General features: G+C 61.0%; 52 protein-coding genes (1 of these 52 only partly in view). 24 read left to right on the top strand and 28 right to left on the bottom strand.

Translation table 11 applies throughout. From position 1 onward, the window contains the following. The 3 genes from QMZ29_RS23280 to QMZ29_RS23290 form a co-directional block, all read right to left on the bottom strand. Positions 1-534, bottom strand: a 534-nt coding sequence (locus QMZ29_RS23280) for a sigma-70 family RNA polymerase sigma factor (RefSeq protein WP_283225793.1), incomplete at its 3' end; no start/stop codon positions are given. Between the two features lies 1 nt (position 535). Continuing rightward, entirely contained in the window at positions 536-976 is a 441-nt protein-coding gene (locus QMZ29_RS23285) for a carboxymuconolactone decarboxylase family protein (RefSeq protein ID WP_060432778.1), read from the bottom strand. A 300-nt stretch (positions 977-1,276) separates the two neighbouring features. Continuing rightward, positions 1,277-2,965 (bottom strand): aspartate:alanine antiporter, encoded by a 1,689-nt coding sequence (locus tag QMZ29_RS23290; RefSeq protein WP_043137785.1) that lies wholly within the window; start codon positions 2,963-2,965, stop codon positions 1,277-1,279. A 294-nt stretch (positions 2,966-3,259) separates the two neighbouring features. On the opposite strand from QMZ29_RS23290, the gene QMZ29_RS23295 reads away from it, so the two are divergent. Beyond that, a complete protein-coding gene (locus tag QMZ29_RS23295; protein ID WP_025302232.1) occupies positions 3,260-3,649 on the top strand; it encodes an inner membrane protein YbjM in 390 nt (129 codons plus the stop codon). Between the two features lie 39 nt (positions 3,650-3,688). Here the strand turns inward: QMZ29_RS23295 and QMZ29_RS23300 are convergent, their stop codons facing one another. Continuing rightward, on the bottom strand, positions 3,689-3,952 hold the full coding sequence (locus tag QMZ29_RS23300) for a GrxA family glutaredoxin (protein ID WP_004938676.1): 264 nt from the start codon (positions 3,950-3,952) through the stop codon (positions 3,689-3,691). A 230-nt stretch (positions 3,953-4,182) separates the two neighbouring features. Between QMZ29_RS23300 and QMZ29_RS23305 the strand changes: the two genes are divergently transcribed. The 9 genes from QMZ29_RS23305 to rlmC all read left to right on the top strand — a co-directional run bounded on the left by QMZ29_RS23305 (position 4,183) and on the right by rlmC (position 12,455). Continuing rightward, the gene (locus QMZ29_RS23305; protein WP_025302233.1) at positions 4,183-4,497 is read left to right on the top strand and encodes a YbjC family protein; all 315 of its coding nucleotides are present in this window, start codon (positions 4,183-4,185) and stop codon (positions 4,495-4,497) included. Between the two features lie 54 nt (positions 4,498-4,551). Then, positions 4,552-5,454 carry a 30S ribosomal protein S6--L-glutamate ligase gene (gene rimK, locus QMZ29_RS23310; protein ID WP_025302234.1) on the top strand — a complete coding sequence of 301 codons (903 nt, stop codon included), beginning with the start codon at positions 4,552-4,554 and terminating at the stop codon, positions 5,452-5,454. Positions 5,455-5,590: 136 nt separating this feature from the next. Then, positions 5,591-6,070, top strand: a complete 480-nt coding sequence (locus QMZ29_RS23315) for a type III secretion system chaperone family protein (protein ID WP_004938666.1) — start codon at positions 5,591-5,593, stop codon at positions 6,068-6,070. Positions 6,071-6,476: 406 nt separating this feature from the next. Then, positions 6,477-7,586, top strand: coding sequence for a spermidine/putrescine ABC transporter substrate-binding protein PotF (gene potF / locus QMZ29_RS23320; RefSeq protein ID WP_043137777.1), 1,110 nt, complete (start codon positions 6,477-6,479; stop codon positions 7,584-7,586). Between the two features lie 122 nt (positions 7,587-7,708). After that, positions 7,709-8,842: a putrescine ABC transporter ATP-binding subunit PotG gene (gene potG, locus QMZ29_RS23325; protein ID WP_043137773.1), complete on the top strand. Its 1,134-nt coding sequence runs from the start codon at positions 7,709-7,711 to the stop codon at positions 8,840-8,842. 24 nt (positions 8,843-8,866) lie between these two features. After that, positions 8,867-9,829 carry a putrescine ABC transporter permease PotH gene (gene potH, locus QMZ29_RS23330; protein WP_038629107.1) on the top strand — a complete coding sequence of 321 codons (963 nt, stop codon included), beginning with the start codon at positions 8,867-8,869 and terminating at the stop codon, positions 9,827-9,829. Then, positions 9,826-10,671: a putrescine ABC transporter permease PotI gene (gene potI, locus QMZ29_RS23335; RefSeq protein ID WP_025302238.1), complete on the top strand. Its 846-nt coding sequence runs from the start codon at positions 9,826-9,828 to the stop codon at positions 10,669-10,671. Before potH ends, potI begins: the two co-directional genes overlap by 4 nt. Positions 10,672-10,775: 104 nt before the next feature. Next, positions 10,776-11,255: a YbjO family protein gene (locus QMZ29_RS23340; RefSeq protein ID WP_049205956.1), complete on the top strand. Its 480-nt coding sequence runs from the start codon at positions 10,776-10,778 to the stop codon at positions 11,253-11,255. 69 nt (positions 11,256-11,324) lie between these two features. Next, entirely contained in the window at positions 11,325-12,455 is a 1,131-nt protein-coding gene (gene rlmC, locus QMZ29_RS23345) for a 23S rRNA (uracil(747)-C(5))-methyltransferase RlmC (protein ID WP_197811397.1), read from the top strand. A 32-nt stretch (positions 12,456-12,487) separates the two neighbouring features. Here rlmC and artJ (QMZ29_RS23350) read toward each other — a convergent pair whose 3' ends face one another. The 6 genes from artJ (QMZ29_RS23350) to QMZ29_RS23375 form a co-directional block, all read right to left on the bottom strand. Then, on the bottom strand, positions 12,488-13,222 hold the full coding sequence (gene artJ / locus QMZ29_RS23350) for an arginine ABC transporter substrate-binding protein (RefSeq protein WP_015377297.1): 735 nt from the start codon (positions 13,220-13,222) through the stop codon (positions 12,488-12,490). A 199-nt stretch (positions 13,223-13,421) separates the two neighbouring features. After that, complete coding sequence (gene artM, locus QMZ29_RS23355; RefSeq protein ID WP_025302241.1) at positions 13,422-14,090, bottom strand: arginine ABC transporter permease ArtM; 669 nt, start codon at positions 14,088-14,090, stop codon at positions 13,422-13,424. Next, positions 14,090-14,806: an arginine ABC transporter permease ArtQ gene (artQ, locus tag QMZ29_RS23360; protein WP_025159684.1), complete on the bottom strand. Its 717-nt coding sequence runs from the start codon at positions 14,804-14,806 to the stop codon at positions 14,090-14,092. The genes artM and artQ overlap by 1 nt, the downstream gene beginning before the upstream one ends. A gap of 9 nt (positions 14,807-14,815) precedes the next feature. Further along, positions 14,816-15,547, bottom strand: a complete 732-nt coding sequence (artJ, locus tag QMZ29_RS23365) for an arginine ABC transporter substrate-binding protein (protein ID WP_049205963.1) — start codon at positions 15,545-15,547, stop codon at positions 14,816-14,818. Between the two features lie 32 nt (positions 15,548-15,579). Further along, positions 15,580-16,308 (bottom strand): arginine ABC transporter ATP-binding protein ArtP, encoded by a 729-nt coding sequence (artP, locus tag QMZ29_RS23370; RefSeq protein WP_261423710.1) that lies wholly within the window; start codon positions 16,306-16,308, stop codon positions 15,580-15,582. Between the two features lie 264 nt (positions 16,309-16,572). Further along, complete coding sequence (locus tag QMZ29_RS23375) at positions 16,573-17,115, bottom strand: lipoprotein (protein WP_049205965.1); 543 nt, start codon at positions 17,113-17,115, stop codon at positions 16,573-16,575. Positions 17,116-17,274: 159 nt separating this feature from the next. On the opposite strand from QMZ29_RS23375, the gene QMZ29_RS23380 reads away from it, so the two are divergent. Next, positions 17,275-17,598, top strand: a complete 324-nt coding sequence (locus QMZ29_RS23380; protein ID WP_004928400.1) for a heavy metal-binding domain-containing protein — start codon at positions 17,275-17,277, stop codon at positions 17,596-17,598. Between the two features lie 49 nt (positions 17,599-17,647). On the opposite strand, the gene QMZ29_RS23385 is transcribed toward QMZ29_RS23380, so the two are convergent. Further along, entirely contained in the window at positions 17,648-19,162 is a 1,515-nt protein-coding gene (locus QMZ29_RS23385; protein ID WP_261423698.1) for a DUF3300 domain-containing protein, read from the bottom strand. A gap of 185 nt (positions 19,163-19,347) precedes the next feature. Between QMZ29_RS23385 and QMZ29_RS23390 the strand changes: the two genes are divergently transcribed. Further along, entirely contained in the window at positions 19,348-20,184 is an 837-nt protein-coding gene (locus QMZ29_RS23390) for an N-acetylmuramoyl-L-alanine amidase (protein ID WP_141997685.1), read from the top strand. On the opposite strand, the gene QMZ29_RS23395 is transcribed toward QMZ29_RS23390, so the two are convergent. Then, positions 20,185-21,195 (bottom strand): 3-beta-hydroxysteroid dehydrogenase, encoded by a 1,011-nt coding sequence (locus tag QMZ29_RS23395; protein WP_004928393.1) that lies wholly within the window; start codon positions 21,193-21,195, stop codon positions 20,185-20,187. It abuts the gene before it with no gap. A 158-nt stretch (positions 21,196-21,353) separates the two neighbouring features. Further along, on the bottom strand, positions 21,354-22,793 hold the full coding sequence (locus QMZ29_RS23400; protein WP_261423695.1) for a DUF2867 domain-containing protein: 1,440 nt from the start codon (positions 22,791-22,793) through the stop codon (positions 21,354-21,356). A gap of 151 nt (positions 22,794-22,944) precedes the next feature. Between QMZ29_RS23400 and QMZ29_RS23405 the strand changes: the two genes are divergently transcribed. Beyond that, positions 22,945-23,292 carry a DUF1294 domain-containing protein gene (locus QMZ29_RS23405; RefSeq protein ID WP_033647462.1) on the top strand — a complete coding sequence of 116 codons (348 nt, stop codon included), beginning with the start codon at positions 22,945-22,947 and terminating at the stop codon, positions 23,290-23,292. Here the strand turns inward: QMZ29_RS23405 and QMZ29_RS23410 are convergent, their stop codons facing one another. Beyond that, positions 23,293-24,120 (bottom strand): MurR/RpiR family transcriptional regulator, encoded by an 828-nt coding sequence (locus tag QMZ29_RS23410; RefSeq protein WP_060421676.1) that lies wholly within the window; start codon positions 24,118-24,120, stop codon positions 23,293-23,295. It abuts the gene before it with no gap. Positions 24,121-24,287: 167 nt separating this feature from the next. Here QMZ29_RS23410 and QMZ29_RS23415 point away from each other — a divergent pair, with 167 nt between their 5' ends. Together QMZ29_RS23415 and QMZ29_RS23420 are read left to right on the top strand one after the other, a co-directional pair. Further along, positions 24,288-25,844 (top strand): PTS transporter subunit EIIC, encoded by a 1,557-nt coding sequence (locus tag QMZ29_RS23415; RefSeq protein ID WP_261423692.1) that lies wholly within the window; start codon positions 24,288-24,290, stop codon positions 25,842-25,844. Continuing rightward, a complete protein-coding gene (locus QMZ29_RS23420; protein WP_049205972.1) occupies positions 25,841-26,536 on the top strand; it encodes an N-acetylmannosamine-6-phosphate 2-epimerase in 696 nt (231 codons plus the stop codon). Before QMZ29_RS23415 ends, QMZ29_RS23420 begins: the two co-directional genes overlap by 4 nt. Positions 26,537-26,565: 29 nt before the next feature. Here QMZ29_RS23420 and ltaE read toward each other — a convergent pair whose 3' ends face one another. The 5 genes from ltaE to QMZ29_RS23445 form a co-directional block, all read right to left on the bottom strand. After that, complete coding sequence (gene ltaE, locus QMZ29_RS23425; protein ID WP_261423689.1) at positions 26,566-27,582, bottom strand: low-specificity L-threonine aldolase; 1,017 nt, start codon at positions 27,580-27,582, stop codon at positions 26,566-26,568. Between the two features lie 75 nt (positions 27,583-27,657). Further along, positions 27,658-29,379: a ubiquinone-dependent pyruvate dehydrogenase gene (gene poxB / locus QMZ29_RS23430; protein WP_025302253.1), complete on the bottom strand. Its 1,722-nt coding sequence runs from the start codon at positions 29,377-29,379 to the stop codon at positions 27,658-27,660. Positions 29,380-29,578: 199 nt separating this feature from the next. Next, the gene (hcr, locus tag QMZ29_RS23435; protein ID WP_060447481.1) at positions 29,579-30,580 is read right to left on the bottom strand and encodes an NADH oxidoreductase; all 1,002 of its coding nucleotides are present in this window, start codon (positions 30,578-30,580) and stop codon (positions 29,579-29,581) included. A gap of 56 nt (positions 30,581-30,636) precedes the next feature. Next, the gene (gene hcp / locus QMZ29_RS23440) at positions 30,637-32,286 is read right to left on the bottom strand and encodes a hydroxylamine reductase (protein ID WP_149570458.1); all 1,650 of its coding nucleotides are present in this window, start codon (positions 32,284-32,286) and stop codon (positions 30,637-30,639) included. 181 nt (positions 32,287-32,467) lie between these two features. After that, entirely contained in the window at positions 32,468-33,364 is an 897-nt protein-coding gene (locus tag QMZ29_RS23445; RefSeq protein ID WP_025302256.1) for a LysO family transporter, read from the bottom strand. 187 nt (positions 33,365-33,551) lie between these two features. Between QMZ29_RS23445 and QMZ29_RS23450 the strand changes: the two genes are divergently transcribed. After that, positions 33,552-35,210, top strand: a complete 1,659-nt coding sequence (locus QMZ29_RS23450; RefSeq protein WP_025302257.1) for an ATP-dependent endonuclease — start codon at positions 33,552-33,554, stop codon at positions 35,208-35,210. Positions 35,211-35,224: 14 nt separating this feature from the next. Here the strand turns inward: QMZ29_RS23450 and QMZ29_RS23455 are convergent, their stop codons facing one another. Next, on the bottom strand, positions 35,225-36,178 hold the full coding sequence (locus QMZ29_RS23455; RefSeq protein WP_049204240.1) for a VirK/YbjX family protein: 954 nt from the start codon (positions 36,176-36,178) through the stop codon (positions 35,225-35,227). Positions 36,179-36,372: 194 nt separating this feature from the next. Here QMZ29_RS23455 and macA point away from each other — a divergent pair, with 194 nt between their 5' ends. Together macA and macB are read left to right on the top strand one after the other, a co-directional pair. Beyond that, positions 36,373-37,488 (top strand): macrolide transporter subunit MacA, encoded by a 1,116-nt coding sequence (gene macA / locus QMZ29_RS23460; protein ID WP_060432808.1) that lies wholly within the window; start codon positions 36,373-36,375, stop codon positions 37,486-37,488. Continuing rightward, on the top strand, positions 37,488-39,434 hold the full coding sequence (gene macB, locus QMZ29_RS23465; protein ID WP_049204241.1) for a macrolide ABC transporter ATP-binding protein/permease MacB: 1,947 nt from the start codon (positions 37,488-37,490) through the stop codon (positions 39,432-39,434). The genes macA and macB overlap by 1 nt, the downstream gene beginning before the upstream one ends. 87 nt (positions 39,435-39,521) lie before the next feature. Here the strand turns inward: macB and cspD are convergent, their stop codons facing one another. Continuing rightward, positions 39,522-39,743, bottom strand: a complete 222-nt coding sequence (gene cspD / locus QMZ29_RS23470; RefSeq protein WP_004928349.1) for a cold shock-like protein CspD — start codon at positions 39,741-39,743, stop codon at positions 39,522-39,524. A 355-nt stretch (positions 39,744-40,098) separates the two neighbouring features. Between cspD and clpS the strand changes: the two genes are divergently transcribed. Continuing rightward, positions 40,099-40,419, top strand: a complete 321-nt coding sequence (clpS, locus tag QMZ29_RS23475; RefSeq protein WP_004928347.1) for an ATP-dependent Clp protease adapter ClpS — start codon at positions 40,099-40,101, stop codon at positions 40,417-40,419. A gap of 27 nt (positions 40,420-40,446) precedes the next feature. Further along, entirely contained in the window at positions 40,447-42,726 is a 2,280-nt protein-coding gene (clpA, locus tag QMZ29_RS23480) for an ATP-dependent Clp protease ATP-binding subunit ClpA (RefSeq protein WP_025302261.1), read from the top strand. Between the two features lie 205 nt (positions 42,727-42,931). On the opposite strand, the gene infA is transcribed toward clpA, so the two are convergent. The 7 genes from infA to trxB all read right to left on the bottom strand — a co-directional run bounded on the left by infA (position 42,932) and on the right by trxB (position 50,339). Next, positions 42,932-43,150 (bottom strand): translation initiation factor IF-1, encoded by a 219-nt coding sequence (infA, locus tag QMZ29_RS23485; RefSeq protein ID WP_002211347.1) that lies wholly within the window; start codon positions 43,148-43,150, stop codon positions 42,932-42,934. Positions 43,151-43,255: 105 nt separating this feature from the next. Further along, complete coding sequence (gene aat / locus QMZ29_RS23490; RefSeq protein WP_025302262.1) at positions 43,256-43,981, bottom strand: leucyl/phenylalanyl-tRNA--protein transferase; 726 nt, start codon at positions 43,979-43,981, stop codon at positions 43,256-43,258. A gap of 29 nt (positions 43,982-44,010) precedes the next feature. Then, complete coding sequence (gene cydC / locus QMZ29_RS23495; protein WP_043137717.1) at positions 44,011-45,750, bottom strand: heme ABC transporter ATP-binding protein/permease CydC; 1,740 nt, start codon at positions 45,748-45,750, stop codon at positions 44,011-44,013. Positions 45,751-45,752: 2 nt separating this feature from the next. Further along, complete coding sequence (cydD, locus tag QMZ29_RS23500; RefSeq protein ID WP_060432811.1) at positions 45,753-47,519, bottom strand: heme ABC transporter permease/ATP-binding protein CydD; 1,767 nt, start codon at positions 47,517-47,519, stop codon at positions 45,753-45,755. 175 nt (positions 47,520-47,694) lie between these two features. After that, complete coding sequence (gene gstA / locus QMZ29_RS23505; protein WP_049204244.1) at positions 47,695-48,312, bottom strand: glutathione transferase GstA; 618 nt, start codon at positions 48,310-48,312, stop codon at positions 47,695-47,697. Between the two features lie 93 nt (positions 48,313-48,405). Then, on the bottom strand, positions 48,406-49,293 hold the full coding sequence (locus tag QMZ29_RS23510) for a LysR family transcriptional regulator (protein ID WP_169540292.1): 888 nt from the start codon (positions 49,291-49,293) through the stop codon (positions 48,406-48,408). A 74-nt stretch (positions 49,294-49,367) separates the two neighbouring features. After that, a complete protein-coding gene (gene trxB, locus QMZ29_RS23515) occupies positions 49,368-50,339 on the bottom strand; it encodes a thioredoxin-disulfide reductase (protein WP_049204246.1) in 972 nt (323 codons plus the stop codon). 654 nt (positions 50,340-50,993) lie between these two features. On the opposite strand from trxB, the gene lrp reads away from it, so the two are divergent. The 4 genes from lrp to QMZ29_RS23535 form a co-directional block, all read left to right on the top strand. After that, positions 50,994-51,488: a leucine-responsive transcriptional regulator Lrp gene (lrp, locus tag QMZ29_RS23520; protein ID WP_004928318.1), complete on the top strand. Its 495-nt coding sequence runs from the start codon at positions 50,994-50,996 to the stop codon at positions 51,486-51,488. Between the two features lie 120 nt (positions 51,489-51,608). Continuing rightward, on the top strand, positions 51,609-55,268 hold the full coding sequence (locus QMZ29_RS23525) for a DNA translocase FtsK 4TM domain-containing protein (protein WP_261423685.1): 3,660 nt from the start codon (positions 51,609-51,611) through the stop codon (positions 55,266-55,268). Positions 55,269-55,465: 197 nt separating this feature from the next. Further along, positions 55,466-56,077 (top strand): outer membrane lipoprotein periplasmic chaperone LolA, encoded by a 612-nt coding sequence (gene lolA, locus QMZ29_RS23530; RefSeq protein ID WP_015377319.1) that lies wholly within the window; start codon positions 55,466-55,468, stop codon positions 56,075-56,077. 67 nt (positions 56,078-56,144) lie between these two features. Beyond that, positions 56,145-57,272, top strand: the 5' portion of a protein-coding gene (locus tag QMZ29_RS23535) for a replication-associated recombination protein A (RefSeq protein WP_049204286.1). 159 nt of this gene lie beyond the right edge of the window; only the first 1,128 of its 1,287 coding nucleotides appear in the window; the start codon lies at positions 56,145-56,147; the stop codon falls past the right edge of the window.

Here is a 57,272-nt window from a genome sequence, read left to right on the forward strand (position 1 = left end):
AAGTAATGCCTCCTGCCGCTCTGTGGGCTGGGGGTTACGCTCCTCCGGGCGGCCAACTTTTGTGCGCGCGCGTGACACCAGTTTACGACATGCCGTTTCTTCTCCACCTAATGTCATGGCGAGATCCGCGTAGGGCAAGTCAAAGATGTCATGTAGCAAATAGGCTGCGCGCTCGCGGGGAGTGAGTCTTTCGAGCAACAGCATAAAGGCCGTCGACAGCGACGATGAGAGCTCCAACGTCTGCTCGGGCGTTTTGGCTGCGGCGGTTTGAATGGGTTCTGGCAGCCAAATACCGACATAATCGACGCGAGCCTGCTGCGCGGCGCGCAGCAGGTCGAGGCAACGACGAGTGCAGACGGTGGTCAGCCAGGCCGCAGGATTCAGAATGCTGTGGCGATCCGTATGTAACCATTTGATATAGGTATCTTGCACGGCATCTTCCGCGTCGGCCAGAGAACCTAAAATACGATAGGCGAGGCCGATCAGAAACGATCTTCTCGATTCGAACAGTGCTGCATACTTGTCGTTTTTCATATTAGTGGCCGGAAATATGAATTCTATTCCACAAATTTATCATAGTGATATTTGCGGTTAGCGCGCTGATTTCTTCCTCGGAATAGTACGCGCGCAATGCCGCACGCAGTGGGCCATACTCGGTATGGCGTTCAAGCCGCGTTAACGCTTCTGTCCAGGCAAATGCGGCGCGCTCGCGAGGCGTGAAATCATCAACGTGTTCCCATACCACCAGCCTGTCCAGACGTGCGTTGGTTTCACCGTCCTCGCGCGCTTCTTTGGTATGCATCTCGACACAGTAACCGCAGCCATTGATTTGCGAAGCGCGCAGGAGGACGAGATGGTAGATCTTGCGCTCCAGATTGTGCGCATCGATAGCGCCATGCACTTTCAGCAGCGCGGAAAAAACGTTGGCAATGGTTTGCGCATGATTGACAGGGTCGGTATTCACTAACGTAGTCATAAGAACTCCTCATTTATCGGGTTAACACATATAGATGACGAATGAGAAGAGGGATGTGTGACCGAACCACAGCAAAAATGTGCATTTTGGGGCCGTGGGCCGTTGATGTAATACGTTTTTCAGGCAACAAAAAACCCGATAATCTTGAACCTAAAAGGCGGGATTATCGGGCTCCACAAAATGGGGACATCAAAGAAAAGCAGTGGCACTAATTCAGACTGCGGCCCCCAACGAAAGTTCTGGCCGGCGACAAAAAAATCAAAATATTTTTATCGCCGATCCATCTCTCCCGCTAATCGATCAGCCGAGTATGCCCGGCCATAGCACCACGATGAGTGAACCCGCCAGCGTTAACAGCACGTTAGCGATGGCGTAGGTGCCGGCGTAACCCAGCGCCGGGATGTTGCTGCGCGCGGTATCGCTGATGATCTCCATCGCCGGCGCGCAGGTGCGGGCGCCCATGATGGCGCCGAACAGCAGGGCGCGGTTCATGCGCAGCACGTAGGCGCCGAACAGGAAGCAGATAACCACCGGCACCAGGCTGACGATCAGCCCGGCGATCAGCATCTGGCCGCCGACCGCACCCAGGCTGTGGCCGATGCCGGCGCCGGCGCTCAGGCCCACGCCCGCCATAAACACCATCAGGCCGAATTCTTTCACCATGTTCAGCGCGCCCTGCGGAATGTAGCCGAAGGTCGGGTGGTTGGCGCGCAGGAAGCCGAGCATGATGCCGGACATCAGCAGGCCGGCGGCGTTGCCGATGCCGAACGAGAAGTTGCTGAACTGTATGGTGATCTGGCCGATCAAAAGGCCGATGATGAAGAAGGCGCAGAACGCCAGCAGATCGGTCACCTGGCTGTGAATCGAGATAAAGCCAATTTTCTCCGCCACGCTCTTCACCCGGCGCGCGTCGCCGCTCACCTGCAACACGTCGCCTTTGTTGAGCACGATGCTGTCGTCGATCGGCATTTCGATCTGGCTGCGGATCACGCGGTTGAGGAAGCAGCCGTGGTCGGTCAGCTTTAGCTGGCTCAGGCGTTTGTTCACCGCGTTGCTGTTCTTCACCACGATCTCTTCGGTGACGATGCGCATGTCGAGCAGATCGCGATCGAACACTTCCTTGCCGTTGCGGAAGCTCGGGTCCAGCCGCGCGTGGGCGTCCGGGTAGCCGACCAGCGAAATCTCGTCGCCCACCTGCAGCACCGCGTCACCGTCCGGGTTGGCCAGAATGCCGTTGCGGCGGATGCGTTCGATGTAACAGCCGGTCTGGCGGTAGATGCCCAGTTCACGCAGGTTCTTGCCGTCGGCCCAGGCCACCAGCTCGGGGCCGACGCGGTAGGCGCGGATCACCGGCAGGTAGACCTTGCGCTGGCTGTCGGTGTCCAGGCCGCGTTCGCGGGCGATCTGCTGGGCAGAGGTGGACAGGTCCTGGTGTTGCAGCTTCGGCAGGTAGCGCGCGCCGAAGATCAGGCTGACCAGACCGATCAGGTAGGTGAGGGCGTAGCCCAGGCTCAGATGATCCTGCGCCGCCAGCAGCGCCGGGCCGTTGACGATGGTGTTGCGTAGCGTGTCGCCGGCGCCCACCAGCACCGGCGTGGAGGTCATCGAGCCGGCCAACATGCCGGCGGTCAGGCCGATATCCCAGTGGAACAGCTTGCCGAGACCGACGGCGAGCACCATCGCCGAGCCGACCATCACCAACGCCAGCATCAGGTAGTTTTTGCCGTCGCGGAAGAAAATCGAGAAAAAGTTGGGTCCGGCTTCCACGCCGACGCAGAAAATAAACAGCATGAAGCCGAGATTCAGCGCCTCGGTGTTAATGGCGAAGTGTTGCTGGCCGAGCAGCAGGGAAACCACCAAAACGCCAATGGAATTACCGAGTTGGACGGAGCCCAGACGGAGTTTACCGAGGCACAGCCCCAGTGCGAGTACCACGAACAGTAACAGAATGTAGTTACCGTTTAACAAACTAGCGACGTTTATGTTCACGGAGGATAACTTATTGTTTACCAGTAAGTGCTTGATATAGATAACTATAAGAGATAAATTCAGCCTTAAAACGACGTCATAAATCACCACCAGCAGAAAGCGAAGCGAACCATCGTTCGGCGGCGTTCATTCTAGACGCTATGACCGATGACAGCCAGCACAGAAAGCTGATTTCCTGCGCCGCCGTGCGCATTTAACTCTCTTTTGACCAAGGAAAAAATTCGGTTTAGCGTCACCTCACGGGTGGCCGGACCGATTTCTATTGATGCGGTAATTGGGCGGGGGAGAATTCGCATGACGAGTTATCGATATTGGCTGGGCATTCTCAGCTGTTTTCTGTTGTTCAGCCTGGTGTTTCTCGGCCAGCAAACCGGCCTGTTCGGCAGCACGGATCATGAGCACCACGGGGAAACCGGCCTGCTGCTGTTCGTTGTCCCCGGTGCGATCGCCAGCTATCTGTCGAGCCGCAAGCGGCTGCTTTGCCCGTTGCTTGGCGCGCTGTATGCGCTGCCGCTGTGCCTGCTGATCCGCCACTTCTGGCTGACGCCGTCCTATTCATTCTGGCAGGAGTTGGCTTATGCCACCAGCGCGGTGTTCTGGTGCGTGTTCGGCGCGATGCTGATGCTGTTCGCCCTCGGCCTGTTGCAGACGCTGCAGCAGCTGCACCGGCGGCAGCGGCAATAAAAAAAGGCGCGTTAAGCGCCTTTTTTGTCGTTCAAAAACTTACTGGAACAGGTTCAGGTGTTCTTTGGCGTAAGCTTCGAAATCGGTGCAACCGCCGATGTGCTTCTCATCCAGGAAGATCTGCGGCACGGTTTCAACCGGTTTACCGACGGTTTTTTCCAGATCGGCCTTGGTGATGCCTTCCGCGTGGATGTCAACGTAACGGAAGTTGAAATCGTCGCGTTCTTCAGTCAGTTTTTCCGCCAGTTCTTTAGCGCGGACACAATAAGGACAGCCAGGACGCCCGAAGATTACTGCAAACATGCAACGCTCCTTAATTGGATTTTCAATAAATGGTTCGCTATTGCAACGACATCCCGTCACCGAAAAAGTCATTACCTGCGTCAGATGGCGCCTACTATGCCCGTTGAGGCCATGAAAAAAAAGCAGGAATTACCTGTTAATCTGATTCATGTAACCAATTAGTCAGCCGGGGCTGTCGCCGTCGGCGGGAATTCACTACACTGGGGGCAGACCTTCTGGAGAAGAAAAATATGCGTTCATTCGGTGACTTACCACGCCCGGTGCTGGTGTTGGAAGGGCTGGGTATCGTGATGTTGGTGCTGGCCTACCTCAGCATTCACGGCCACCTGCAGCTGCCTGGCTGGCTGGCATCGCAGCAGGCGGCGGTCGGCATGATTTTCCTCGGCGTGGCGTTGATGGTGCCGGCGGCGGCATTTCTGGTGTGGCGCGTGGTGCAGGGCTTTGGCCCGCTGATGCGCGGCGGGTTGCCGCCGGAAAACGATCGCCGCAAACCGCGAGATGCGGATGCATCGAAAGATAATCAGGACCGCGATCCGCGCGCCTGAGTGCCGCGGCCGCTAACCCGCCTGCCGGGCAGGCGTTGGCTTTTGGGGTGACGAGTGAAAATTGCCATTCTTTCTCGCGACGGAACGCTCTATTCATGCAAGCGGCTGCGTGAAGCGGCGGAAGATCGCGGGCACAGCATCGATATCATCGATCCGCTTTCCTGTTATATGAACATCAACCCGGCGGCGCCGACCATTCACTATCGCGGCCGCCAGCTGGAACGCTATGACGCGGTGATCCCGCGCATCGGCTCCGCCATCACCTTTTACGGCACCGCGGTGCTGCGCCAGTTCGAGCTGCTTGGCAGCTACCCGCTCAACGAATCCGTGGCCATTACCCGAGCTCGCGATAAGCTGCGTTCGCTGCAACTGCTGGCGCGGCAGGGCATCGATCTGCCGATCACCGGCTTTGCCCATTCGCCGGACGACACTGGCGACCTGATCGAGCTGGTCGGCGGCGCGCCGCTGGTGGTCAAGCTGGTGGAAGGCACGCAGGGTATCGGGGTGGTGCTGGCGGAAACCCGCCAGGCGGCGGAAAGCGTGATCGACGCCTTTCGCGGGTTGAATGCCCATATCCTGGTGCAGGAATACGTGCGCGAGGCGCAGGGGCGCGACGTGCGCTGCCTGGTGGTGGGCGGCCGGGTGGTGGCCGCCATCGAGCGGCAGGCGAAGCCCGGCGAGTTTCGCTCCAACCTGCATCGCGGCGGCACCGCCCGCAAAGTGACCATCACCGCCAGGGAACGGGCGATTGCGGTCAAAGCGGCGAACACGCTGGGGCTGGACGTCGCCGGGGTGGATATCCTGCGCGCCGAGCGCGGCCCGCTGGTGATGGAGGTCAACGCGTCGCCGGGGCTGGAAGGGGTGGAGACCACCACCGGGTTGGACATTGCCGGCATGATGATCGAATACATCGAGCAGCGCGGCCGGCCGGGGTTCCGCCTGAAATCGGGCGGCTGACGGTACGCGCGTTGCGCTTTTCCCGCCGAGCAATATCTTAATTAGTGAATTAAGCCGCATTGATCGTGGCGTATCGGGTGAATATTCCGTAAGCTATGCGCCTTTTCGCGTTTTGAATATTGTGAGGCTGGTTATTATGGATTCACTCATTGTCCCCGATTTGGCGCTGTTGCGGCGCTGGCTGGATCAGTCGGGCATTTCTTTCTTTGAGTGCGATTCCTGCCAGGCGCTGCACCTGCCGCACATGCAGAACTTCGACGGCGTGTTCGACGCCAAGATAGATCTGGTGGACAACGTCATCCTGTTCTCCGCGCTGGCCGAGGTGAAGCCGACCGCGCTGATCCCGCTGGTGGCGGACCTGAGCCAGATCAACGCCAGTTCGCTGACCATCAAGGCCTTTGTCGACATTCAGGACGACAACCTGCCGAAGCTGATCGTCTGCCAGTCGTTGAGCGTGGCGGTGGGCATCACCTACGAGCAGTTCACTCATTTCATGCAGCAGGGCGAAGAGCAGGTCTCGATGGTGATCCTCGAGGCGCGGGCGAACGATCTGCTGTTTATGGGTGACGAAGAAGAGATCCCCGCTGGCGCCGTGCGTCAGCCGATGCTGCACTGATCCTTGCCGTACCTTAAGCATGCCGTCGCTCCGGCGGCATGCTGCCGTTATTCCCTTCCGCAATAAAATATTCTGCACTTTGGCCTTTGCCGCCCGATCTTTCTCGTCTTTTGTGCCGTTAATGGCGTATCACATAGAGAAAAACTGCATAAAAAATCGATAAATGGCGTTTTTTACCCTGGGGGCTGGCGGGTTGCGATGGCAGCGGCTATGCTGCTGATTCTGCAAAGGGCTTGCGATTTCCCTTGTAACCACGCGAGCAGGGCAGTGCAAAAAGGCGCATGCAATCATATGCATAGCCATTCATTTCGCGGTTGCAACGATTGCGCTCAATCAGGAAAGGTTTTGTATCGCTGCAGATACAAGTTCAATTCTATGATTTACCCTGTTTTGGAGGAAGTTACGGATGGTCACCCAACGTAAAAAGTGGTTATCGGGTGTGGTTGCCGGTCTGTTGATGGCCGCGTCCGTCACGGCGTCAGCCGAAGAGAAAACGCTGCACGTGTATAACTGGTCCGACTATATCGCGCCGGATACCCTGGCCAAATTCCAGAAAGAAACCGGCATCAAAGTGGTGTACGACGTCTTTGACTCCAACGAAGTGTTGGAAGGCAAACTGATGGCGGGCAGCACCGGTTATGATCTGGTGGTTCCTTCATCCAACTTCCTCGAGCGCCAGTCGCAGGCCGGCATCTTCGAGCCGCTCGACAAGAGCAAAATGCCCAACTACAAGAATCTCGATCCCGAGATGCTGAAGCTGGTTGCACATAATGACAAAGACAACAAATACGGCATCCCATACCTGATGGTGACCACCGGCATCGGCTACAATGTCGACAAGGTGAAGGCGGCATTAGGCAAAGACGCGCCGGTCGACAGCTGGGATCTGATCCTCAAGCCGGAAAACCTCGAGAAGCTGAAAAGCTGCGGCGTCTCTTTCCTCGATGCGCCGAGTGAGGTTTACGCCACCGTGCTGCACTACCTGGGCAAGGATCCCAACAGCACCAATGCGGCGGACTATACCGGCGCGGCCAACGATCTGCTGCTGAAGCTGCGGCCGAGCATTCGTTACTTCCACTCTTCACAGTACATCAACGATTTGGCTAACGGCGATATCTGCGTGGCGATCGGCTGGTCCGGCGACGTGATGCAGGCGGCCAACCGCGCCAAAGAGGCGAAGAACGGCGTGAACGTGGCCTATGCGATCCCGAAAGAAGGGGCGCTGACCTACTTCGACATGTTCGCCATGCCGGCGGACGCCAAGAACAAAGACGCCGCGTACCAGTTCCTGAACTTCCTGATGAAACCTGACGTGATGGCGGGCATCAGCAACTATGTCTATTACGCCAATGCGGTGAAAGATTCCACGCCGCTGGTGAAGGCCGAGGTGCGCGAGAACCCGAACGTCTATCCGCCGGCCGATCTGCGCGCCAAGCTGTTCACGCTCAACGTGCAGTCGCCGAAGCTGGATCGTGTCATTACCCGCGCATGGACTAAAGTTAAAAGCGGGAAGTGATGATGGGGGGATACCCCCGATCGTCGGTAAACCGGCAGGCGGGCGCTCCCCGCCTGCACTGCTGTTTTGGGCCACGGCACTCGCCGTGGTTTTGTGCCGCTTTACGCCGGAGAGCACCCCGATTGAACGACGCCATCCCTCGTCCTCAAGCCAAGTCGCAGAAGGTCTTCACCCCTCTGCTGGAAATCCGTAACCTCACCAAAACCTTCGACGGGCAGAATGCGGTCGAAGACGTCAGCCTCACCATCTACAAGGGCGAGATCTTTGCGCTGCTTGGGCCGTCTGGCTGCGGCAAGTCAACCTTACTGCGCATGTTGGCCGGCTTTGAACAGCCGACGGAAGGGCAGATCGTGCTCGACGGGCAGGATATGTCGCACGTGCCGCCGTACCAGCGGCCGATCAACATGATGTTTCAGTCTTACGCGCTGTTCCCGCACATGACGGTAGAGCAGAACATCGCCTTCGGCCTGAAGCAGGACAAAATGCCGCGGGCAGAAATCGCCGAGCGGGTGGCGGAAATGCTGGCGCTGGTGCACATGCAGGAGTACGCCAAACGCAAACCGCACCAGCTTTCCGGCGGCCAGCGGCAGCGGGTGGCGCTGGCGCGCAGCCTGGCCAAGCGGCCCAAGCTGCTGCTGCTGGATGAGCCAATGGGCGCGCTGGACAAGAAGCTGCGCGATCGCATGCAGTTGGAAGTGACCGATATTCTCGAGCGCGTCGGCGTCACCTGCGTGATGGTGACGCACGATCAGGAAGAGGCGATGACCATGGCGGGGCGCATCGCCATCATGAACCGTGGCAAGTTCGTGCAGATCGGCGAGCCGGAAGAGATCTACGAGCATCCGAATAGCCGCTTCAGCGCCGAATTTATCGGTTCGGTCAACGTCTTCGACTGCGTATTGCAGGAGCGCCACGACGATGCGCTGATCCTGCAAAGCCCCGGATTGCGCCATGCGATCAAAGTAGATCCGGACGCCTCGGTGGTGGACGGCGTGCCGATCCAGGTCGCGCTGCGGCCGGAAAAGATCCTGCTGTGCGAACAGGTGCCGGAAGACGGCTGCAACTTCGCGGTAGGGGAAGTGGCGCACATTGCCTACCTGGGCGATCTGTCCATTTATCACGTGAAGCTGCACAGCGGGCAGATTATCAGCGCCCAGCTGCAAAACGGCCACCGTTTCCGCAAGGGGATGCCCACCTGGGGCGATGAAGTGCGTCTGTGCTGGGAAACCGACAGCTGTGTCGTGTTGACGGTGTAGCGGAGCCGCTGAGGAGTAACCCATATGACCCTGCTTTCTGAACGCACGCCGGAGCCGCCGGCCAAAACGCCCGGCACCCTCAAGGCGCTGTTCCACCGCCTGCTGATGGCTCACGGCCGCAAGCTGGTGATCGCATTGCCGTATTTATGGCTGACGCTGCTGTTCATGCTGCCGTTCCTGATCGTGTTCAAGATCAGCCTGGCGGAGCTGGCGTTGGCGGTGCCGCCTTACACCGAGTTGATGAGCTGGGTGGACGGCAAGCTGAACATCGCGCTCAACTTCGCCAACTACCTGCAACTGACCGACGATCCGCTGTATATCGACGCCTATCTGCAGTCGCTGCGCGTGGCGGCGGTCTCGACGCTGTGCTGCCTGATCATCGGCTATCCGCTGGCCTGGGCGGTGGCCCACAGCAAGGCGTCGACTCGCAACATTCTGCTGCTGCTGGTGATCCTGCCTTCCTGGACCTCGTTCCTGATCCGCGTCTATGCCTGGATGGGGATCCTGAAAAACAACGGCATTCTGAATAACTTTCTGATGTGGCTGGGGGTGATCGACCAACCGTTGGTGATCCTGCACACCAACCTGGCGGTGTATATCGGCATCGTTTATTCCTACCTGCCGTTTATGGTGCTGCCGATCTACACGGCACTGATCCGGCTGGATTACTCGCTGGTGGAGGCGTCGCTGGATCTGGGCGCCCGGCCGCTGAAAACCTTCTTCAGCGTCATCGTGCCGCTGACGCGCGGCGGCATCATCGCCGGTTCGATGCTGGTATTCATTCCGGCGGTAGGGGAGTTCGTGATCCCGGAGCTGCTCGGTGGGCCAGACAGCATCATGATCGGCCGCGTGCTGTGGCAGGAGTTCTTCAATAACCGCGACTGGCCGGTGGCTTCGGCGGTCGCCACCATCATGCTGCTGTTGCTGATCGTGCCAATTTTGTGGTTCCACAAACACCAGAACAAGGAAATGGGGGGGCAGGAATGAACAACTTGCCGGTAGTACGTTCACCGTGGCGTATCGCCATCCTGACGGTCGGCTTTACCTTCCTGTATGCGCCGATGCTGATGTTGGTGATCTACTCCTTCAACAGCTCCAAGCTGGTGACGGTGTGGGCCGGCTGGTCCACGCGCTGGTATACCGAACTGTTCCACGACTCGGCGATGATCAGCGCGGTGGGGCTCAGCCTGACCATCGCCGCCGCTTCTGCCACTGCCGCGGTGGTTCTGGGCGCCATCGCCGCCGTGGTGATGGTGCGGTTCGGCCGCTTTCGCGGTTCGACCGGCTTTGCGTTTATGCTGACTGCACCGCTGGTAATGCCGGACGTGATCACCGGCCTGTCGCTGCTGCTGCTGTTCGTGGCGATGGGGCACGCTTTCGGCTGGCCGTCGGAGCGCGGCATGTTCACCATCTGGCTGGCGCATGTCACCTTCTGTACCGCTTATGTGGCGGTGGTGATCAGCTCGCGTCTGCGCGAGGTGGATCGCTCGATTGAAGAGGCGGCAATGGATCTGGGGGCGCCGCCGCTGAAGGTGTTCTTCGTTATTACCTTGCCGATGATTGCGCCGGCGCTGATCTCTGGCTGGATGCTGGCGTTTACCCTGTCGCTGGATGATCTGGTGATTGCCAGCTTCGTCTCCGGCCCGGGCGCCACTACGCTGCCGATGCTGGTGTTCTCCAGCGTGCGTATGGGGGTGAATCCGGAAATCAATGCGCTGGCCAGCCTGATCCTGCTGGTGGTGGGCATTCTCGGCCTGATCGCCTGGTGGTTTATGGCGCGTTCGGAAAAACAACGATCGCGTGAATTACAGCGGGCGGCCCGTAGCTGAATCGTAACAAACCTGCTATTTTTGCAATCAATAAGTATTGCAACTAACTACCTGACTTTACATGCGCCATCTGTATTGGTGGCGCGTCGTAGCGGAACACGGATATGTCAGACATGCTGAAAAGCGGGCAGGGAATGAGATCGACTTCGGATGCGCCGGTGCCGGTGATGGTGGCGGGCACCGCCATGGTGGCGATCAAGTGTATCAGCGTGGTGTTGTTGTTGGGCGAACTGGGCGTCGACGGCGCACAGGAGTTCGTTAACACCAGCGCGCAGGCGTGGGATTCTACCTTTATCTTTCTGGCCGGCCTGATGCTGCTGTGCCTGCAAATCAGCTGTGGCTTTGCGGTGATGCGCGGCCGCAACTGGGGACGCTGGGGCTATGTGGTCTGCCAGTGCATCGTGGTGCTTTACCTGCTGTTGGCCACCATTGGCAGCGTCTTCCCCGAGGTGTTCACCGTGGAGGGGGAAACCAGCGGCCAAATCCTGCACGTTCTGATCCTGCAAAAGATCCCCGACGCGGTGATCCTGGCGTTGCTGTTCGTTCCTGCCGCCAGCCGCCGCTTCTTCACCGTGCGCAAGTGAGATTTTAGGCGTGCGGAGTGGTAAACTCTGCGCCCTTAATTCGTCATCCTGAACTTCACGGTAATCTTCATGCATTGCGCTTTGTATACGGCGGGTACCTGCCGTTCCTGTCAGTGGCTGGAAAAGCCCTATCCGCAGCAACTGGCTGACAAACAGCATCACCTGCACTCGCTGCTGGCCGGGCGCGACGTCGCGCAGTGGCTGCAGCCGATGGCGGGGGAGCTGAGCGCATTTCGCAATAAAGCCAAGATGGTGGTCAGCGGCAGCGTGGAGCGCCCGCTGCTCGGCATGCTGCACCGCGACGGCACGCCGGTCGATCTGAGCGACTGCCCGCTGTATCCCGCCGGCTTTGCGCCGATGTTTGCGGTGCTGAAAAGCTTCATCGCCCGCGCCGGCCTGACGCCGTATAACGTGGCGCGCAAACGCGGCGAGTTGAAATACCTGCTGCTGACCGAAAGCACGCTCGACGGCGGCGTGATGCTGCGTTTCGTGCTGCGCTCGGAAACCAAGCTGGCGCAGCTGCGCGCTGCGCTGCCGTGGCTGCAGCAGCAGCTGCCGCAGCTCAAGGTGATCTCCGCCAATATTCAGCCGGTGCACATGGCGATCATGGAAGGGGAGCGCGAGATCGCGCTGACCGAACAGCAGGCGCTCGAGGAACAGTTCAATCAGGTGCCGTTGTTCATCCGCCCGCAAAGCTTCTTCCAAACCAACCCGCAGGTGGCCGCCGAGCTGTATGCCACCGCCCGCGACTGGGTGCGCGCGCTGGGTATCGACAGCATGTGGGATCTGTTCTGCGGCGTCGGCGGTTTCGGCCTGCACTGTGCGCAGCCGCAAACGCGGCTGACCGGCATCGAAATCAGCGCGGAAGCGATCGCCTGCGCGCGCCAGTCGGCGCAGCGGTTAGGGTTGTTGCACGTAGATTTTCAGGCGCTCGACTCCACCCGCTTCGCCACCGCCGAAGGCCAGGTGCCACAGCTGGTGCTGGTTAACCCGCCGCGGCGCGGCATTGGCCAGGCGCTGTGCGACTACCTGAGCCGGATGGCGCCGGACTATATTCTCTATTCCAGCTGCAACGCCGAGAGCATGGCGAAAGATATCGAGACGTTGCCGGGGTACCGCATCGAACGGGTGCAGCTGTTCGACATGTTCCCGCATACCGCGCACTACGAAGTGTTGACGCTGCTGGTGCGGCGTTTATAAAACATAAGGCCCGGTTATCCGGGCCTTATTGCTTATTGCGGGAACCATTTGTCGTTGATGGCCTTGTAGGTGCCGTCGGCCTTGATGGCGTCCAGCGCGGCGTTCAGCTTGGCCAGCAGCGCCTGGTTGTCGGGGCGCACCGCGATGCCGAGGCCGGTGCCGAAGTATTGTGCATCGGTGATGTGCTCGCCGACCGGCGCCAGCTGCGGGTTGGTTTTCAGCCACTCGTTCACCACGGCGGTGTCGCCGAACACGCCGTCGATACGGCCGTTTTTCAGCTCCAGAATGGCGTTCTGGTAGCTGTCGTAAGAGACGGTGTTAATCTCCGGGTGCTTGTCCTGCATGTATTTCTGGTGGGTGGTGCCGTTTTCCATGCCGAGCTTTTTGCCTTTCAGATCCGCCAGCGAGCTGAACTTGCCTTTTTGCGCGATCACGATCGCCGAGTTGGCGTAGTAAGGCTGGGTGAAAGCGACCTGTTTGCTGCGTTCCGGCGTGATGTCCATACCGGAAATCACCGCATCGTATTTCTTGAATTTCAGCGCGGCGATCAGGCTGTCGAACGCCTGATTGGTGAAGGTGCACTGCGCCTGCATCTGTTTGCACAGCGCGTTGGCCAGATCGATATCGAAGCCGACGATCTGGTTGTTGGCGTCCAGCGATTCGAACGGCGGGTAGGTGGCGGAGGCGGCGAAGCGGATGGTCTCGGCCGCGGTGGCGTTAAAGGTCATCCCGGCCAACATCGTCGCGGCAAGCAGCAGTTTTTTCATGCGTAGAGCTCCTGTCTGGATCCTGAAAGTGATTATTCGCTATCGTTTGTTTTTACTGGTGAACGCCAGAGTTTTTTGCGTGTGCGCATGCTGATAACCCTGCCATCGAGTGAATTAAAATGCAATATAAATGATTAAATATTGCCGCAGAGATAAAAAAAGCCCCGCACGATGGCGGGGCTCATGGGGAGAGGCGGTCTCAGTTGCGGCGCTCAAACGCCAGCGCGCGACGCTCTACCAGCCGCATCAGCAGCGTCAGCAGGCCGTTGACGCACAGGTACACCAGGCCCGCGGCGCCGAACACCATGACGTCGTAGGTACGGCCATACATCAGCTGGCTGTAGCCCATCACTTCCATCAGCGTGATGGTGTAGGCCAGCGAGGTGCTTTTGAACACCAGCACCACTTCGTTGGAATAAGACGATAGCGCACGTTTGAAGGCGAACGGCAACAGGATGCGCAGCGTCTGCCGGCGCGACATGCCCAGCGCTTCGCACGACTGCCACTGCCCGGCGGGAATGGCGCGCACCGCACCGTAGAACAGCTGCGTGGTGTAGGCCGCGCTGTTCAGCGCCAGCGCAATCATCGCGCACAGCCAGGGCTGCGACAGCAGGTTCCACAGCCACGGGTAGTCGCGGATCGCCGGGAACTGGCCGGGGCCATAGTAGATCAGGAAGATCTGCACCAGCAGCGGCGTGCCGGTGAACAGCGTCACGTAGATCTTGACCAGCGGCGTCAGGATCGGCGTTTTCAGCGTCAGGATCACCGTCAGCAGCAGCGACAGCAGCAGCGCGACGATCAGCGCGGCGACGGTCAGGGTTAGGCTGGTATGCAGCCCTTTGAGGATTTCCGGTAAATACTCAATCATCAGACCGGCCCCCGCTCAAAGCGCGTGGCGCGCAGCTCAATGCGTTTGATGACGTATTGGCTGAACAGCGTCACCAGCAGGTAGATGGCCGCCGCGATCACATACCAGGTAAAAGGCTCCTGGGTGCGGGTGGCGATGCTCTTGGTTTGCAGCATCAGATCGTTCACGCTGATCAGCGACACCAGCGCGGTGTCTTTCAGCAACACCAGCCACTGGTTGCCGAGGCCGGGCAGGGCGTGGCGCCACATCTGCGGCATGATCAGGCGAAAGAAGATCGCCGCCTTACCCAGTCCCAGCGCCTGGCCGGATTCCCACTGCCCCTGTGGCACCGCTTTGAGTGCGCCGCGCAGCGTCTGCGAAGCGTAGGCGGAATAGAGCAGGGCCAGAGCGATCACCCCGCACAGGAACGGACTGACTTCGAAATTGTCGATCGCCAACTGGATCGGCAACTGGAACAGACCGAGGTTGAGGGTAAAGCCGTCGGAGAGCATCAGCAGCAGCTGCGACGAGCCGAAATAGATAAACAGCACCACCAGGATTTCCGGCAGGCCGCGCAGCACGGTCACCCAGGCGGTGCCGAGCCAGCTGACCGCTTTCCAGCGGGACGATTCCCATACGGCGAACAGCATCGCCAGAATCAGCCCGAGGATCAGGGCGCAAACGGCAAGGCCGACGGTCATGCCGGCGGCGCTTGCTAAAGGTTGTAATTCATTCATCGGGGCGTATTACTGCTGGAACCATTTTTTGTAGATGGTTTCATAGGTCCCATCCTGCTTAATCTTGTCCAGAGCGGCATTGAACTTGCCCTGCAGATCGGTATTCTTTTGGCGCACCGCGATGCCGAGGCCGGTGCCGAAGTAGTCTTTATCCGTCACTTTGGCGCCCACTGCCGCCAGCGCGTCATTCTGCTTCAGCCACTCGTTGACCACCGCGGTATCGCCGAACACCGCATCAACGCGGCCATTCTTCAGATCCAAAATGGCGTTCTGGTAGCTGTCGTAAGGCACGGTGGTGATTTCCGGGTGCTTGTCGGTCAGGTATTTCTGGTGGGTGGTGCCGTTTTGCACGCCCACCTTCTTGCCTTTCAGCGCCGTCACGTCGGCGATTTTGCCTTTCTGCGCGATGAACAGCGCCGAGTTATCGTAGTACGGCTTAGTGAACAGCACCTGCTTTTCACGTTCCGGTGTAATGTCCATGCCGGCCATGACCGCATCAAAACGCTTGAACTTCAGACTAGGGATCAGGCTGTCGAACGCCTGGTTGGTGAAGGTGCACTCGGCCTGCATCTCTTTGCACAGTGCGTTGGCCAGATCGACATCAAAACCCTGAATCTTGTTGCTGGCGTCAATAAATTCAAATGGAGGATAGGAGGCTTCGGTAGCGAAACGGATGGTTTCGGCTGCGGAGGCGGAAACGCTGATGCCGGCCAGAACGGCGGCGATTATTAGTTTTTTCATCGCAAAATCCCCAAATTACAGCAAGTTAATTGTTAGTGTGATAAGTAGTTGGCAAACTCGGTGGTCTGTGGCTGCGCAAAGTGGCTGCCGTCGCCTTGCTCCACAACGTGGCCGTTTTCCATGTACACCACGCGGCTGGCGGTCTTGCGCGCCACTTCCACTTCGTGGGTGACGATCACCTGCGTGATGCCGGTGCCGGCCAGTTCGCGAATGATGCTAACGATCTGAGCGGTGATTTCCGGATCCAGCGCCGCAGTCGGTTCATCGAACAGCAGCACCTGCGGTTCCATCATCAGGGCGCGGGCGATCGCCACGCGCTGCTGCTGGCCGCCGGAAAGGTGCAGCGGGAAGCGATCGGCGAAGTCGGTCAGGCGCAGACGCTTGAGCAGCTTGTCGGCGCGCTCCATCGCCTGAGCCTTGGTCAGACCCAGTACGCGGCAAGGCGCCTCGATCAGGTTCTGGACCACGGTGAGGTGAGGCCACAGGTTGTATTGCTGGAAAACCATGCCGACGTTTTGACGCAGTTCGCGAATGGCTTTCTCGCCCGGCGCCTGTTTGAAGTCGAATTGGTTGCCGGCGATCTGCAGTTGGCCCGAACGCGGCATTTCCAGCAGGTTTAGCACCCGCAGCAATGAGCTTTTCCCGGCGCCGCTTGGGCCAAGCAGCACCAGGGTTTCCCCAGCTGGACAATCCAGCGTGATGTCAAACAGCGCCTGGTGAGCGCCGTAATAGCAATTGATACCGTTAAGTTGAATACTCATGCGCCAGAATTGAATAGACATTGATGCCGCAAATGTTAACTTCCACAGAATACTTATGCAATCTTTGTGCGTTAAAATTTATGAGTGTGCGGCGGGAAAGTAAAAGATTAGCACAAGATACCGCGACTCAGGCCGAGGGAGGGGATTTGTGGCGCAGGCTGTGATATCGGTAGCGAAATTTTTTCTATTGGACGAAATTTGAGCTGTTGACTGACGGCGGGGATGACCGACGCGGTAAGCCCGCGTCGGCCGGGGTATCGCGGGTTACTGGTTTTCCAGCACCTGGCGCACGCTGCCGTTGGTGGCGTGTGCTGGAACATTCAGGTAGCGAATATCATCAACCACCCAGCAGGTACCTTCGCGCACCATCAGCACTTCGTCCTGCCAGTTCACGGTGCTGTTGGCGTCTTTTTGATAGCTTAAGTCGACGCGCAGCGGAATATTTTTCGCATCGGTGTTAGGAATGGTCGAGGCGCTGGCGACGGAGGCGCTGCTTGGCCCTTGCGCATTGCCGGAGAACAGATCGCCGGTTATCTGATGCTTGCCCGGATTTTGAGCGGCGCTGACCAGATCCTGATACAGCACTTTGCTCAGATAAGGCTGCAGCTGCGCCAGGCGGTTGCTGTCCGGCAGGCTGGAGCCTTGCTGGATGCGCAGGTCATAGAACTTTTGCGCGACCGTATCCGGGCCGCCTTCCACACAGCTGCCGCTGCGGGTGCCGATATCCTTGTATGCCGGTTCCACCGTGGTACAGGCACTCAGCAACAGCGCTAAGGGTAAAACAGCCGCAATCGTTTTTGTTTTCATCTTATTACCTTATGTGAAAGTCTCTACCATGAAGACCGATAGCTTACAGTATAAATGCGTTTTTTGGCCTTGCATTCGTACTGCGTGCCATTGATTAAGCGAACATAACGCCAATCTTCTGGTCATAGATACGTTGAATTAATCAAACAAGGAGTTCTGATGCAGCTTTCAACTACCCCGACCCTGGAAGGGTTCACCATCACCGAATACTGCGGCGTCGTCACCGGCGAAGCGATCCTCGGCGCCAACATTTTTCGTGATTTCTTCGCCGGCGTGCGCGATATCGTCGGTGGCCGCTCGGGCGCTTATGAGAAAGAGCTGCGCAAGGCGCGCTTGATTGCGTTCGAAGAGCTGGAAGATCAGGCAAAAGAGCTGGGCGCCAACGCGGTGGTCGGCATTGATATCGATTATGAAACCGTAGGTAAAGACGGCAGCATGCTGATGGTGACCGTCAGCGGCACCGCGGTGAAAGTCAGCCGCTAACGCCATTCCCTACGCCCCGGCCGTTCCGCCGGGGCGACATCCTGTAGGTTCATCCCACCTTGTGCTGCTCGACGATCGGGCGGTGTTCCTGCGGTTTCACCGGCGCCGGCGCTTGGCGATGCGGCATCGGCTGAACGGGCGGCTGATGGATCTGCGGCGCCGGGGCAGGATGCGGCATGATGCGCGCTTGCGGCACTGCCAACGGGCTTTCTATCGTCGGATGCTGTGGCGCTGCCGGTTCACGAACTATCGGCGGCGCAGCGTGCGGCGCGACCTGAACCTGTGGCCGCACGGCGGATTGATGCACTGGCGCGGCGGTCTGCATCGGAGGCGTCCGTACCGACGCAGCATGCACGGCCATCGGCTGCTGCGCGTGGGGCGCTGCCGGCGCGGTATGTGTGAACGTCGGCATGCTCCTCGGTTGTTGCACATGGGGCGCGTTGACCGACTGTTGCACGTGCGGCGCGGCCGCTACCGGCTGGGTGTGTGCAAAGGTTGGCAGGGTCATCGGCGCATGGGCCGCAGGCGCGACGCGCGGCTGCGCGTTAGGCGTCGGCGGGTTGAAATGCGGCGTCGGTGCGGCGGTCGTATTGTTGTAGTTATTCACTGTATGGGTGCTGCGATTCACATTGTTCACGTTGTTATATTGATTGATGTTGGTGACGCGATTCACCACGGTGGTGGAATGCGATACGTAGGGCGCATCGCGGTAGACCACCGGTTGGCGTCGATCGTCCCAGCGCATATCCCAGTTGTGCCAGCCGCTGTTGTGCTGATTGAACAATGAGGCGACCGCAATGCCGACACCGAAGCTGATCACGCCGGCCGCCAACATGTCGCTGCCGCTGTAGCCCGAAGGTTGATACCGATAGCTCGGATAGGCTGGGATCGGCGTGCCGTAGGCCACCCAGGGATCGTAATGCGGGACGTAAACCGTATCCGGCTGGCTGGGTTCGATGACGATGGTTTCGCCCGGCGCCGCTACCACGCGCTGGCGATAGGGCTGCTGCTCAACGTAACGGGTGGTGGGGGCCACGACGATGCGCTGCTGCGGGGTGTTTTTCAGCGTGCCTTGGCTGGCCGCCCGTTGACGCATCACCTGAATGGCGTTCATCACGTCGGTGGGATCGTTCAGGTAGGCGCTGCCCAGGGCGGTGGTCCAGGGGATGTTTTTCGCCATTTGATCGAGCACGTCGGGGAATTGCACCAGGCCGCGCACGCTGGGATCCCAGGGCTGAGCGTCGGCCGCCGAGCTGAGCGCCGCCGGTTGCAACCCGCGGTTTTGCGCCAGCCAGGCATCCGCGGCGTTGATTTGGTCAGGATAACCCGCGCCGGCCAACACCTGCGCCAGCAGCTTGTCGGGGAACAGCGCCACCGGGCTGACCAACTGGTACAGCTGGTCGGCAGTCAGCGGCGTATAGGCCGGCGTACTGGCACTCGCGATGGGCGCGGCCGGGGACGGTGCGCTTGCCCCCATCGCGTCAGCGACTTTTTGCCGATCGCAGCCGCTGAGCGGCAGCATGGCGGCACAGAGCAACCAGGACAGATAGCGTGGCGTCAACATGTTCGACTCCGCTCTTTCGGCGCAGATGATACTTTGAGACTATCATGGGCGGGAAAGGCCGCCAGTCGGGAGCAACACTCGCTTGCACATCGGCGTTGTCTGTCATCATTTCTCGACGAACGTGATGATTGGATACAGGTCAATCGCGTCGCGTTACATCTCACGGACGTCAATCAGGAGGATAAGTGAAAATTTGGCCAGGGATCATCGCCGCCGCGCTGTTGGCGGGATGCCAAAATCCGCAGCAGGACACGCTCGTCGATCGTGGCGCTTACCAGCTCGAAACCTTGCATCAGGCGCAGGGCGCCGATCGGCGCATTCGGTTTCTGGTGATGCACTATACGGCGGAAGACTTTCATTCATCGCTGAAAACGCTGACCGATGAACACGTCAGCGCACACTACCTGTTGCCGGCGCACCCGCAGCGCGAACACGGCAAACCGACGGTGTACCGGCTGGTGCCGGAAGCGATGCGCGCCTGGCATGCCGGCGCCAGCGCCTGGCGCGGCCGCAGCAACCTCAACGACACCTCGATCGGCATCGAAATCGTCAACAAGGGATTCACCCGCAGCATGCTGTTCACCCATTGGCAGCCTTATACGGCGGAGCAGATCGCCGTGCTGATCCCGCTGAGCCGCGACATCATCCAACGCTATGGCATTCAGCCGCAGGACGTGGTGGGGCACAGCGACATCGCGCCGCAGCGCAAACAGGATCCCGGCCCGCTGTTCCCCTGGCGGCAGCTGGCGCAGGCCGGCATCGGCGCCTGGCCGGATGAACGGGACGTGCAGCGGTTGCTGGCGGGGCGCGATCGCCATGCGCCGGTACCGATGGCGCCGCTGCTCGAAAAGCTGGCGCGTTACGGCTACGCGATCGACCCGTCGTGGGATGCGCGGCAGCAGCGCAATGTGCTGGCGGCATTTCAGATGCATTTCCGGCCCGACGATGTTCGCGGTAAGCCGGATGCAGAGAGTGAGGCGATTATCGATGCGCTGCTGGTGAAGTACGGCGCGGCGCGTTGATTACAGGCCGTGCAGTTTGCCGTGATCTTTCAGCCAGCGGGCGGTGCGCGCGATGCCTTCTTCCAGCGAGACGATCGGCTGATAGCCCAGCTCTTGCTGCGCGCGGGTGGTATCGAGCGTGAGGTCGAAGTTGAGTTTGGCGACGCCGTAGTGGGTCAGCACCGGCTCCTTTTCGCTTTTGCTGCCCAGGCGCTCCATGCCGCGCGCCATCATGTCTAGCATCGGGTAGGGGACGGAGCGGATGCGGCACTTCATGCCCAAATCGTCGATCAACTGCTGCACCACGGTGCGAAGCGGACGCGGCTGCTGGTTGGTGATGTTGTAGGCGCGGCCGGACGGCGTATCTTCTTTTAGCGTCGCCAGCCACATGGCGTGCACCGCGTTCTCCAGATAGGTCATGTCCACCATCGCCGCGCCGCCGCGCGGCAGCAGCAGGTTGCCGTAGCGTTTGATCATCTGCAGCAACCGCGGCAGCATCACCTTGTCGTGCGGCCCGAACAGGCCCTGCGGGCGCAAAATGGTGAAATGGGTCTGCGGATTGGACAGCGCCAATTGCTGGATCACCTGCTCGCCGGCGGCCTTGCTGCGCGCGAACTCGTTGGCGTAACGCTGCGGGCGAAAGTCTTCGGTTACGTTGCGGTGATGGTGGTAGTCGAAATAGATCGCCGGGGAAGAGATGTGAATGAACTGCGCCACGCCATAGGCCGCCGCCCATTCGCCGAGGCGGCGGGTAGCGCGGACGTTGGCCAGTTCGAAGGCTTCTTCGGTGCCCCAGGGCGAGGTAAAGCTGGAGCAGTGCCACAGCACATCGACGTCCGCCAGCATCGCTTTGGCCTGCGAAGAGATCAGGTTGGTGAGATCGGCATGAATGAACTCCGCGCCCATTTTTTCCAGCAGGCCGCCCATCGCCTGGTTGCGGCCAGTGGCGCGCACTTTGATGCCCTGGCGGCGCAGATATTCAACGGCGTTACGGCCTAACCCACTGGTGGCACCGGTGACCAATACCTTCATAACGGACTCTATTCTCACCCAAAATCGGAATACCGGCGGGCGCTTGCGGCGCTCCCAGCAAATAAGATGCCATTCTTCCGTGATTTCGTGCGCTATGCAATCGGAAAGCCCCGAAGCACAGCGGCAAACTGTGCGGTTGATCGACAAATGAACGGCATTCAGCGCTGTTGGCGGTCCAGGTTCTCGGCCAACGTCGCGATGCGCTTCGCCATGCCGCGAAAAATGAACAGGTGTGCGGGCATCATGGCGAACCAATACAGCAGCCCGCTGAAGCCGGCCGGATGCCACCAGGCGCGCACGTCCAGCGTGCGGCGATCGCCGTGATCGGTGATGCTGAAGCTCAGCCGCCCCAGCCCCGGTGCCTTCATGCCGAACAGCAGCGCCAGTTGCCGCAGCGGCTTCAGCGTGATGACTTTCCAGCCGTCGATCTCGTCGCCCAGCGCCAGGGTCGCGCGCGCCGGGCGGCCGTAGACCACCCCGTTGCCGATCATGTCGTCCATGCGAGCGCGGATCCGCCACAGAATATTGGCGTAGAAATAGCCTTCTTCGCCCCCCAGCTGCTGCACCGTTTGCCACAGGGCCTCGCGGGTGGCGGCGGTGTCCAGCGAACAACCGGCCTGTTTTGGATAGTAACCGTAGCCGGGGCGCCAGCGGGCCCGCGCCGCCGGATCGTAGCCCCAGTCGGCGGAATCGACCACCTCCTGTTCGCGCTGCAGCGTGGTGGCGACCGCCTGATCAAAGGTGTGCAGCCGCTGCGGGATCAGGGCCTGCAGCGGCCGGCCGTCGGCGGGCAGATCGTGCTTCAGCCCCTGGATCAGCGCGCGGGCGATCGGCGTTGGCACCGAGGTGATCAGGCTGATGAACCACACCGAAATCAGCCGCGTCGGCAAAGGGATCGGGATCAGCCAGCGCCGCTTGCCGCTGAGGGCGATAAAGCGTTTGAACATATCCTGATAGCTGAGGTATTCCGGCCCGGCAACGTCGAAGATGCGGTGCTCCTGCGCCGGGTGCGCCAGCAGATCGGCCAGATAAACCAGCAGGTTCTCCAGCGCCACCGGCGACGACTTCGAACGCACCCAGCGCGGCGGCGTCAGCACCGGCAGGTTATAGACCATGTCGCGCATCACTTCGAACGCCGCCGAGCCGGGGCCGACGATGATGCCGGCGCGCAGCTCGGTCACCGGCACGCCGCTCTGGCGCAAGATCTCGCCGGTCAGGCGGCGGGCCGCCAGGTGCGGTGAGCTGTCGTCGTTCGGCTGCAGCGCGCCGAGAAAGATCACCTGTTTGACGCCGGCATTGCGCAGCGCGTCGCGCAGGTTTTCCGCCGCCTGGCGCTCCTTCTCGATAAAATCGTCGCCGTCGCCCATCGCGTGTACCAGATAGTAAAGCGTATCGATCTCCCACAGCGCCGCGCTCAGGGTCTCCGGGCGATACAGATCGGCATACAGGCAGTTGACCTGCGGCCAGTTCCGCTCCTGCAGCCACTCGATGCGCCGCGCGGCGGCGGTAATCTGGTGCCCCTGTTCGATCAGGTGCGGGATCAGGTTCTGGCCTATATAGCCGCTGGCTCCAAGAACCAGTACGCGTTGGGGTGTCATCGGGCCGCCTTGTGCGGTAGAGGATTGGCAGAACGACAGGATGCCAAATTCAGGGTTTAAATGCACTTTTTGTATGGGTATAAGCCGGTTGCATCCATCCTGGCGCAGGTTCACACTACGCGCCCCCTTACCGAACGAAAAACCGGATGTCATGAAGCTCAATGTGATTTGTTACGCCCTGCTGGGCCTGGCGCTGGTCGCCAGCCTGTTCTCGCTGCATCCGGTGTGGATGTGGTTGCTGCTGGCCAACCTGCTGACGTTTCTGATCTACGGCGGCGATAAGCTGGCGGCGCGCAAAGGGTGGCGGCGGGTACCGGAGGCGACGCTGTTGCTGTTCGGCGCGCTGGGCGGGTGGTTGGGCGCACTGGTGGCACAGCAGCTGTTTCGCCACAAAACCCAGAAGCAGCCGTTTAAAACCTGGTTCATCCTCAGCGTGGCGCTCAACCTGGTGGCGGTGCTGGGGCTGTGGTACTGGGTTTATGGCCGCTGGATCTTCTGATTACAACAGCAGCGGCAGAGTCGCGCTGGCGGTGGCCTGCATCGCCTGAGCGTAGGCGGGATCGCGCTGAGCCAGTTCGGCGATCATCAACTCCACCAGCAGCATGGCGCCGACCTTGGCCGGCAGGGCGCCGGCGGTCAGCGGCCCTTCCGGTTTGGCTGCCACCAGCAGCGTATCCGCCATTTTAGCCAGCGGGCTGCGTTGGGTGTTGCTGATTGCGATCACGCGTGCGCCGCGCCCTTTGGCCAACGCCACCGCATGCAGCACGTCCTTGGTGGAGCCGGAGCTGGAGATGACGATCAGCAGATCCCGCTCACTCAGCGAGGCGGCGTTCATCGCCGCCCGGTGCATGTCGCTGAACAGCTGCGCCGGTTTGCCGAGGCGCAACAGTTTGTAGTGCAGAAAATCGCCGATGATGGCGCTGGCGGCGACGCCGTAAATCTGTACCGAAGCGCAACGCTGCAGGCTGTCCGCCGCCTGTTGCAGCGCCTGAGGATCCAACAGCGCGCCGGTATCCCGCAGCGCCTGCACGCTCTCTTCCACCAAATTTTCCGTTGCGCTTTGCCGCGTCGTCGCCTCCGGCTGGTTTTGTTGCAGGCTGAGGGCCAGCGCCATTTTAAATTCGGTATAGCCTTTACAGCCCAGATGGCGGCACAGCCGCGTGACACTGGCTTCGCTGGTGGCGCTTTCACGCGCCAGTTCGGTGATGGTCAGGTAAACGGCGCGGGAGGGCTCCGCAAGAAGATAGTTGCCGAGCTTTTGCAGCGTGGGGCTGTACCCCGCCAAATCCTGCCGCAGCCGCAATAACAAGTTGCCTGTATTCATCACGTTACCTTTCTGAGTATGCCCGTTTCTATTGTGGCGGAAAGACGCCGCCGCTCGCCAGCAAAATCGACGGATTGTGAAGCCGATCATCGTTATGAATAAAATTTTCATTAAATAAATTTTAATGTGGTAAAAATTTTCATCATAAAAATGATAGCGGGGAAAAATTTATGTCAACACCAGAATTGTCACGCTCCGGCGGCTGGTTCGAAAAAGCCCAGCTGTTCGGCAAATCGTTCATGCTGCCGATCGCCGTGCTGCCGGCGGCCGGCCTGCTGCTGGGGATCGGCGGTGCGCTGTCCAATCCCAATACCGTCGAGGCGTATCCCTTCCTCAACGTCGGCTGGTTGCAAAGCGTATTTACGGTGATGGCCAGCGCCGGCGCCATCGTGTTCGCCAACCTGGCGGTCCTGTTCGCGGTCGGCGTGGCGGTGGGGTTGGCCAAAAGCGACAAGGGCACGGCGGGGCTGGCCTCGCTGATCGCCTATTTGGTGATGAACGCCACCATCAATGCGCTGTTGAAAATCAACGGCACGCTGGCCACGCAGAACGCTGGCGCGGTGGGGCAGGGAACGATTCTCGGGATCCAGACGTTGGAGACCGGGGTGTTCGGCGGAGTGGTCATCGGTTTGGTGACCTGGTATCTGCACGGCCGCTATAACAAGATAGCGCTGCCACCGTTCCTGGGTTTTTTTGGTGGCTCGCGCTTTGTGCCGATCGTCAGCTCGCTGGCGGCGATGGCGGTCGGTGCCCTGATGACGGTGGTGTGGCCGCATTTCCAACAGTTGATCTTCGGCATGGGCGGTCTGGTAGACGCCAGCGGCTATCTCGGGACCTTTATCTACGGCTTCGTATTGCGCATGCTCGGGCCGTTCGGCCTGCATCACATCTTCTATCTACCGTTTTGGACCACCGCGCTTGGCGGCAGCGAAGTGATCAACGGACAGCTGGTGGAAGGCACACAACGCATTTTCTTCGCCCAGTTGGCCGACCCGAATACTCAGCAGTTCTACATTGGCACGGCGCGTTTCATGTCCGGCCGTTTTATCACCATGATGTTCGGCCTGGTCGGCGCCTGCCTGGCGATGTACCAGAGTGCGCGTCCCGAGAACCGCAAACGCGTCGGCGGACTGTTGCTGTCGGCGGCGCTGACCTCGTTTCTGACCGGCATCACCGAACCTATCGAATTCTCGTTTCTGTTTGTCGCGCCGGCGCTGTACGTGGTGCACGCGCTGTTCGACGGCCTGGCGTTCATGATCGCTCACATCCTGCATATCACCATCGGCCAGACGTTCTCCGGCGGCTTTATCGATTTCATGCTGTTCGGCGTGCTGCAGGGTGAAGCGAAAACCCACTGGATGTACGTCCCGCTGGTCGGTGTGCCTTGGTTCTTCCTGTACTACTTCACGTTCCGTTTCCTGATCCTGCGCTTCAAATTTAAAACGCCGGGGCGCGAGGCGGAAACTGCGCCGGAAGCGGTGATGACGGGCACCGAACGCTCGCAGCAGGTGCTGGCGGCGCTGGGCGGCAAAGAGAATATCGTCGAACTGGATTGTTGCGCCACGCGGTTGCGCGTGACGGTGAAGCAGAGCCGGTTGCTGGACGAAAGCGGGCTGAAGGCCAGCGGCGCACGGGCGGTTATCGTTCGCGGCAACGGTGTTCAGGTGATCTACGGCCCGCACGTCACCATCATTAAAAACGAAGTCGAGGAGTTGTTGGATTTATGACGCTTTCCATTTTGCAGCAGATTGAGGGGCGCCTGGTGGTGTCTTGCCAGGCGCTGGACGACGAGCCGCTGCACAGCGATTTTATCATGTCGCGCATGGCGCTGGCGGCCGAGCAAGGCGGCGCGGCGGCGATCCGCGCCAACGGCGTCGAAGACGTCAACGCTATCATGCGCACGGTGGCGCTGCCGGTCATCGGCATCATCAAACGCGATTATGCGGGCAGCGACGTCTATATCACGCCGACCCTGCGTGAAATCGATGAGTTGATGGCGGCGGCGCCGCAGATGATCGCGCTGGACGCCACCGGCCACCCGCGGCCGGGGGAACTGCAACTGGCGGCCTTGGTCGCCGCGATCCGCGCCAGGTATCCCCGGCTGTTGCTGATGGCGGACATCGCCACCCTGGAGGAGGCGCAAGGGGCCGCCAGGTTGGGTTTCGACTGCGTGGGCACCACGCTGTACGGCTATACCGCCGAAAGCCGGGGCGCCCGACTGGCGGATAACGATTTCGGCTTTCTTCGTGCGGTGCTGGCGGCGGTATCGGTGCCGGTCATCGCCGAAGGCAATGTCGAAACGCCGGCGATGGCCGCGCGCTGCCTGTCGCTGGGGGCGCATGCGGTGGTGGTAGGGGGCGCCATTACCCGCCCGCAACAGATCACCCGCCGCTTTGTCGACGCCATCGGCGGGCGATAAGAGGCTCCCCGGCGCACAGGGGAGGGAAATCAGGCGTGGTGCTGAAGAAACTCCCGCCACAGTTCGACCACCCGCTGCAGATCCTGACGGCTGACGTCGAGGTGGGTCAGAATGCGCGTCAGCGGGCCGCTGCTGATCAGCACCCCTCGTTCGCGCATCCACGGGCCGAGTTTGGCCGCCAGCGCCGGCGTTTGGCGCAGGTACAGCACGTTGGTCTGCGCGCCGGGTTCGGCAATCTCTACGCCGATCTGCCGCAGTTGTTGTTCCAGCCAGACCGCGTTGTCATGGTCTTCGCGCAGCCGCGCGACGTTATGCTCCAGCGCGTAGAGGCCGGCCGCCGCCAAAATGCCGGCCTGGCGCAGCCCGCCGCCGGTCATCTTGCGCCAGCGCAGCGCGCGTTGGATGAAAGCCTCGCTGCCGCACAGCAGCGAGCCGACCGGCGCACCCAGTCCTTTCGACAGGCAAATGGTGAAGGTGTCGCAGTACTGCACGATCTCTTTTAGCGGCAGGTTCAGCGCCACGGCGGCGTTGAAGATGCGCGCGCCGTCGATATGCAGCGCCAACTGCCGCTCGCGGGTAAATTGCCACGCCTGCTGCAGGTAGGTCTGCGGCAAGACTCTGCCGCTGATGGTGTTTTCCAGGCTCAGCAGCCGGGTGCGGGCGAAGTGGATATCGTCGGGTTTGATGACGGCGGCGAGCTTGTCCAGCGGCAGCGTGCCGTCGGCGTCAGCCTCGATCGGCTGTGGCTGGATGCTGCCCAGCACCGCTGCGCCGCCGGCCTCGTATTTATAGTTGTGCGCCTGTTGGCCGACCAGATACTCGTCGCCGCGCTGGCAGTGGCTCAGCAGCGCCACCAGGTTGGCCTGGGTGCCGCTGGGCAAAAACAGCGCCGCCTCTTTGCCCGATAGGCGCACCGCCTCGGCCTCCAGCGCGTTGACCGTCGGGTCATCGCCATAGACGTCGTCGCCGACCTCTGCCTGAGCCATCGTCTGGCGCATGGCGGCGCTGGGGCGGGTGACGGTGTCGCTGCGTAGATCGATAAGCATAGGGTTCCTGCAATATAAGGGAGAGGAAAAGGGTACATGGCATCATATACCCTTTATTTCACCGGGGCAGCTGGCTTAGCGCAGCCAGTTGGTTTTCGCCAGCTCGACCACTTCGTCGCCGCGGCCGTTGATGATGGCGCGCAGCATGTACAGGCTGAAGCCCTTCGCCTGTTCGAACTTGATCTGCGGCGGCATCGCCAGCTCTTGCTTGGCGGTGACCACGTCCAGCAGCGCCGGGCCGGGATGCGCCAACATCTCCTGCAGCGCGCCGTCCAGATCCGACGCTTTTTCCACGCGGATGCCCTTGATGCCGGCGGCGTTGGCGATCGCCGCGAAGTCCGGATTATGCAGATCGGTGCCGTCGGTCAGGTAGCCGCCGGCCTTCATCTCCATCGCCACGAACCCCAGCACGCTGTTGTTGAACACCACGATTTTCACCGGCAATTTGAGCTGCGCCAGCGACAGGAAATCACCCATCAGCATGGTGAAGCCACCGTCGCCGCACATGGCGATCACCTGTTTATCCGGCGCGGTGGCCTGGGCACCTATCGCCTGCGGCATGGCGTTGGCCATCGAACCGTGGTTGAACGAGCCGAGCAGGCGACGCTTGCCGTTCATTTTCACGTAACGGGCGGCCCACACCGTCGGCGTGCCGACGTCGCAGGTGAAGATGGCGTCGTCGCTGGCGTACTGGCTGAGCTGCTGCGCCAGATATTGTGGGTGGATCGGCTGGTCGTCGTTGGCGGTCGCCAGCCCGTCGAGATCCTTACGCGCGTTGCGATAATGCTCCAGCGCCTTGTCGAGGAACGCCCGGTCGCGCTTGGGCTCCAGCTGCGGCAGCAGGGCGGTGAGGGTGGTGTGGATATCGCCCACCAGCGCCATATTGACTGGGCAGTGCGCGCCGATGCTGCCGGGGTTGATGTCGATCTGAATGATGTTGGCGTTGGTGGGGTAGAACGCGCGATAGGGGAACTGGGTGCCGAGCAGCACCAGCGTGTCGGCGTTCATCATCGCGTGGTAGCCGGAAGAGAAACCGATCAGCCCGGTCATGCCGACGCTGTAGGGGTTGTCCCATTCGATATGCTCTTTGCCGCGCAGCGCGTGCACCACCGGCGCCTGCAGCAGCTCGGCCAGCTTGACCACTTCATCGTGCGCGCCGGCGCAGCCGCTGCCGCACATCAGGGTGATGTTCTTCGCCTTGTTCAGCGTTTCTGCCAGCTTGTTCAACTCGCTCATCGGCGGCTGCACCAGCGGCAGCGCCGGGGTATGCCAGGTCAGCGTCGCGTCTTCCGGCGCCATGCGCAGCGCCACGTCGCCCGGTAAGACGACCACCGAGACGCCGCGATTGAGGATCGCCTTGCGCATGGCGATCTCCAGTACGCGCGGCAGCTGTTCAGGGTTGGAGACCAGTTCGCAATAGTGGCTGCATTCGCGGAACAGCTCCTGCGGATGGGTTTCCTGGAAGTAGCCGCTGCCGATTTCGCTGGAAGGAATGTGTGCGGCGATCGCCAGCACCGGCACATGGTTGCGGTGACAGTCGAACAGGCCGTTGATCAGATGCAGGTTGCCGGGGCCGCAGGAACCGGCGCACACCGCCAACTGGCCGGTGAGCTGGGCTTCGGCACCGGCGGCGAAGGCGGCCACCTCTTCATGGCGGGTGCCCAGCCATTCGATGGTGCCCATGCGGTGCAGGCTGTCGCTGAGGCCGTTGAGTGAATCGCCGGTTACGCCCCAAATGCGTTTTACGCCGGCTTGATCCAGCGTTTTGGCGATCAGTGTGGCTACGGTTTGCTTCATGGTTCCCCCAAACATGGTTTGAAAAACGATGTGGACTCGATCCGGTGAGTGTCAGCAGAACAACTGCAAGCATAGCTTACCGGCTGTGGACGAGATGCGGTCAGGAAGGGTAAAGAGCGTAGGACGGGAAACAGTGTAACTGGGCTGGCCACGGGGAACTTGCCGATAAATGCCCCATCGCGGCGATGGGGCCAGGGGATCACGCCAGCGTGACGTCACCCTGCAACTGGCAACTGCAGGCCAGCACGTAGCCTTGCGCTATCTCTTCCGCGCTCAGCGTCATGGTGCTGGTGGTGGTGTAGTCGCCCTCGAGGATGCGGGTTTTGCACGAGCCGCACACCCCGGCGCGGCAGGCGGCGTTGACCGGCAGGGCATTGGCCTCCATCGCCGCCAGCAGCGTGCTGCCGACCGGCACGCGGAATTCGCGCAGCGGGCGCGCGGCGCGCAGCGTCAGTCCTTCGGTGGCGTCGGCCTGCGCCGTCGGCGTGTGGAACTGCTCTTTATGGAAATGCTCGGCCGGCACGCCGAGCCGGCGACAAAGCTGCTCCACCTGATCCATGTAGGGCGCAGGGCCGCAGGTCATCACCGTGCGTTCGGCGATATCCGGCGCCGCCTGCCGCAGCGTCTGTTCATCGATACGGCCGCTGAGGTAGCCGGGTTGCAGATCCTGCTCGGCCATCAGCGTCAGGCGCAGCTGCGGATGGGCGGCACACAGCGCGCGCCATTGATCGGCGAAAATCGTGTCGGCGGGGGTGCGTACGTTAAAGATCACGGCGATATCGCAGGCCGGACGGTTAGCGGTCAGCCAGCGGCACATCGAGACGATCGGCGTCACGCCGCAGCCGGCGGCCAGCATCAGATAACGATCGGCCGGGTGGCGCTCGCAGCTGAATTCGCCCTGCGCGTCGGACAGCCACAGCGTGTTGCCGGGCTTGACCTCTTGCGTCAGCCAGCGCGACCCGATGCCGTCCGGCAGGCAGCGCACGCTGATGCTGAGAAAGCGGCTCTGGCCGGGCGAGGAGGAGAGCGTATAGGCGCGCAACGTCTCCTCGCTGTTGCGAATGCTGACCAGCGCGAACTGGCCAGCCTGGTAAGGGTAGAAAACGTCGCAGATCAGGTTCAGCGTCCAGACGTCGGCGGTTTCACGCTGGATGGAATGCACCTGCATGCGGTTCGGGCAAAGCGGAGTGGGTTGAGTCATCGGGGCACCTCAAAAAACAAAGGGGCCGGCGCAGGCGGCCCCATAACGTAACGGCATCAGGCGAGCAGCGCTGCAATATCCTGCTCGACGGTGGTGATCGGACGCAGGCCGAATTTCTCGTTGAGGATCGCCATCAGGTTGTCGGTCAGGAAGCCCGGCGCGGTCGGGCCGGTGACGATGTTTTTCACCCCCAGCGACAGCAGCGTCAGCAGAATGACGATCGCCTTCTGTTCAAACCACGACAGCACCAGGCTGAGCGGCAGCTCGTTGACGCTGCAGCCGAGCGTATCCGCCAGCTTGACCGCCAGCATGATGGCGGAGTAGGCGTCGTTGCACTGGCCGACGTCCAGCAGGCGCGGCAACCCTTCTAGCGTGCCGAAGTCCAGCTTGTTGAAACGGTACTTGCCGCAGGCCAGCGTCATGATCAGGCAGTCTTGCGGCACGCTGCGGGCGAAGTCGGTGAAGTAGCTGCGCTCGTCGCGGCTGCCGTCGCAGCCGCCCACCAGGAAGACGTGGCGCAGTTTTTTCTGCGACACCAGGTCGATGACCGTGTCGGCGGCGTTCAGCAGCGTCTGGCGGCCGAAGCCAACGGTGATCAGGTGCTCAATCTCGGTGTAAGGGAAGCCGTTCATGCCCTGAGCCTGGCGGATCACGGCGCCGAAGTCGTCGCCTTCCAGATGGTTGACGCCCGGCCAGCCGACGATACTGCGGGTCCAGATGCGATCGCCGTAGTTGCCGACGTTAGGATCGATGATACAGTTGGAGGTCATCACGATCGGGCCGGGGAATTTGGCGAATTCCGTCTGCTGGTTCTGCCAGCCGCTGCCGTAGTTGCCCACCAGATGTTTGAATTTTTTCAGTTCCGGATAGCCGTGAGCCGGCAGCATTTCACCGTGGGTGTAGACGTTGACGTTTTGCCCTTCGGTTTGTTCGAGCAGCATGCGCAGATCTTTCAGATCGTGGCCGGAAATCAGAATGGCTTTCCCGGCCACCGGGCGCACGTTGACTGCGCTGGGCTGCGGATCGCCGTAGGCCTGGGTCTCACCGCGATCGAGGATCGCCATCACGTTGAAGTTCATCTTGCCGATGCCCATGGCGTTGTTCAGCAGGGTGTCGACGTCGCGTGGCCGGGTGCCGAGCCAGGCCATAAAGGCGTGGTAGTCGGCATAGAGTTGCTCGTCGAACTGGCCGAGCACGTGCGCGTGTTCCATATAGGCCGCCGCGCCTTTCAGGCCGTACAGGCACAGCATGCGCAAACCGTGTACGTCGTCGCCGACCTCGGCCTTGTCGCTGTTGAGGGCAAACTGCGCCGCCTGCTGCAGCAGCGCAGGCATATCGTTGCCGGCCAGCTGCAGCGCCGCCATCGGGTGATCGACGCGCACGCCGGCATCCAGCAGCCGGCAACGGGCGGCCAGCGAGTCGCGCAGCAGCAGGGTTTCCCGCGCGTAGCCGATGATGCGCTGGGAGTCGAAGTTGACGTTGGTCAGGGTGGAGAAGAAGGCGCGCGGGGCGAAGCTGTCGATCTCGTGGTCGACGATGCCCAGCGAACGCGCCTGCAGCGCCCAGGCGGAGAGTCCCTGCAGCGCCGCCACCAGCAGATCCTGCAGATCGGAGGTTTCCGCCGTTTTGCCGCACATGCCCTGAGCATACGAGCAGCCGTTGCCTGCCGGGGTACGGATGGTTTGTTCACATTGCACACAGAACATAGTCGCTTCCTTTTATTTTTAAAGTTGCATTTATAATGCTTGTTTAAAAGCATAGATCGGCGATCGGGGATGCAAAAGGCTTTTGTGCGACTACTGCGGGCAAGTTTGATTTAACGCAATTTTGCCGTGCGGATGGGAATGATTACGCTTTGGGGGCCGGGTAGCCCCCAAGGGAAAAGGATCAGGAGAACAGGGCGATCAGCACCGGCGCCAGCAGGCTCAGCAGGAAGCCGTGCACGATGGCGGGGGGCACCATGTCCAGCCCGCCGCTGCGCTGCAGCACCGGCAGGGTGAAGTCCATCGAGGTGGCGCCGCACAGGCCGAGGGCGGTGGAGCGGCTGCGGCGCACCAGCGTCGGGATCAGCATGATCGCCACCAGCTCGCGCGCCAGATCGTTGAAGAACGCGGCGCTGCCCATCACCGGGCCGTAGGCGTCGGTGATCAGAATGCCGGACAGCGAGTACCAGCCGAAACCGGAGGCCATCGCCAGCCCGGCCTTGATCGGCAACCCCAGCAGCTGCGCCGCCAGCGCGCCGCCGGCCAGCGACGCGACGGTCACCACCAACGCCACCAGCGTGCCGCGGCGGTTGAGCACGATCTGGCGCAGCGTCATGCCGCTGTTGCGCAGCTGAATGCCGACCAGCAACAGCAGGAAGATCAGCGCATATTCGCTGCCTTTATGGGCGAACTGCAGCCATTGCCACTGCGTCAGGCCGAGCAGGAAGCCGCCGAGCACCACGCCGCAAAGCTTGAGCGACTCCAGCGCCATATGCACGCGCGAGGGCAGCTTTTCCTGTTTATGGCTGCTGCGCCACGGCATGCGCCGCTCCAGCAGCGCCAGCAACAGCAGATTGGCGCAGAGAATGCAGAAGAAGAACACCGCGCTGTACTGGAAGATCAGCACCAGGTTACTGCTGAGATCTTCCATAAACGCCAGGCTGATGCCCATGAAAAACAGGATCACGTACACCATCCAGCTGAGCAGCCGGTTGATCAGCACCAGCAGCGGGCGATGGCGTAAGGGAATGAGGTAACCGACAATCAGCGGTAACAGAATAATCAACAGTCCTGAGTACATGGTGCAACGAGTGTCCTTGAGTTTTGATGCGCGCCGAACGGCGGCGAGGAGCACACGCTAACCAAAAGCCCGGCCGGAGTAAAGCGGCAGATTTGACGCTGGCCGCTTGACCTGCAAGGGGTTTTTTGACCATGCTCTGTGAAGGTCGCCTCATTGAAGAGGCGACGGCGCGCACGGGAGGCGGCGGATGTTCTTGGAGCGTATCGAAATTGTAGGTTTTCGCGGCATTAATCGGCTGTCCCTGATGCTGGACGACAACACGCTGTTGCTCGGCGAAAACGCCTGGGGTAAATCCAGCCTGCTGGATGCGCTGACGCTGCTGCTGGCGCCGGAGCAGAAGCTGTATCGGTTTGAAGCGCACGATTTCCATTTCCCCCCCGGTGAAGAGTCGGCCAAAGAGCGCCACCTGCAGGTGGTGTTCACCTTCTGCGAAAAAGACATCGGCCATGCGCACCTACCGCGTTATCGCCACCTGACGCCGCTGTGGGTCAAGGGCGAGGATGGCCTGAGCCGCATTCATTACCGCTGCGAGGGCGAGCTGGCCGACGACGGCACGGTGTGCACCTGGCGCGGTTTTCTCGACGCCGACGGCAATGCCTTTCAATTGCACCATATCGAACAGCTGGCCCACGCCATCATCCGCATTCATCCGGTACTGCGCCTGCGCGACGCACGCTTTATTCGCCGCCTGCGCCCCAGCAGCCTCGGCGATGAACGTAAACCCGATACCCAGGCGCTGGCGCAGCAGTTGGATCAGCTGACGCGCGAGCTGGTGCGCAATCCGCAGAAGCTGACCAACGGCGAGCTGCGTCAGGGGCTGGCGGCGATGCAGCAGTTGCTCGAGCACTATTTTGCCGAGCAGAGTTCGCAGGTGGCGCGGCCACGCCGCCGCGGCGGTGAACCGGAGCAGGACGCCTGGCGTGCGCTGGACGGCATCAACCGCATGGTGGCCGAACCGAACAGCCGCAGCATGCGCCTGATCCTGCTCGGGATGTTTTCCACCCTGTTGCAGGCCAAGGGCGACGTCAAGCTGGATCCGCACGCCCGGCCGCTGCTGCTGGTGGAAGACCCGGAAACTCGCCTGCACCCGATCATGCTGTCGGTGGCCTGGGGGCTGCTCAATCAGCTGCCGCTGCAGCGCATCACCACCACCAACTCCAGCGAACTGGTGTCGCTGGTGCCGGTGGAGCACGTCTGCCGGCTGGTGCGCGAGTCGGGCCGGGTCGCGACCTACCGTCTCGGGCCGCGCGGGTTGAGCGCCGAAGACGGGCGGCGCATTGCGTTTCACATCCGTTTCAACCGGCCGTCGTCGCTGTTCGCCCGCTGCTGGCTGCTGGTGGAGGGCGAAACCGAAGTGTGGCTGCTGAACGAGCTGGCGCGCCAGTGCGGCTACCATTTCGAGGCGGAAGGGGTGAGGGTCATCGAGTTCGCTCAGTGCGGCCTGAAGCCGCTGCTGCGCTTCGCCCGCCGCATGGGCATCGAGTGGCATGCGCTGGTGGACGGCGATGAGGCGGGCAAAAAGTACGCCAACACCGTACGCAGCCTGCTGGACAATCATGAAGACAACGAACGCGATCGGCTGACCGCGCTGCCGGCGCCGGACATGGAACACTTCATGTTCCGCGAAGGGTTCGCCCCGGTCTATCACCGAATGGCGTCGGTGCCGATCAACGCGCAGATGCCGGTGCGCAAGGTGATCCTGAAAGCGGTCCACCACTCGTCGAAGCCGGATCTGGCGATCGAGGTCGCGATGCAGGCCGGCGAATGGGGCACGGACTCGGTGCCGCCGCTGCTGAAGAAAATGTTCTCACGGGTGATCTGGCTGGCGCGCGGCCGGGCGGACTGACGGCCCGCCGGGCGTTATCGGGCGCAGAAATGCGCCGCCAATCCCTGTTCCAGCTCGTCCAGCAACTGATAGCGACGGCGATACTCGGCGCGCTTCTTGCTGGCAACCTCTTCGATAGGTTTGCGGGCGATGCGCTCGGGCAGCAGAAAATAGCCGTTGTCGAGCGGTTTGGCGCCCATCGACAGCCAGAACTGATCGTAATCGGCGTGCAGTTGATCCTTCTTCTTACTCTGGTAACGCCAGTTTTGATAGATATGGGTGGCATTGCCGACGGCTACGATCTGGCGGATGCCGAGGTGCCGCGCCAGCGTGCAAATGCCTTCCAGCACCAGCCGTTTGGGGAACAGACCGTGGCACTCTTTGGTGGTGTGCTGGATCTCGGCGTGCGGCACCTCATGGTTCGCGCCCTGCAGGCCGCCGATGAACAGCGTCGGCTGCTGCTGATAATGCATCAGCGCAAAGGTGATCTCCGCCAGCATCACGCCGTTGGCGTTGCGCAGCAGCAGCGTGGCTTCCCCTTCCTTATTCAGTTTGTCGATCGCCGCCAATTCCAGCGTGATCGGCGCTTCGTTTTTGCCCATCGCGCGGGCCAGCACGAAAGGCTGTGGGCCGAGGTGGCCGAGACGCATCTTTAGCGGCATGCGCTGCACGATGAGATCGTAATGATCGCGCAGGGCGAACAGGCATTCGATCTTGCTCATGTTGGCTGCCAGGTAGGGGCGATGCAGCTTGCATGGCAGGTTCGGCTGCGCGCTCAGGATCTCCTCCAGCAGCGGGTTGCTGGCCAGGGTGCTGAGCAGGCCGCTGGTGGTGCGCCAGTTGAGCAGCGAGCGGCCGAGAAACTTCAGGCGAAACGAGGTTTTTTTCCAGGCGTTGCTTGGCGCCTTTTCGCCATTGATCAGCGCCGTCATCAGTTGCCAGCCGTTAAGCGGCCGGGCGGAGGTGAGTGGGTAGCTGAGCTGTGACATGATGAAATCCTTGGCTGTGTTGAATGGCGCTATTTCATCAAGGCTTCACTAAACGAGAGTTCAATGCTGAACTGTAACCAGGCGTGTCTCCACATTGTGTTGAGCTAAGGTTTAGTTATTCCCTACGGTGCGTGCTAATTTAGCTCCGCCGCCGCAATGGGCGGTCGATATTCACAAGCACAGGCAGGTCAATTTTGACAGGGTTTAAAGGACACAAACGCCGCTGGATACTCGCACTGGCGGTGATTGCGGTGATTGCCGCGGCGGCCGTTTGGCACTTCCGCCATCCGGTGCCAACCGCTTTCAAAACGGTAAAGGTCACCAAGCGCGATCTGCAGCAGAACGTGTTGGCGACCGGCCAGCTGGACGCGGTGCGCAAGGTTGACGTCGGCGCGCAGGTCAGCGGGCAGTTGGAAAAGTTGTATGTCGAGATCGGCGACAAGGTGAAAAAAGGCCAGTTGCTGGGGGTTATCGATCCGCAACAGGCGCAGAACAGCATTCGCGAAGGCGAGGCGACGCTGCGCGAGCTGCATGCGCAGCTGCTGCAGGCACAGGCCGAGCAGCAATTGGCGGCGGTCACGCTGCAGCGCAACCAGGCACTGGCCAAACTGCAGGCGGTATCGCGTCAGGATCTGGATCAGGCAGCGACGCAGCTGGCGGTGAAGAAAGCGCAGGTGGGCACCATCAATGCGCAGATCGCCCGCAACCAGGCCAGCCTGGATACCGCCAAGATTAACCTGGCCTACACCCGCATCGAAGCCCCGATGGACGGCGACGTGGTGCAGATCACCACGCTGCAGGGCCAGACGGTGATCGCGGCGCAACAGGCGCCGAACATTCTGACGTTGGCGGATCTCGGCACCATGCTGGTGAAGGCGCAGGTCTCGGAGGCTGACGTCATTAACCTCAAGCCGGGTCAGAAGGCCTGGTTCACGGTGCTGGGCGATCCGACTCGGCGCTTCGACGGCGTGCTGAAAGACATTCAGCCGACGCCGGAAAAGGTCAATAATGCCATCTTCTATTATGCGCGTTTCGAAGTGCCCAACCCGGAAAGGCTGCTGCGCTTGCAAATGACGGCGCAGGTGCATATTCAGCTGGCCGGCGTCGAGCAGGCGCTGGTGATCCCGCTGGCGGCGTTGGGTGACCAGATCGCCGACAATCGCTACCACGTCTCGGTGCTGAAACAGGGCAAGGAAGAGAAGCGTGAGGTGGCTATCGGTCTGCGCAACAATATCGATGTGCAAATCCTCAGCGGGCTTGAGGCGGGCGATGAGGTGATTGTCAGCCGCGGCGGCGTGGAGGCCGGCTGATGGCGGCGCTGTTGCAGCTGAGCGGCATTCGCCGTAGCTACCGTTCCGGCGAGCAGACGGTGGAGGTGCTGAAGGGGATCAGTCTGAGCATCGACGCCGGGGAAATGGTGGCGATCATGGGGGCCTCCGGCTCCGGCAAATCGACGCTGATGAACATTCTGGGCTGTCTGGACAAGCCGAGCGCCGGGGTCTATCGGGTGGCCGGGCAGGATGTGGCGACGCTGAGCGACGATGCGCTGGCGCAGCTGCGGCGCGAACATTTCGGCTTTATTTTCCAGCGTTATCATCTGCTGCCGCACTTGAGTGCGGCGCATAACGTCGAGGTGCCGGCGGTGTACGCGGGGCTGGGCAAAGCGGCGCGGCGCGAACGGGCGGAGGCGCTGTTGCGGCGCCTGGGGCTGGGGGAGCGCGTCAACTACCGGCCGAGCCAGCTTTCCGGTGGCCAGCAGCAGCGCGTCAGTATCGCCCGCGCGTTGATGAACGGCGGGCAGGTGATCCTGGCGGATGAACCGACCGGCGCGCTCGACAGCCACTCCGGCGAAGAGGTGATGGCGATCCTCAAACAGCTGTGCGCCCAGGGCCACACGGTGATCCTGGTGACCCACGATCCAGCGGTGGCGCGCCAGGCGGAGCGGATCATCGAGATCCGCGACGGCGAAATCATTGCCGACTCGCGTCCGGCGCCGCCGGAGGATACCCAGGCCAAGCCGCTGGCGCTGGCCGCCGCGGCGCCTTCCTGGCGGCAGATGGGCGGCCGCTTTCGCGAAGCGCTGGTGATGGCCTGGCGTGCGATGGCGGCCAACAAGATGCGCACCGCGCTGACCATGCTCGGCATCATTATCGGCATCGCCTCGGTGGTATCGATCCTGGTGATCGGCGACGCCGCCAAGCAGATGGTGCTGGCGGACATCAAATCGATCGGCACCAACACCGTCGACATTTACCCCGGCAAGGACTTCGGCGACGACGATCCAACCTACCGGCAATCGCTGAAATACGGCGATCTCGATGCGCTGCGCGAACAGCCGTATATCAGCGCGCTGTCGCCGAGCATCAGCAGCAGCATGCGGCTGCGGCTGGGTAACGTCGACGCGGCGGCCAATGTCAACGGCGTCAGCGAACAGTTCTTCCGCGTGTACGGTATGAGCTTTACCCAGGGCGTAGGCATCGATCCGATGCAGGTGCAGTCACAGGCGCAGACGGTGGTGATCGACGCCAATACCCAACGGCGGCTGTTCCCTCACCAGAAAAACGTGGTGGGCGAGGTGATCCTGGTGGGCAACATGCCGGCGACGGTGGTCGGCGTGGCTAAAGAGAAGCAGTCGATGTTCGGCAGCAGCAAGACGCTGAACGTGTGGGTGCCTTACAGCACCATGGCCAACCGGCTGATGGGCAACAATTATTTCGACTCGATCACCGTGCGCATTCGCGACGGCTACGACAGCAAGGAAGCGGAACAGCAGTTGTCACGCCTGTTGACGCTGCGCCACGGCAAAAAGGACTTCTTCACCTATAACATGGACAGCCTGGTGCAAACCGCAGAGAAAACCACCCGCACGCTGCAGCTGTTCCTGACGCTGGTGGCGGTGATTTCGCTGGTGGTCGGCGGCATCGGCGTGATGAACATCATGCTGGTGTCGGTGACCGAGCGCACGCGCGAGATTGGCATCCGCATGGCGGTGGGCGCCCGTTCCGGCGACGTGTTGCAGCAGTTCTTGATCGAGGCGGTGTTGGTCTGCCTGGTGGGGGGCGCGCTGGGGATTACGCTGTCGTTCGCCATCGGCCTGGCGGTGCAGCTGGTATTGCCGGGCTGGCAGATCAGCTTCCCGCCGGCGGCGTTGCTGAGCGCGTTCCTCTGTTCCACCGGTATCGGCGTGGTGTTCGGCTATCTGCCGGCGCGCAATGCCGCGCGGCTGAATCCGATCGATGCGCTGGCGCGCGAGTAAGTAAAAGGCATAAAAAATGCCAGTCACACGGCGGCTGGCATTTTTATCGCAGTCAGGGTCAATGCAGCGCGACGCTGCCGGAAGCGTTTAGGACAGCGCCTCGCTTTCCACCGGCACAATAAGACTGGCATGGTTCCCTTTTGGCCCTTGATGCACGTCGAAGCTGACCTGCTGGCCTGCCTTCAACGTTCTGTAACCATCCATCTTGATGGTGGAGTAATGCGCGAAAATATCTTCGCCACCGCCGGCTGGGCAGATGAAGCCAAAGCCTTTGGCGTTGTTAAACCATTTAACAGTACCCGTCTCCATGCTTTTACATCCCTCGCAACGCTATTTTAAGTGAGATGAATAACTGAATTCGCACCCGCCGTAGGCGGGTAGCAGGGTGGACAAGGGGTGGTTAAAAGACCACCAGCCACGAATTTACACTCTAGAGCAAATGATCGGGGCGTCAAGGGATCGGCTTTTGTCGGCGGGGAGCAGTTCACCAAAGTTTGAAGCAGGTAACGCTATTGCCACGATTCAGTCACAATTGGCCCGTTTTTTTGCGCACGTTACAGTGCGGCGGGACGATGCCGAAGATGATAAAATAGTAACTATCCCCACTTTGAATAACCGAAACCTGCCCCCATATCAGAGGGCAGAGCAGAGAAGATGAGCAGCGATGGGCAATAACAACGACTGGCTAAATTTTGAACACTTGGCCGAAGAAAAACAAATCGATGCGGTAAAACCGCCGTCTATGTATAAAGTTATACTTAACAACGACGATTACACACCGATGGAATTTGTGATTGACGTTCTGCAAAAGTTCTTTTCTTATGATATTGAACGCGCAACGCAACTGATGCTCACGGTCCACTATCAAGGCAAGGCGATCTGTGGTGTTTTTACCGCCGAGGTGGCGGAAACCAAAGTCGTCCATGTGAACCGGTACGCAAGGGAGAACGAGCATCCGTTGCTTTGTACGCTGGAAAAAGCCTGAATAAGGCAATCTATTGGGGAGGTGCTTATGCTCAATCAAGAACTGGAACTCAGTCTCAACATGGCTTTCGCCAGGGCGCGTGAGCACAGACACGAGTTTATGACCGTGGAGCACCTGTTGCTGGCGTTGCTGAGCAACCCTGCCGCGCGAGAAGCGCTTGAGGCATGTACGGTGGATCTGGCCGCGTTGCGCCAGGAGCTGGAAGCCTTCATCGAACAAACCACACCGACGCTGCCCGCCGGCGAAGAAGAGCGCGACACTCAGCCGACGCTCAGCTTCCAGCGCGTGTTGCAGCGTGCGGTCTTCCATGTGCAATCTTCCGGCCGCAGTGAAGTGTCCGGCGCCAACGTGTTGGTGGCCATCTTCAGCGAGCAGGAGTCGCAGGCGGCCTATCTGCTGCGCAAGCACGACGTCAGCCGTCTCGACGTGGTGAACTTCATTTCACATGGCACGCGTAAAGACGAGCCGGGCCAAGCGCCGAATGCGGAAAACCCGGTGAACGAAGAGCAGTCCGGAGGGGAAGACCGTATGGAAAACTTCACCACCAACCTCAATCAGTTGGCCCGTGTGGGCGGCATCGATCCGTTGATCGGCCGCGATCGTGAGCTGGAGCGCGCGATTCAGGTGCTGTGCCGTCGTCGTAAAAACAACCCGCTGTTGGTCGGCGAATCCGGCGTGGGCAAGACCGCCATCGCCGAAGGCCTGGCCTGGCGTATCGTGCAGGGCGACGTGCCGGAAGTGATGGCGGACTGCACGCTGTATTCGCTGGATATCGGTTCACTGCTGGCCGGCACCAAATACCGCGGCGACTTCGAGAAACGCTTCAAGGCGCTGCTCAAGCAGCTGGAACAGGATCAGAACAGCATCCTGTTCATCGATGAAATTCACACCATCATCGGCGCCGGTGCGGCTTCCGGTGGGCAAGTGGATGCCGCCAACCTGATCAAACCGCTGCTGTCGAGCGGCAAGATCCGGGTGATCGGCTCGACCACCTACCAGGAGTTCAGCAACATCTTCGAAAAGGATCGCGCTTTGGCGCGCCGTTTCCAGAAGATCGATATCACCGAACCGACGGCGGAAGAGACCGTTCAGATCATCAACGGCCTGAAGACCAAGTATGAAGCGCACCACGACGTGCGTTATACCGCCAAGGCGATCCGCGCCGCGGTGGAGCTGTCGGTGAAATACATCAACGATCGTCATCTGCCGGACAAAGCGATCGACGTGATCGACGAGGCGGGCGCCCGCAGCCGACTGATGCCGGCCAGCAAGCGCAAGAAAACCGTCAACGTGGCCGATATCGAATCCGTGGTGGCGCGCATCGCTCGTATCCCGGAGAAAACCGTGTCGGCCAGCGATCGCGACGTGCTGAGAAACCTGGGCGATCGTTTGAAGATGCTGGTATTCGGCCAGGATCAGGCGATCGAAGCGCTGACGGAAGCCATCAAGATGAGCCGCGCCGGTCTGGGCCACGAGCGTAAGCCGGTCGGTTCCTTCCTGTTCGCCGGGCCGACCGGGGTCGGGAAAACCGAGGTCACCGTACAGTTGGCCAAGGCGATGGATATCGAGCTGCTGCGTTTCGACATGTCCGAGTACATGGAGCGGCATACCGTCAGCCGTCTGATCGGCGCGCCTCCGGGCTATGTCGGTTACGATCAGGGCGGGCTGCTGACCGATGCGGTGATCAAGCATCCGCATGCGGTAGTGCTGCTCGATGAGATCGAGAAGGCGCACCCGGACGTGTTCAACCTGCTGCTGCAGGTGATGGACAACGGCACGCTGACCGACAACAACGGCCGCAAGGCGGACTTCCGCAATGTGATCCTGGTGATGACCACCAACGCCGGGGTGCGGGAAACCGAACGCAAATCAATCGGTCTGGTGCAGCAGGACAACAGCACCGACGCGATGGAAGAGATCAAGAAGGTGTTTACGCCAGAGTTCCGCAACCGTCTGGACAACATCATCTGGTTCAACCATCTGTCTACCGAGGTGATCCAGCAGGTGGTCGACAAGTTTATCGTCGAACTGCAGGCGCAGCTGGATGCGAAGGGCGTCTCGCTGGAAGTGAGCGACGAAGCACGCGACTGGCTGTCGGTGAAGGGCTACGACCGTGCGATGGGCGCTCGTCCGATGGCGCGCGTCATGCAGGAAAACCTGAAGAAACCGTTGGCCAACGAGCTGCTGTTCGGTTCGCTGGTGGACGGCGGTTCCGTGAAGGTCGAGCTGGACAAGGACAAGAAACAGCTGACCTACCACTTCCTCAGTGCCGCCAAGCGCAAGGCGGACGAGGGTGCGGTGCATTAAGGCCGCTTCAGGCAAAGAAAAAGCGATGCTTCGGCATCGCTTTTTTTTATGGGTGAGATTCACCGTACAACAGAAACGAGTGAGCCCTCTCAGTTTACCTGCGCACCTGCAACCCGTTGTGTAACGTCGCTGCGGGGGTAAACGGAAAGGGCTCCCGAGGGATTACATCCTCGATGCCGCCAGCATGTGGCGCGCGGTGAGCCGATTAACGGCTACGGAAGACAATGCGGCCTTTGCTCAGGTCGTACGGGGTCAGCTCTACAGTGACTTTGTCGCCCGTCAGGATGCGGATATAGTTTTTACGCATTTTACCGGAGATGTGTGCGGTTACCACGTGCCCGTTTTCCAATTCAACGCGGAACATGGTGTTCGGCAGCGTATCAAGAACGGTGCCCTGCATTTCAATATTGTCTTCTTTGGCCATCGAATCCTCTAGGTCTAACTACCTTAGTTTTTAACCGGCAAGATAATGCCGAAAAACCCCCATTATGTAAAGATGTGTCGGTGAACATTGCACCGTTTCCATCAATTAGTTTACTGGAGAGGGCGGTTCAACCGGCTGTGGGGATATGACTTGCGGCGCCCAGCACGCCGACGCCAAAGGCCGCCGTTGAAGGGTGCTGAGCTGCTGCAAAAATTGACGGCGCGGAATTTCACGCGCGCCAAGGCGGGCAGTGTGAGCGTTCAGCACCTGGCAGTCAATCAATTCCCCGCCATAAGCGGCAAAATGGCGGCAAAAGGCCATCAATGCGCATTTTGAGGCGTTGGTGACGCGGCTGAACATCGATTCGCCGCAGAACAACGCGCCCTGCGCCACGCCGTACATGCCGCCGACCAGTTGATCATCCTGCCATACCTCCACCGAGTGCGCGTAGCCGAGGCGATGCAGATGCTGATAGGCACGCTGCACCTCCGGGCCGATCCAGGTGCCTTCATCCGGCCGGTGGGCGCAGGCGGCAATCACCGTGGCGAAATCGTGATTGAGCGTGATGCGAAACGGATCGTGGCGCAAAAAGCGTTTCAGACTGCGGTTGAGATGAAATTCGGCAGGGAACAGCACCGCACGCGGATCGGGTGACCACCACAGAATCGCTTCCCCCGGCGAGTACCAGGGGAAGATGCCGCGCTCGTAGGCTGCCAACAGTCGCGGCGCCGTGAGGTCGCCGCCGATCGCCAGCAGGCCGTTGGGATCGCGCAGGGCGCCCTCAGGCGAGGGAAACGCCAGCGACTGGGGGGAAAGCTTAACGATGCGCATACAAGGTCTCTGCGTCCTCTACGGGCCGATTACGGCGCCAGGTTGCTGATACGGTTGCGAAAGCGTGCATAGCGGCCCTGCTGGCGCATCAGGGTGGCGTGATCGCCCTGTTCGACAATTTGGCCGTCATCCATTACGCAAATGCGGTCGAGATGTTCCAGGCCGTACAAACGGTGCGTCACCAGGATCAGCGTCTTGCCCTGACAATGCCGGCGCAGCAGCGCCAGGATCTGCTGTTCGGTTTCGGCGTCCAGCCCTTCGGTCGGTTCGTCAAGCAGCAGCAGCGGGGCCGGATGCAGCAGCGCGCGGGCGATACCCAGTCGGCGCTGTTCGCCGCCGGACAGCTGCCGGCCGCCTTCGCCCAACCAGGCGTTCAGCCCGCCGTCGCTGTCCAGCAATTTGCCCAGCCCAACCTGCTGCAGTACGTCACTCAGGCGAGCGTCGTCGGCATTCGGTGCGGCCAACCGCAGGTTTTCCCGCAGCGTATCGCTGAAGATATGCACTCGCTGGCTGACGACCGTGGTCATCCGACGCAGCGTGGTTTCATCATAATCCTCCAGCGGTTCGCCGTTGAGCAGAATTTTGCCGCCGTCGGTGCGCCAGGCGCGGGTCAGCAGCTGCAGCAGGGTGGACTTGCCGCAGCCGGTGCGGCCGAGCAAGGCGATGTGTTCGCCGGCCGCGACCTCGAGCGTGACGTCGCGCAGCACCGGCTGCGGCTGATCGGGATAGGTGAAACTCAGCTGCTGCAGGCTGAGCTGAGCGCGATCGGCCGCGGCCGGGCCGACGGCAGGGAAGGTGACTTCCGGCTGGCGATCGATGATCTGTTTGACCCGCGTGGCGGAGGCAATCACCTGGCCGAGATGCTGGAAGGCGCCGGCGACCGGCATCAGCGCTTCGAACGACGCCAGCGCGGCGAAGACAAACAGCGCGATCAGGGCTCCGGGCTGGGTATCGCCGCCGATGCCGGCGGCGGTCAGCCACAGCAGCAGCGTCACCGTCAGCCCGCTGGCGAGGATCATCAGCGCCTGCGCCTTGCCGCTCAGCGAGGCCTGCTGCCACTGGCGGCGTTGCCACCGCTGTTCGGTGGCGTTCAGCGTCTGGCGGAAGTCGTTGACGGCGCCGAACACCACCAGCTCCGCCTGCCCCTGCAGCCAGGCGGTTAGGTCGGTACGGTATTGGCCGCGCAGCGCGGTGAGTTGGCCGCCGATCGGTTTGCCGGCGCGGTAGAACACCGGCGGCACCAGCAGCAACAGCAGCAACAGAATGCCACCCAACGTCAGGGCGAGCGCAGGATCCAGCCAGCTCAGGCCGTAGGTGACCACCAGGATCACCACCGCCGCGCTGATCAGCGGCGAGATCACCCGCAGATAAAGGTGATCCAGCGTGTCCACGTCCGCCACCAGGCGGTTGAGCAGGTCGGCCTGGCGAAAGCGAGCGATGCCGCCCGGTGCCAACGGCAGGATCTTGCTGAAGGTGAACACTCGCAAGTGCGACAGCACGCGGAAGGTGGCGTCGTGGCTGACCACGCGCTCGGCGTAGCGCCCGGCGGTGCGGAAGATCGCCGCGCCGCGCACGCCGGCGGCCGGCAGCATGTAGTTGAAGGTCAGCAGGCCCGCCAATCCGGCCAGCGAAGAGGCGGCCAGGAACCAGCCGGAAAGCGCCAGCAGGCCGATGCTGGCCAGCAGGGTGACGATCGCCAAAAGGATGCCCAGGCTAATCAGCAGGCTATGGCGGCGATACAACGCCAAAAACGGCAGCAAAACGCGCATGATTAAAGCTCCCCGCGGCGATGGGCGATCAGAGTGGCGAACAGGCCCGGCTGGGCGCTGAGGGTGGCGTAATCGCCCTGTTGCACGATGCGCCCGTTATCCATCACCCAGATCTGATCGTAGTCTTCGGTGTCTTCCAACTGGTGCGTGACCAGTAGGGTGGTTTGCTGATGCGAAGCGGCATTCAACGCCTGCATCACCCGTTGTTCGCTGTGGGCATCGAGACTGGCGGCCGGTTCATCCAGCAGCAGCAAGCGGCGCGGGCCGATCAGCGCCCGGGCGACCGCCACGCGCTGCGCCTGGCCGACCGACAGGCGGGCGGCGTTGTCGCCCACTTCGGTGTCGAGCCCCTGCGGCAGATACGGCAACAGTTCGCTGACGTAGGCGAGTTCCACCGCCTGCTGCAGCTGCGCTTCGTCGGCCTGCGGGCAGCCCAGCAGGATATTGGCGCGCAAGGTTTGCGCCGGCAGGTGTGGGTTCTGACCGACCCAGCTCAGCTGTTGCCTCCAGTTTTCTGCGGACAGTTCACGCAGTTCGATGCCGTTGACGGTCAACGAGCCGCGGTAGGGCAGGAAGCCGAGCAGCAGATTGAGCAGCGAGCTTTTGCCGGCGCCGCTCAGCCCGACCAGCGCTACGCGCTGCTGCGGTTGCAGGGTGAAACTCAGCGGCCCGGCCAGCAGTACGCCGTTCGGCGACAGGATTTCCAATGCGTTCGCCTGCAGCGTCAGCGGTTGATCGGCGGGCAGTTGCCGCGTGCCGTTGCCCATCTGCTCGCCTTCGGCGCTAAGGAAGGTTTCCAGCGCTTCCGCCGCGCCGACCGCCTGCGCTTTAGCATGGTAGAAGGTGCCGAGATCGCGCAGCGGTTGGAAAAACTCCGGCGCCAGAATCAGCACCAGAAAACCGGAAAACAGCGTTACGCCGAGGCCGTAGCTGCCGAAGTTGAGTTCGCCGAGGTAAGAAAAGCCGAAGTACACCGCCACCACGGCGATGGAAATCGAAGCGAAGAACTCCAGCACGCCGGAAGAGAGGAAGGCCATACGCAGCACTTCCATGGTGCGGCTGCGGAAGTCTTCGGAGGATTTGGCGATCTGCGCCGTTTCGGCCTGCGCGCGGTCGAACAACCGCAGGGTGTCCAGGCCGCGCAGGCGGTCGAGGAAGTTGCCGCTCAATCGCGCCAGCGCCACGAAGTTGCGGCGGTTGGCGTCGGCGGCCCCCATGCCGACCAGCGCCATAAACAGCGGGATCAGCGGCGCGGTCGCCAACAGAATCAAACCGGCGGCCCAGTTGATCGGGAAGACGGCGATCAAGATCAGCAGCGGGATAAACACCGCCAGATACATCTGCGGTAGATAGCGCGAGTAATAGTCCTGCATATCCTCGATCTGCTCGACGATGATGCTGGCCCAACTGCCCGCCGGTTTGCCCTGGATCCAGGCCGGGCCGAGCTGCTGCAGTTTATCCAGCACCTGCTGGCGCATGCGCTGACGGATCACCTGGCCACACAGGAAACCGACCCGTTCCCGCAGCCAGCTCAACAGCGCCCGCAATGCGAACGCGACGGCCAGCCAGATAAACGAAGGGATCAGCTGTTCGCGCGGGGTATGTTCGATGATCAGGGCGTGCAGCAGGCTGGCCAGCAGCCACGCCTGCGCCACGATCAGCAGGCCGCTGAACAGCCCCAACAGCATGGAAAGGCGCAGCCAACGCTGCGCCAACGAACTCTGGGTTTTAAGCCAACGGGTTAACTGTTGCTGTCTGTTTTTTTTCATCAGATATGCGTCTGCGTCGCCGGTGCCCGTTTGTTACAGGCTGGGTTAACGTACTGTTAAATAATAGTGTTTGGCGCAATCGGCGACAAACAAGCGAGGTCCCATGTTACCTCGTCACCCGGCAGACTGAAAATAATAAAGCGGCCAAATGTGGCTATAACAGACGCGTTACCGGCTATTTGACTTGCTCACTCGTGGCCTCGGCTTCCAGAGCGGCGCGCACCGACGCTCGCTCTGCGATCCGCGTCACATAATGCTGGAGCGGTGGCCACTCGCTCAGCGAAATCTCGAAGCGCGCCATCCAGCGCAACACGGTAAACAGATAAGCGTCAGCGACGCTGAAATACGTTCCCAATAGGTAAGTTTGTTGTGCCAACGCTTGCGCGAGATAACCCAATCGCCGTCTCAACTTGTCGCGCAGCAACGCCTTGGCATCTTCGGGCAGGGCATCATTGAACAAGGGGGCGGCACCGGCATGGATCTCGCTGGTGATGAAATTAAGCCATTCCTGCAGCCTTACCCGCTCAAAGGCCGTCGGTGGCGGTGCCAGCCGGCTCTCTGGGCGCTGGTCGGCGAGGTATTGAACGATGGCGGGGCCTTCGGTGATCACGTTGCCGTCGTCCAGCTGCAGGGCGGCGACGTAACCTTTTGGGTTGATGCGATAGAAATCCTCACCGTCGGCGCAGCGCTTGCTGCGATTGTTTACCCTGACCAGGGTGAAAGGGATCGCTAATTCCCGCAGGACGATATGTGGGGCCAGCGAGCAGGCATCGGGAGCAAAATACAGCTTCATGCTATTTCCTTGTGGGTCAATGAGAACGCTTGCCACAGCATGCCGACGCGGATGTCGGCGGGAAAATGGAAATTTCAGAAAGCCGCTATTAGCTCAGCGACTGGCCAGGGTTTGCTCCTGTTCGCGCAGATAATTCAGCAGGGTTTGGACGGGCGGTAGGGCCGCCGCCTCGGATGAGCAGGCCAGGCCGAAACGACGATAAACCGGCGCAACGAGCGGTAGAGCGCAAACTCCGAGCGCATCGGGCGGGATCACCGACGCGGGCATCAGCGCAACGCCCGTGCCTTCTCTGACCAGCGTCAACGCCGTTTGCCAATCGCTGACAGTGGCGCGGATATCGGCCAGTGCCAGGCCCGACTGCTGCGCCAAACTTTGCGCATTCACATCACATCCGCCGGTCGCCAGGATGAAAGGCAGCCGGAACAGGGCATCCAGCGCCACCGGCCGCCGCGCTCGCGCCAGCGGGTGCGCGCTGGGCACGACCGCCAACCAGGTGTCTTCCCCCAAAGGGAAACACAGTCGCTCCGGTGCCGGATTGAGCACCACGCCGATGTCTGCCGTTGCCGATGTTAACCAGCTCTCCACTTCGTGGTCGGTGCCCTCGAGCGTAATCAGCTCAATGTCGGGATACAGACGGCGAAACTTGCGCAGCAGCGGCGGCAACAGCTTGCTAAATGCCGACGGGAAACTGGCCAGGCGTATTTTGCCCGCGTGCGCGTTACCGGCTTGCTGCGCGCATTGTTGAATGGCCCGCAGTCCTTCCAACATCGTGCGGGCATGGGCGACGATCTGTAGGCCGCTTTGGGTCAGGACGACATTGTGTGGCTGGCGCACCAAAAGCCGGGTGCTCAGCATCGTCTCCAGTTGAGCGATGGCCTGGCTGGCGGCAGACTGCGTCATGCCGCAGAGCGCCGCAGCCTGAGTGATGGTGCCGTTGTCGGCGACGGCAACCAGCAGGCGCCAGTGAAGAAGATTATGCATCGGCGTGCATCCTCCTGGGGCTGAAGACAAAAAAAGCGGCTCGAGAGCCGCTTTTTGCTGATGAAGAGAACGTCTTAGCAGACTTCTGCGCCGGCGATGCCGTCCAGGTAACGCTCTGCGTCCAGCGCCGCCATACAGCCGGTGCCGGCGGAGGTGATTGCCTGACGGTAGATGTGATCCATCACGTCGCCAGCGGCGAAGACGCCGGGGATAGTGGTTTGGGTCGCATTGCCGTGAATGCCGGACTGCACCTTGATGTAGCCGTTTTCCAGCTCCAGTTGGCCGCCGAAGATGCCGGTGTTCGGGCTGTGGCCGATGGCGATGAACACGCCGGCCAGTTCCAGTTCACGGGTTTCGTTTTCCGCTTTGGTGCTGCGGATACGCACGCCGGTCACGCCCATTTCATCGCCCAGCACTTCGTCCAGCGTATGGTCGGTGTGCAGCACGATGTTGCCGCTTTTCACTTTTTCCATCAGCCGGTCGATCAGGATCTTCTCTGAACGGAAGCTGTCGCGGCGGTGGATCAGGTGAACCTCGGCGGCGATGTTGGACAGGTACAGCGCTTCTTCAACGGCAGTGTTGCCGCCGCCGACCACGGCGACTTTCTGGTTACGGTAGAAGAAACCGTCGCAGGTCGCACAGGCGGAAACGCCTTTGCCCTTGAAGGCGTCTTCGGAAGGCAGGCCAAGGTAGCGGGCGGAGGCACCGGTCGCAATGATCAGCGCGTCGCAGCTGTATTCGCCGCTGTCGCCGAACAGGCGAAACGGGCGCTGCTGCAGATCGACGCTGTTGATATGATCGAAGACGATCTCAGTCTGGAACTTCTCCGCGTGTTCGCGCATGCGCTCCATCAGCGCCGGACCGGTCAGGCCTTCGGCGTCGCCCGGCCAGTTTTCCACTTCGGTAGTGGTGGTCAGCTGGCCGCCTTGCTCCAGACCGGTGATCAGCACCGGGCTCAGGTTGGCGCGCGCCGCGTAGACGGCGGCGGTGTAACCGGCCGGGCCGGAGCCCAGAATCAGTAATTTGCTATGTTTAGCCGTGCCCATGAATAACCTCTTTATTCCACAATGGCGGACAATGAAGCCGATTGTAGGGAAAATGGCGCAGTAAAAAAAGCGCCGGGCGACGTTGTTAACGATTTGTATGATAGTTGTCGCCTATTAATGCGCCCGCTGTCGGCAAATCGTACGCCGAACGCAGAAATTTACCTTATCAAAGCCGCATTCGGCTACCGAATCGCCAACCGCGCAAAAACGGCGCATTCTGCGACTTCAGCCGCTCCCTACCGGGGTTTATCTGCCAGCGATTCATAACCAAAAATGGGATGCAGACTTTTCATGACGGTACGTTGTTCTGATTTTGCTTCTTTTACTTTGACAATCCGCTGCGCATTTGCGAAAACATCATAGGAAGAAGAAATTATCCCCGTAACACCAGCAAATCGTACGTATTTGCGCCGCGAGGCGGCAATGCGCGGTGGATGTGCGGAGCAGGGCGCGCAAGCGTTTGCTGATTTTTTCTCGACCTAAACGTCGTTGCCGGCGTCGCGCGGGGTTGGACAGACAGGCTGCGCGGCGTGGAATGATGGTAGTGAAGAAGCATATGACAGGCATCGGGTCTTCGCTTGGAACGAACCCTTACACATTGACGTTGGCTAGGGTGTGGCAAGTGCACGGAAGAAAATAAGAGAGACAATAATAATGGCAGACAACAAGAAACGCCCGGGTAAAGATCTCGACCGTATCGACCGCAACATCCTGAATGAGCTGCAGAAGGATGGGCGTATTTCGAACGTCGAGCTTTCGAAGCGCGTGGGGTTATCCCCGACACCATGTTTAGAACGCGTGCGCCGTCTCGAGCGCCAGGGTTTCATTCATGGCTATACCGCATTGCTTAACCCGCATTATCTGGATGCGTCCCTGCTGGTTTTCGTGGAGATCACGCTGAACCGTGGCGCGCCGGATGTGTTTGAGCAATTCAACTCGGCAGTGCAGAAGCTTGAAGAGATTCAGGAGTGTCATCTGGTTTCCGGTGATTTCGACTACCTGTTGAAAACCCGCGTACCGGACATGTCGGCGTACCGCAAACTGCTGGGCGAAACCTTGCTGCGTTTGCCGGGGGTTAACGACACCCGTACCTACGTAGTGATGGAAGAAGTGAAACAGAGTAACCGTCTGGTTATCAAAACACGGTAAGGTGCAGGTGCAAAACCTGATTAAATTGGTTACACTCCTGTTTATTCATACAGTTTCGGCGCCGGGGAAGCTTCTCGGCGCTGTTGCTATGTCAGCTAACAGGAACCTGGAGAGCCTTTCTTGAGCCAGGAATATACAGAAGATAAAGAAGTTACCCTGAAAAGACTCAGCAGTGGCCGGCGTTTGCTGGAGGCTGTGCTTATCGTGGTAGCGATTTTTGCCGTTTACCTCATGGCTGCGTTGGTCAGTTTCAATCCGTCTGACCCAAGCTGGTCGCAGACCGCGTGGCATGAGCCGATTCACAATTTGGGTGGCGGTGTTGGGGCCTGGTTGGCCGACACGCTGTTCTTCACCTTCGGGGTGCTCGCCTACGCGATACCGCCGATCATGCTGATCCTGTGCTGGGCAGCCTATCGCCAACGCGGCAACAAAGACTACGTCGACTATTTCGCGCTCTCCCTGCGCCTGATCGGTACTTTGGCGTTAGTGCTTACCTCCTGCGGGTTGGCGGCGCTGAACGTTGACGATCTCTATTACTTCGCCTCCGGCGGCGTGATCGGCAGCCTGCTGAGCAACGCCATGTTGCCGTGGTTCAACGGCATCGGCGCCACGCTGGCGCTGCTGTGCGTGTGGGCGGCGGGGCTGACGCTGTTTACCGGCTGGTCCTGGCTGGTGATCGCCGAGAAGATCGGCGGGGCGGTGTTGGGTGTCGCGACGGTGGTGACCAATCGCTCGCGTCGCGAAGAGCGCTATTTAGAGGATGACGAGCGTTACGTTGACGATGAGCCTGAGCAGGCAGGGAAGGGCGCCGCTGCAGCGGTTGCGGCGACCGCCGCCGGAGCCGCGGCTGCCGATGACGACGTGCTGTTCTCCGCACCCTCGGTCACCGAAAGCGCCAAAGAGGCGGGGGAAGACGCCGCCGATCCGTTGCTCAGCGGCCTGCGAGCCGACGATAGTGAGGTTGAAGCCGACGCCGCGCCAATCGCGCCGGCGGCTTCGCCTGCACCAGCGGTGAAGGCAGAGATCCACGAGCCCGTTGCCGCGCCGATCGCCACACAGGCGCCGTCGGTAACGGTGGCGCCGGCCGCGCCGGCCTCGGTCAATCAGCACCCGGTGAGCACCCCGGCGCAAGACGCCACGCCGCCGCTGTATTCCTTCGAAATCCCGGAAGAAACACCAGCGCCTAAGGCGACGCGGCCTGTCGATCCTTATCAGGATGACGATGAGCCGCGCCTGGGCAATTGGCAAGAGCCGGCCCCGCAGCCGGCAGCGCGTTCTCCCTTTGATTTTACCGCTGCGCAGCGCGACAGTGCCGACGTCAGCGGAGCAGGTGGTTTCAGCGCCGCCGGCGCCAAGCCACAACTGGATACGGCAGCCGCTGCCGCTGCGGGCGCCGCGGCGGCGACCTTTATGCCGGCCTTCACGGCGACCAGCGACGGCAATTCTCAGGTTAAACAGGGTATCGGCCCTGAGTTGCCGCGGCCGAATCCGGTGCGTATTCCGACCCGTCGTGAGCTGGCTTCCTACGGCATCAAGCTGCCTTCGCAGCGTGCTGCCGAACAGGAACAGCGCCAGGCGGAGCCTCAACAGCCGACGGCGGTGAGCCCGCAGGAAGAAGAGGCGCAGCAAGAAGCCGCGCTGCGCCAGGCGTTCGCCGAACAGCAAAGCCAGCGCTATGGCGAAAGCTACGCGCCGGAGCAGGATGATGAACAGGCTCAGCAGGAAGCCGAGCTGAGCAAGGCGTTCGCCGAACAACAGAACCAACGTTACGGTGAAGTCCAACAGGACGATGAAGAGGCGCGGCAAGAGGCTGCGCTGCGTCAGGCTTTCGCCGAGCAGCAGCAGGCGCGTTATGGCCAGCAAGAGACTGCCCCGCAGGCGCCGGCCGCCAGCCCGGTCGATACCTGCAATGCTTTCAGCTTCTCGCCGATGGCGGATTTAGTGGACGATGGCCCGAGCGAGCCGATGTTCACGCTGTCCCCGCAGCTTGAAGAGCGCATTGAACAGCAAAGCGAGCAAGAGGACGACGTGCCGTTCGGCCAGTTTGAGCCTGCGGCGCCGGCTGCCCAGCAACCGCATGCGCAGCCGCAACAATACCAACAGCCGCAGCAGCAATCTTATCAGCAGCCGCAGCAACAACAGCAGTATCAACAGCCGTCGCAGCAGCAATATCAGCAGCCACAGCAACCGGTGCAGCAGCAGCCTCAGCAAGCTCCGGCTGAGCCGCACCCGGCGATGGACAGCCTGATTCACCCGTTCCTGATGCGCAACGATCAGCCGCTGCAGAAGCCGACCACGCCGCTGCCGACGCTGGATCTGCTGACCGAAGCGCCGAAAGAGGTGGAGCCGGTCGACTCCTTCGCGCTGGAACAGAAGGCGCGCCTGGTGGAGGCCAGTTTGGCCGATTACCGCGTAAAAGCCGACGTGGTGGATATCCTGCCGGGGCCGGTCATCACCCGCTTCGAGCTGGATCTGGCGCCGGGCGTCAAAGCGGCGCGCATTTCCAACCTGTCGCGCGATCTGGCGCGCTCGCTGTCGACTTCGGCGGTGCGCGTGGTGGAAGTGATCCCCGGTAAGCCTTATGTCGGTCTGGAACTGCCGAACGCCAAGCGGCAAACGGTGTACCTGCGCGAAGTGCTGGACTGCCCGGCCTTCCGCGACAATCCGTCGCCGCTGTCCATCGTATTGGGTAAAGACATCTCCGGCGAACCGGTCGTGGCCGATCTGGGCAAAATGCCACACTTGCTGGTCGCCGGTACTACCGGCTCCGGTAAATCGGTCGGGGTCAACGCCATGATCCTGAGCATCCTGTATAAGGCCACGCCGAAAGAAGTGCGCTTTATCATGATCGACCCGAAAATGCTGGAGCTGTCGGTTTACGAAGGTATTCCGCACCTGTTGACCGATGTGGTCACCGACATGAAAGACGCCGCCAACGCGCTGCGCTGGTGCGTGGGTGAGATGGAACGCCGCTACAAGCTGATGTCTGCCCTGGGCGTGCGTAACCTGGCCGGCTACAACGAGCGTGTCGATCAGGCCGAAGCGATGGGGCGTCCGATCCCGGATCCGTTCTGGAAACCGACCGACAGCATGGACATCACGCCGCCGGTGTTGGAGAAAGAGCCGTACATCGTGGTGATGGTCGACGAATTCGCCGACCTGATCATGACGGTTGGCAAGAAGGTTGAAGAGTTGATCGCTCGCCTGGCGCAAAAAGCGCGTGCGGCGGGCATCCACCTGGTGCTGGCGACCCAGCGTCCTTCGGTGGATGTGATCACCGGCCTGATCAAGGCCAACATCCCGACGCGTATCGCCTTTACCGTGTCGAGCAAGATCGACTCCCGCACCATCCTCGATCAGGGGGGCGCCGAGTCCTTGCTGGGTATGGGTGACATGCTTTATCTGGCGCCGAACTCCTCGATCCCGGTGCGTGTACATGGCGCATTCGTGCGCGATCAGGAAGTGCACGCGGTGGTCAAGGATTGGAAAGCGCGCGAGCGGCCCCAATATAAAGAGGGTATTCTCAGCGGCGGCGAAGATGGCGAGGGCGGTGCCGGTGGCGGGATGGACGGCGACGAAGAGCTGGATCCGTTGTTTGACCAGGCGGTGGATTTCGTGGTGGATAAACGCCGCGCCTCCATCTCCGGCGTACAGCGCCAGTTCCGCATCGGCTATAACCGCGCCGCGCGCATCATCGAACAGATGGAGGCGCAGGGCATCGTCAGCGAGCAGGGGCACAACGGCAACCGCGAGGTGCTGGCGCCGCCGCGGCACGATTGATGGTCGCTTAGCCATTGCAATTCAATAAGAAAGGGCCGCTTAAGCGGCCCTTGTGCAAAGAAGCGTAAACCCGTTTCTTCTCGGAACATTGGCCTACCGGCCGATCGCCGGCTTCAGGTAAAGTAACGGAGTAAAGGGTTGATTGACCCGCACGGCGTCGCCCTGCGGTTAACGCATTTCATAAGGTATCTGGAATAATGAAAAAACTGTTAGTTGCCTGCTGTCTGCTTTCGGGATTCGCTTCTACCTCCGTGCTGGCCGATGCCGCACAGGATCTGCAAAGTCGCCTGGCGAAGGTGAACAGTTTCCACGCCAGCTTCTCGCAAACCGTGACCAGCGCTGAAGGCGCCGCGGTGCAACAGGGTGAAGGCGAGCTGTGGGTGAAGCGGCCGAACCTGTTCAACTGGCACATGACGTCACCCGATGAGAGCGTGCTGGTTTCCGATGGCCAGACCCTGTGGTTCTACAACCCGTTCGTCGAGCAGGTGACGGCGACCTGGCTGAAGAACGCCACCGGCAATACGCCGTTTATGCTGATTACCCGCAATAACGCCAGCGACTGGAAGCAGTACAACGTGAAGCAAAAGGGCGATGATTTCGAGCTGACGCCGAAATCCGCCAGCGGCAACCTGAAGCAATTCGCCATCAGCGTGACCAACAGCGGCACCATCCGCAGCTTTGCCGCGGTGGAGCAGGATGGCCAGCGTAGTGCTTATACGCTGAAAAGCCAGCAGAACGTTGCCGCCGATCCGGCCAAATTCAAATTTACCCCGCCGAAGGGGGTGACGCTGGACGACCAGCGCCAGTGAGGTGCAAGTGAGTAATAATCTGTCGCTCGATTTTTCCCAGAATGAGTTCCAGCCGCTGGCCGCGCGTATGCGCCCGACCACGCTGGCGCAGTATATCGGCCAGCAGCATCTGCTGGCCGCCGGCAAGCCGCTGCCGCGCGCCATCGAGGCCGGGCAGCTGCACTCGATGATTTTATGGGGGCCGCCGGGCACCGGGAAGACGACGTTGGCAGAGCTGATCGGCCGTTACGGTCAGGCGGATGTCGAACGGATCTCCGCCGTGACCTCCGGCATCAAGGAGATCCGCGAGGCGATCGAGCGGGCGCGGCAAAATCGCGACGCCGGCCGCCGCACCATCCTGTTCGTCGACGAAGTGCACCGTTTCAATAAGAGCCAGCAGGACGCTTTCCTGCCGCACATCGAAGACGGCACCATCACCTTTATCGGCGCCACTACCGAAAATCCGTCGTTCGAGCTGAACTCGGCGCTGTTGTCCCGCGCCCGCGTTTACCTGCTGAAGGCGCTGACCGCCGAAGATATCGGCCAGGTGCTGGATCAGGCGATGAGCGACAAGGCGCGCGGCTTTGGCAATCAGAACGTCGAGCTGCCCGCGGAAACGCGCCGCCTGCTGTCGGAGTTGGTGGGCGGCGATGCGCGCCGGGCGCTGAACAGCCTGGAAATGATGGCAGACATGGCGGAGCTCGACGCCAAAGGCGTGCGGGTGCTGACGCCGGAGCTGCTGAAAGAGGTGTCGGGCGAGCGCAGTGCGCGCTTCGACAACAAGGGCGACCGTTATTACGACCTGATTTCCGCGTTGCATAAATCAGTGCGCGGTTCGGCGCCGGACGCCGCGCTGTACTGGTATGCGCGTATCATTACCGCCGGCGGCGATCCGCTCTATGTGGCGCGCCGTCTGTTGGCGATTGCCTCTGAAGACGTGGGCAACGCCGATCCGCGCGGCATGCAGGTGGCGATCGCCGCCTGGGATTGTTTCACCCGCGTGGGGCCAGCAGAGGGCGAGCGCGCCATCGCGCAGGCGATTGTTTACCTGGCCTGCGCGCCGAAAAGCAATGCGGTTTACACCGCGTTCAAGGCCGCCATGCGCGACGCCAAAGAGCAGGCCGATTATGACGTGCCGGAGCACCTGCGCAACGCGCCGACCAAGCTGATGAAGGAGATGGGGCTGGGGGCGGAGTACCGTTACGCCCACGACGAA

The sequence above is a fragment of the Serratia sp. PF-27 genome, from assembly GCF_030053255.1.
GTDB lineage: Bacteria > Pseudomonadota > Gammaproteobacteria > Enterobacterales > Enterobacteriaceae > Serratia > Serratia bockelmannii.

Bases quoted from the DNA above. Each gene is read 5' to 3' on its own strand.
- QMZ29_RS23285 (WP_060432778.1), bottom strand. From the start codon at position 976: ATGACTACGTTAGTGAATACCGACCCTGTCAATCATGCGCAAACCATT.
- QMZ29_RS23295 (WP_025302232.1), top strand. From the start codon at position 3,260: ATGACGAGTTATCGATATTGGCTGGGCATTCTCAGCTGTTTTCTGTTG.
- QMZ29_RS23300 (WP_004938676.1), bottom strand. From the start codon at position 3,952: ATGTTTGCAGTAATCTTCGGGCGTCCTGGCTGTCCTTATTGTGTCCGC.
- QMZ29_RS23305 (WP_025302233.1), top strand. From the start codon at position 4,183: ATGCGTTCATTCGGTGACTTACCACGCCCGGTGCTGGTGTTGGAAGGG.
- QMZ29_RS23315 (WP_004938666.1), top strand. From the start codon at position 5,591: ATGGATTCACTCATTGTCCCCGATTTGGCGCTGTTGCGGCGCTGGCTG.
- potF (WP_043137777.1), top strand. From the start codon at position 6,477: ATGGTCACCCAACGTAAAAAGTGGTTATCGGGTGTGGTTGCCGGTCTG.
- potH (WP_038629107.1), top strand. From the start codon at position 8,867: ATGACCCTGCTTTCTGAACGCACGCCGGAGCCGCCGGCCAAAACGCCC.
- potI (WP_025302238.1), top strand. From the start codon at position 9,826: ATGAACAACTTGCCGGTAGTACGTTCACCGTGGCGTATCGCCATCCTG.
- QMZ29_RS23340 (WP_049205956.1), top strand. From the start codon at position 10,776: ATGTCAGACATGCTGAAAAGCGGGCAGGGAATGAGATCGACTTCGGAT.
- rlmC (WP_197811397.1), top strand. From the start codon at position 11,325: ATGCATTGCGCTTTGTATACGGCGGGTACCTGCCGTTCCTGTCAGTGG.
- artJ (WP_015377297.1), bottom strand. From the start codon at position 13,222: ATGAAAAAACTGCTGCTTGCCGCGACGATGTTGGCCGGGATGACCTTT.
- artM (WP_025302241.1), bottom strand. From the start codon at position 14,090: ATGATTGAGTATTTACCGGAAATCCTCAAAGGGCTGCATACCAGCCTA.
- artQ (WP_025159684.1), bottom strand. From the start codon at position 14,806: ATGAATGAATTACAACCTTTAGCAAGCGCCGCCGGCATGACCGTCGGC.
- artJ (WP_049205963.1), bottom strand. From the start codon at position 15,547: ATGAAAAAACTAATAATCGCCGCCGTTCTGGCCGGCATCAGCGTTTCC.
- artP (WP_261423710.1), bottom strand. From the start codon at position 16,308: ATGAGTATTCAACTTAACGGTATCAATTGCTATTACGGCGCTCACCAG.
- QMZ29_RS23375 (WP_049205965.1), bottom strand. From the start codon at position 17,115: ATGAAAACAAAAACGATTGCGGCTGTTTTACCCTTAGCGCTGTTGCTG.
- QMZ29_RS23380 (WP_004928400.1), top strand. From the start codon at position 17,275: ATGCAGCTTTCAACTACCCCGACCCTGGAAGGGTTCACCATCACCGAA.
- QMZ29_RS23385 (WP_261423698.1), bottom strand. From the start codon at position 19,162: ATGTTGACGCCACGCTATCTGTCCTGGTTGCTCTGTGCCGCCATGCTG.
- QMZ29_RS23395 (WP_004928393.1), bottom strand. From the start codon at position 21,195: ATGAAGGTATTGGTCACCGGTGCCACCAGTGGGTTAGGCCGTAACGCC.
- QMZ29_RS23400 (WP_261423695.1), bottom strand. From the start codon at position 22,793: ATGACACCCCAACGCGTACTGGTTCTTGGAGCCAGCGGCTATATAGGC.
- QMZ29_RS23405 (WP_033647462.1), top strand. From the start codon at position 22,945: ATGAAGCTCAATGTGATTTGTTACGCCCTGCTGGGCCTGGCGCTGGTC.
- QMZ29_RS23415 (WP_261423692.1), top strand. From the start codon at position 24,288: ATGTCAACACCAGAATTGTCACGCTCCGGCGGCTGGTTCGAAAAAGCC.
- QMZ29_RS23420 (WP_049205972.1), top strand. From the start codon at position 25,841: ATGACGCTTTCCATTTTGCAGCAGATTGAGGGGCGCCTGGTGGTGTCT.
- ltaE (WP_261423689.1), bottom strand. From the start codon at position 27,582: ATGCTTATCGATCTACGCAGCGACACCGTCACCCGCCCCAGCGCCGCC.
- poxB (WP_025302253.1), bottom strand. From the start codon at position 29,379: ATGAAGCAAACCGTAGCCACACTGATCGCCAAAACGCTGGATCAAGCC.
- hcr (WP_060447481.1), bottom strand. From the start codon at position 30,580: ATGACTCAACCCACTCCGCTTTGCCCGAACCGCATGCAGGTGCATTCC.
- hcp (WP_149570458.1), bottom strand. From the start codon at position 32,286: ATGTTCTGTGTGCAATGTGAACAAACCATCCGTACCCCGGCAGGCAAC.
- QMZ29_RS23445 (WP_025302256.1), bottom strand. From the start codon at position 33,364: ATGTACTCAGGACTGTTGATTATTCTGTTACCGCTGATTGTCGGTTAC.
- QMZ29_RS23450 (WP_025302257.1), top strand. From the start codon at position 33,552: ATGTTCTTGGAGCGTATCGAAATTGTAGGTTTTCGCGGCATTAATCGG.
- QMZ29_RS23455 (WP_049204240.1), bottom strand. From the start codon at position 36,178: ATGTCACAGCTCAGCTACCCACTCACCTCCGCCCGGCCGCTTAACGGC.
- macB (WP_049204241.1), top strand. From the start codon at position 37,488: ATGGCGGCGCTGTTGCAGCTGAGCGGCATTCGCCGTAGCTACCGTTCC.
- cspD (WP_004928349.1), bottom strand. From the start codon at position 39,743: ATGGAGACGGGTACTGTTAAATGGTTTAACAACGCCAAAGGCTTTGGC.
- clpS (WP_004928347.1), top strand. From the start codon at position 40,099: ATGGGCAATAACAACGACTGGCTAAATTTTGAACACTTGGCCGAAGAA.
- clpA (WP_025302261.1), top strand. From the start codon at position 40,447: ATGCTCAATCAAGAACTGGAACTCAGTCTCAACATGGCTTTCGCCAGG.
- infA (WP_002211347.1), bottom strand. From the start codon at position 43,150: ATGGCCAAAGAAGACAATATTGAAATGCAGGGCACCGTTCTTGATACG.
- aat (WP_025302262.1), bottom strand. From the start codon at position 43,981: ATGCGCATCGTTAAGCTTTCCCCCCAGTCGCTGGCGTTTCCCTCGCCT.
- cydC (WP_043137717.1), bottom strand. From the start codon at position 45,750: ATGCGCGTTTTGCTGCCGTTTTTGGCGTTGTATCGCCGCCATAGCCTG.
- cydD (WP_060432811.1), bottom strand. From the start codon at position 47,519: ATGAAAAAAAACAGACAGCAACAGTTAACCCGTTGGCTTAAAACCCAG.
- gstA (WP_049204244.1), bottom strand. From the start codon at position 48,312: ATGAAGCTGTATTTTGCTCCCGATGCCTGCTCGCTGGCCCCACATATC.
- QMZ29_RS23510 (WP_169540292.1), bottom strand. From the start codon at position 49,293: ATGCATAATCTTCTTCACTGGCGCCTGCTGGTTGCCGTCGCCGACAAC.
- trxB (WP_049204246.1), bottom strand. From the start codon at position 50,339: ATGGGCACGGCTAAACATAGCAAATTACTGATTCTGGGCTCCGGCCCG.
- lrp (WP_004928318.1), top strand. From the start codon at position 50,994: ATGGCAGACAACAAGAAACGCCCGGGTAAAGATCTCGACCGTATCGAC.
- lolA (WP_015377319.1), top strand. From the start codon at position 55,466: ATGAAAAAACTGTTAGTTGCCTGCTGTCTGCTTTCGGGATTCGCTTCT.